Raw genomic sequence first — 55,533 nt, forward strand, 5'->3', positions numbered from 1 at the left:
GCTTGCCGGTGGCATCGACCACGGCGATCTTGCAGCCGGTACGCAGGCCCGGGTCGAAGCCCAGGGTGGCACGCGGGCCGGCCGGGGCGGCCAGCAGCAGGTCGTGCAAGTTGTGGGCGAACACATTGATCGCCTCGCCTTCGGCGTTGTCGCGCAGCTCGCCGAACAGGTCGGTTTCCAGGTGGGTGTACAGCTTGACCTTCCAGGTCCAGCGGACCACTTCGCCCAGCCACTTGTCGGCCGGGCGGTTGCGGTTCTCGATACCGACGTGGTTGCCGATCATCAGCTCGCACGGGTGCAGGGTGCCGGGCAGTTCTTCGCCGACTTTCAGCGAGGCGCTCAGCACGCCTTCGTTACGCCCGCGGAAAATTGCCAGGGCGCGATGCGACGGGGCGTTGCGCAGCAGCTCGTCATGGGCGAAGTAGTCGCGGAACTTGGCACCTTCTTCTTCCTTGCCAGGCACGACGCGGGCGCTGAGTACCGACTCCTGCTTGAGGAAACTGCGCAGCTTGTCGAGCAGGGCGGCATCTTCGGCGAAGCGCTCCATGAGGATGTACTTGGCGCCTTCCAGCGCGGCCTTGACGTCGGCCACGCCCTTGTCGGCCTTGACGAAGCGTGCGGCTTCGCTTTCCGGGACCAGGTCGGGGTTGTTGAACAGGCCGTCGGCCAGCTCGCCGAGGCCGGCTTCCAGGGCGATCTGGCCCTTGGTGCGGCGCTTCTGCTTGTACGGCAGGTACAGGTCTTCGAGGCGGGTCTTGGTATCGGCCAGCTTGATCTCGCGGGCCAGTTCCGGGGTCAGCTTGCCCTGCTCCTCGATGCTGGCCAGGATGCTGGCGCGGCGCTCGTCGAGTTCGCGCAGGTAGCGCAGGCGCTCTTCCAGATGGCGCAGCTGGGTGTCGTCCAGGCTACCGGTCACTTCCTTGCGGTAGCGGGCGATGAAGGGCACGGTCGAGCCTTCGTCCAACAGGCCCACGGCCGCCTCGACCTGCTGGGGGCGTACGCCCAGTTCCTCGGCGATACGGCTGTTGATGCTGTCCATGTAAACCACCTGACATTTGTGAATACGGGGGTCGCCTGTGGGCCTGTCGCCCGGCGGCGCTGGATGAAAGCCGCGCATTATACCCATCGCAAACGGCTTGCGGTGATGGCGCCCGGCCAGCCGGAACTGGCGCCGGGGGAAAAATCTGCTAACAATGCTCACGCAACGTGCAGCAATGGCTACGCCATAATGCGCGGCGATATCAGAGGAGTTATTCATGACCGGCACGCCAAACACCGCTGAAGGTGACAAGATTCTCATCGTCGACGACGACCCGGGGCTGAGCAGCCTGCTGGAACGTTTCTTCACCAGCAAGGGCTACCGTGCCCGCGCGGTGCCCAACACCGAGCAGATGGACCGCCTGCTGCAGCGTGAGGTGTTCAACCTGGTGGTGCTCGACCTGATGCTGCCCGGCGAAGATGGCTTGTCGGCATGCAAGCGCCTGCGCCAGCAGAACAACCAGATCCCGATCATCATGCTCACCGCCAAGGGTGACGAGCTCAGCCGTATCAAGGGCCTGGAGCTGGGCGCCGACGACTACCTGGGCAAGCCGTTCAACCCGGACGAGCTGATGGCCCGGGTCAAGGCCGTGCTGCGTCGCCAGGCACCGAGTGTGCCGGGTGCGCCTGGCAGCGAAGACGAGTCGGTCACCTTCGGCGACTACGAGCTGTCGCTGGCCACCCGCGAACTCAAGCGTGGCGACGAAGTGCACATGCTCACCACCGGCGAATTCGCCGTGCTCAAGGCGCTGGTAATGCACGCGCGCGAGCCGCTGACCCGCGACAAGCTGATGAACCTGGCGCGTGGCCGAGAATGGGATGCGCTGGAACGCTCCATCGACGTGCAGATCTCGCGTCTGCGCCGCATGATCGAGCCGGACCCGTCCAAACCGCGTTATATCCAGACCGTGTGGGGCGTGGGCTACGTGTTCGTGCCAGACGGTAACGCCGGTAAATGATGCCGCGCCGTCGATGAAAACACCGCTCTGGTTTCCGCAAAGTTTCTTCGCCCGCACCCTGTGGCTGGTGTTGATCGTCGTTCTCTTCTCCAAGGCCTTGACCCTGGTCTACCTGTTGATGAACGAGGACGTACTGGTCGACCGTCAGTACAGCCACGGTGTTGCGCTGACCCTGCGCGCTTATTGGGCGGCCGACGAAGAAAACCGTGACAAGATCGCCGAAGCGGCAGGCCTTATTCGGGTTACCGGCTCGGGCGTGCCCGAGGGTGAGCAGCACTGGCCCTACAGCGAAATCTATCAGCGGCAGATGCGGGCTGAGCTGGGTGAAGACACCGAGGTACGGCTGCGCATTCATGCGCCGCCGGCGTTGTGGGTCAATGCGCCAAGCCTGGGCCCGGGCTGGTTGAAGGTACCGCTGTACCCGCACCCGCTGCGTGGGCAGAAGATCTGGAACGTGCTGGGTTGGTTCCTGGCCATCGGTCTGTTGTCCACGGCTTCGGCCTGGATCTTCGTGCGCCAGCTGAACCAGCCGCTCAAGCGCCTGGTGTTCGCCGCCCGGCAGCTGGGCCAGGGGCGCAGCGTGCGCCTGCCGATCAGCGACACGCCCAGCGAGATGACCGAGGTGTACAAGGCCTTCAACCAGATGGCCGAGGATGTCGAGCAGGCCGGGCGCGAGCGCGAGCTGATGCTGGCCGGGGTTTCCCACGACCTGCGCACACCGCTGACGCGCCTGCGTCTGTCGCTGTCTTTGCTGGACAGCGACAGCGAACTGAGTGACGACATGGTCCGCGATATCGAGGACATGGACGCGATCCTCGACCAGTTCCTGGCCTTCATCCGCGATGGCCGTGACGAACCGGTTGAAGAGGTCGACTTGGCCGACCTGGTGCGCGAAGTGGTGGCACCGTACAACCAGCCGGAAGAACGGGTGCGATTGTGCCTGGAGCCGATCCCTCCGTTCCCGCTGCGCCGGGTTTCGCTCAAACGCATGCTGGGCAACCTGATCGGCAACGCCCTGCACCATGCCGGCAAGGGGGTCGAGGTGGCCGCCTATGTGTCGGGCGACGAGAGTGCGCCGTATGTGGTGCTGAGCGTACTGGACCGCGGGACGGGGATCGACGAGTCGGAGCTTGAGACCATCTTCAACCCGTTCATTCGTGGTGACCGGGCGCGCGGCGGCAAGGGCACCGGGCTGGGGCTGGCGATCGTCAAGCGGATCGCGGCGCAGCATGGTGGGAATGTGGAACTGCGCAATCGCTCTGGTGGCGGGATCGAGGCGCGGGTACGGTTGCCTTTGGGGTTGTTGCTGCCGCGTAATGCTGTATGAATCTGGTTGGCTGCACTTACCCTATCGCCGGCAAGCCAGCTCCCACAGGTAATCTACAAACCTGAAGGTCGTGGTAATCCTGTGGAAGGTGGCTTGCCGGCGATAGGGCCGGTACAGGCTTGAATCAGCCCTTACCCTTGGTCCGAGTCTGATTAGGGCCCCCATTCTTCTCCAGATGCTCGATGATCATGCCGGCCACGTTCTTGCCGGTGGTCACTTCAATCCCCTCCAGCCCCGGCGACGAGTTCACTTCCATCACCAGCGGCCCATGGTTGGAGCGCAGGATATCCACACCCGCCACGCTCAGGCCCATCACCTTGGCCGCGCGTATGGCGGTCATGCGTTCTTCCGGGGTGATCTTGATCAGGCTGGCCACCCCGCCGCGGTGCAGATTGGAGCGGAATTCCCCCGGCTTGGCCTGGCGCTTCATCGACGCGATGACCTTGTCGCCGACCACGAAGCAGCGGATGTCCGCGCCGCCCGCTTCCTTGATGTATTCCTGCACCATGATGTTCTGCTTCAGCCCCATGAACGCCTCGATCACCGATTCGGCGGCCTTGGTGGTTTCGCACAGCACCACGCCGATCCCCTGCGTGCCCTCCAGTACCTTGATCACCAGCGGGGCGCCGTTGACCATCTGGATCAGGTCGGGGATGTCGTCCGGCGAGTGGGCGAAGCCGGTAATCGGCAGGCCGATACCGCGCCGCGACAGCAGTTGCAGCGAACGCAGCTTGTCGCGGGAGCGGGCTATTGCTACCGACTCGTTGAGCGGATACACGCCCATCATCTCGAACTGGCGCAGCACCGCACAGCCGTAGAAGGTCACCGAGGCACCGATGCGGGGGATCACCGCGTCGAAGCCTTCAAGCGGTTTGCCGCGGTAGTGGATCTGCGGCTTGTGGCTGGCAATGTTCATGTAGGCCCGCAGGGTATCGATCACCACCATTTCGTGGCCCCGCTGGGCACCGGCTTCGACCAGGCGGCGGGTGGAATACAGACGCGGATTGCGCGACAGCACAGCGATCTTCATGCAGCACCTGTGGCAGGAGAAAGGGTGGCCGGAAAGGCCGGTTTGTCTTGTACGTATTTGAGACCGGGGTTGACCACCAGCTGACCATGGATCAGGGCCTTGGAACCCAGCAACAGGCGATAACGCATGTTCTTGCGGCAGGCCAGGGTGAACTCCACCTCCCACACACCATCGCCCAGGGCCAGTGACGTGCGGATGACATAGCGGGTCTGGGCCTGGCCGTTGGAGCTCTTGATGGTTTTCATGGTCACCAGCGGTGCCTCGCAGCGCCGGTGGCGCAACTGCACCACCGAGCCAAGGTGTGCGGTGAAGCGGACCCAGGGCTGGCCGTCGCGCTCGAACGGCTCTACCTCGGTGGCGTGCAGGCTGGAGGTGCTGGCGCCAGTGTCGATCTTGGCGCGCAGCCCGGCCACACCAAGGTCGGGCAGGGCGACCCACTCGCGCAGGCCGATCACAGTCAAATGGTCAAATGTCTTCACGAAACGCACCCTGCGGATGAGGTGTTGAACTGTAAGCACGGCGGGGATTTTTTGCATCCGATCGTTACGGTAGTACAGTTCGATGAAACACAGCGTTCGAGGTAACGGGATGGCACAAAAAGCCGAAGACGACGACAAGGTACGCCTGGACAAATGGCTGTGGGCAGCACGCTTCTACAAGACCCGCGCGCTGGCCAAGGCGGCGATCGAGAGCGGCAAGGTGCACTGCCGGGGTGAGCGCTGCAAGCCGGGCAAGGAGCCGCGGGTGGGTGACGAGTTCGTGCTGCGTACCGGGTTCGACGAGCGCACCGTGGTGGTGAAGGCTCTGTCGGTGGTGCGGCGTGGTGCGCCAGAAGCGCAGACGTTGTACGAAGAGACCGAGGACAGCGTGCGCCGGCGCGAACAGGCGGCGGAACTGCGCAAGGCCGGGGCGATGGGCGTGACCACCGATGGGCGGCCGACCAAGAAGCAACGGCGGCAGATTCACCTGTTGCATGGGAGCTTCGAATAGCCGGGGCCACTTTGCGGACCATCGCCGGCAAGCCAGCTCCCACAGGTACTGCGCAAGCCCTGAAACTTGTGCAACCCCTGTAGGAGCGGCCTTGTGTCGCGATGGGCTACGCAGTAGACCCAGGGATCTAGCGGGTCACCGCCAAGCGCCCGACCAGCGGTAACTTGGCCGCGATCGCGAACATCGGCGCCGTCCAGCGCAGCAGCAGCGCGCTCCCCTTGGCCGCCAGCGGCGTGTAGCAGCTCCAGCCCAACGCCAGCACCGCCATCAGCAGCCCGCCGATGTAGTCATCCTGCCCCCAGTGGGCACCGGCCACCAGGCGCGGCAACATGAACAATACCGCCAACCCCCAGACCACCAGATATTGCACCAGGCGGCGGCTGAACACGCTCATGAACAGCGCCCAGACCAGCAACACCGAGGCATGATCCCCCGGGAAACTCTTGCTGGAACGGTCCTTGAGCTCCCAGGCCGCCTCCAGGTTCGGATAGTAGTCACTGAGGTGCACCACCTCGTCGAACATCATCGACGGGCTCTCGTGCTGCCAGCCTGCTGCATCCACCCACTTGGAAAACAGCGCGCGAATCACCACTAAGAGGATCAGCGTGACCAGAAAACCGAAAAAGGCCTGGCGTACCTGGGTTGCCTTGAACACCCAGTCGCCACGGATAAGCACTGCCAGAAGGATCAGGCCGACGACGATGTCGAACGGGCGCAGGCTGCCGACGGTCCAGATGTAGCGCCAGGTGGTGTTGTCGGCCAGCGGAGAATTCAGGCTGTGGAACAGCCACTCGTCGAAAGTCAGGCACAAGATCTGGCCAATGGGCCATAACCAGAAACACAGTAGAGCGATGGGGAGCAGCGTACAGGCTGCCAATGGCCCCCAGGACCACCTTGCTTGGAACAGTGGTGAATTGTCCATAAAATACCTCTATTGCAAACAGAAATCGGAGCGCCTCGTGAGCGCTCTGTCACGGGGTTCTCACATGTTTTCGACAACCCTTGTAACCATTTTGTCATCATTTTTCAGATAGCCAAAACCTATGAGCGACTTGCCTGATACCGATTTCACCCAACGTTTCATCTTCGACGAGCGCGATGTGCGCGGCGAGTGGGTGTCTCTCGATGACAGCTACGCCGCGGTGCTGGCGCGTCATGAGTACCCACAGCCAGTGCAGGCACTGCTCGGCGAGCTGATGGCGGCCACTGCCTTGCTCGTAGGGGCGATGAAGTTCGACGGCCTGCTGATTCTGCAGGCACGTTCGGAAGGGCCGATCCCGCTGCTGATGGTGGAGTGTTCGAGCGAGCGCGACATCCGTGGCATGGCTCGCTATGACGCCGAGCAGATCCCTGACGGCGCCACCCTGTCGCAACTGATGCCCGACGGCCACCTGACCCTGACCATCGATCCGGTCAAGGGCCAACGCTACCAAGGCACCGTGGATCTCGATGGCACCAACCTGTCGGAGTGCTTCACCAACTACTTCGTCCAGTCGCAGCAGCTCAATACCCGTTTCTGGCTCAACGCCGAGGGCGGCAAGGCCCGTGGCCTGCTGCTACAGCAACTGCCGCGCGATCGCCAGCCGGACGATGAAGAGCGTGAAGAAAGCTGGCAGCACGTTGTGGCATTGGCTACCACGCTCAAGGCTGATGAGTGGGCGCTGGACAACGAAACCCTGCTGCACCGCCTGTATCATGAAGATGCCGTGCGCCTGTTCGATATCCAGCCGCTGCGCTTCAAGTGCAGCTGCTCGCGCGAACGTTCCGGCAATGCGCTGGTCAGTTTGGGCGAGCACGATGCCAAGGCGCTGGTGGAAGAGTGCGGCGGGCAGGTGGAGATCGATTGCCAGTTCTGCAACGAGCGCTATTTCTTCGACGCCAGCGATGTGGCGCAACTGTTTGCCGGTGGCGGCACTGACGTAGCCTCAGAAACTCGTCACTGAAACGTTTAACCACAGGACAATCTCCTGTCGAATTGCGCAAAAGCGCAGTTCTGACAGGAGGGGCCTACTTTTTTTGGGCGTTTCTGGCATAATCCGGCCACTTTTTTCGCTGTAGTAGTTTTTTCAAGACAACTACAAAACGTTTGGAGCACTCGGCCTCGGGCCGGATGGGGTATCTCATGACGCAAGCCAACAACACCGTGTACACCGACCTGAGCGTCGATGAGCTGGTAAAAGAAGCGCTGCAACGCGGTGAAGGCGTACTAGCCGATACTGGCGCACTGGTCGTGGAGACCGGTCACCGTACTGGCCGTTCGCCGGCTGACCGTTTCATCGTCGAAGAGCCTTCCACCCAGGACGCCATTGCCTGGGGCCCGATCAACCGCAAGTTCCCGGCCGACAAGTTCGATGCCCTGTGGGAACGCGTCGAGGCGTTCAACAACGCCCAGGATCACTTCGTTTCCTACGTTCACGTAGGGGCGGCCGCCGAGCACTACCTGCCGGTGAAGATGACCACCCAGACTGCCTGGCAGAACCTGTTCGGCCGTTGCCTGTTCATCAACCCGGAGCAGTACAACCCGGCTGGCCGTGGCGAGTGGCAGGTCCTCAACGTCGCCAACTTCGTGTGCGAGCCTGAGCGTGACGGCACCAACTCCGATGGTTGCGTGATCATCAACTTCGCCCAGAAGAAGGTGCTGATCGCTGGCATGCGCTACGCCGGCGAAATGAAAAAAGCCATGTTCTCGGTGCAGAACTTCCTGCTGCCGGCTGCCGACGTGCTGCCGATGCACTGCGCGGCCAACATTGGCGAAGCAGGCGATGTGACCCTGTTCTTCGGCCTGTCCGGCACCGGCAAGACCACCCTGTCGGCCGACGAAAGCCGTTACCTGATCGGTGACGACGAGCACGGCTGGGGCGAGGGCGTGGTGTTCAACATCGAAGGCGGTTGCTACGCCAAGTGCATCGACTTGTCCGAGAAGAACGAGCCGGTCATCTGGAAAGCCATCAAGCATGGCGCCGTGCTGGAAAACGTCGTTCTCGACGCCAACAAGCACGCCGACTACAGCGATGTCAGCCTGACCCAGAACAGCCGTGCGGCCTACCCGCTGGAGCACGTTGCCAAGCGTTCCGAAGCGAACCTGGGTGGCGAGCCGAATGCAGTCATCTTCCTGACCTGCGACCTGACGGGTGTTCTGCCTCCGGTTTCGATCCTGAACAACGAGCAGGCGGCCTACCACTTCCTGTCCGGCTACACCGCGCTGGTCGGTTCCACCGAAATGGGTTCGGGCAGCGGCATCAAGTCGACCTTCTCCACCTGCTTCGGCGCGCCGTTCTTCCCGCGCCCGGCTGGCGAGTACGCCGAGCTGCTGATCAAGCGTATCAAAGGCTTCGACTCGAAGGTCTACCTGGTCAACACCGGCTGGACCGGCGGTGGCTACGGCGTTGGCAAGCGCTTCAGCATCCCGACCACCCGTGCCGTGATCGCTGCGATCCAGAGTGGCGCGCTGATCGGTGCCGAAACCGAGCACCTGGACATCATCAACCTGGATGTGCCGAAGGCCGTTCCGGGTGTTGAAACCGAGCTGCTCAACCCGCGCACCAACTGGGCTGACAAGGCTGCCTACGACGAGGCTGCCAAAGGCCTGGCCAAGCTGTTCATCGAAAACTTCAAGAAGTTCGAAGTTTCCGACGCCATCAAGGCCGCTGGCCCGCAGCTGTAAGCTGAGCTTACCTGTAACGAAAAGGCCGCCCCTACGGGCGGCCTTTTCGTTTTCTACTGCCTGTACCGGCCTCTTCGCGGCTTTAGCCGCGAAGAGGCCGGTACAGGCAGCGAAAATCCGGTTTTTCTGTTTCACTGTCAGCATCCATTGCGAAGACAAGAGCCAGCCAGATGACCGAATCCCCTCAGCGCACTGCCTTCTCCCACTTCCACCCCATCCTCACCCGCCCCCAGGACAACGACCTGAACGGCCATATTGCCGGTGCCACCGTGCACGGCTTCTTCGAAACCGCCATCCAGGCGTTCCTCGTCGAACAGGCCGACCTGGACCTGCGTGACGGCGAGCTGGCGGCATTCGTGGTCAGTTCGGCGGCGGATTTCTACGCTCTGCCCGGCTTCCCGGACGTGCTGGAAGTAGGGCTGGGGGTGGCACGACTGGCTGGCAGCACGGTGGAGTACCGCCTGGCCCTGTTCCGCCCAGGGGAGCCGGAGGCGTGTGCGGCAGGCACGGTGGTGCAGGTCTTCATCGAACGCGCCAATGGACGGCCAGTGGTGTTGCCAGAGACGCTGCAGGTGATCCTGTCTGGTGTACTGCTGGAACAGCAGGCATAAAAAAGCCCCGCTGGCAGGGGCGGGGCTTTTGTTGCCGGGGCAAGGCCCTCAGGCGTTAGTCGCGCCAGTGGCGCTTGTGCTTGTGCTTGCGATGGCCGTAGTGGTGGCCACGGTCCCAGTGGCGACGGTCGTCGTCATAACCACGACGGTAGCGGCGGCCTTCGTGGTAATCGTCTCTGTCGGCCTCTTTACCCAGGTAGTTACCCAGTGCACCACCGGCACCACCGCCGGCTGCTGCGCCAATGTAGCTACCGGTAGTGCCGCCCACGGAGCGGCCGACCACGTTACCGCCTGCGGCGCCCAGCGCGCCGCCGATAGCGGCTTCACCGCGCTGACGCTTGTCGGCACCCAGGGCACCGCCAGCTGCGCCGCCCAGACCGGCACCAATGGCGCCGCCGGTGCTACCACCGATGGAGTTGCCCACCACGGAGCCCAGTACCCCACCCAATGCGCCGCCAATGCCGGCCTCGGTGGTGCCGCCTGCCATGGCAACGCCGCTGAGCAAGCTGAAAGACAACAACAGTATCGAGGAGTACTTCTTCATCAAGAGAGCCTCATAAGGATGACGGGGCGATTTTTGAGCCTTGCAGGCACGCCTGGCAACGGAAATCCGACGAGTAACACGAGTTGTACACAATTCTCTAACTTACTGTATTTACTGTGAAACTTTATCGTTTTTTCGCTGTCTGAGACCTTTATGACGAAGCCCTGAGCCTTGATGGAACAGGGCTTTTTTCGTTTTTGGCGGCACGGCTTCCGGCCTCTTCGCGGGCACGCCCGCGAAGAGGCCAACACCATTCCTACAGGATGCGCCCGTCGTCCCGCGCCCGCTCCAGCTTGATGGCGATGAACTTCGACGTCGGCGTATGGCTGCCATCGCCAATGCTTTCCAGCGGCACCAGCGGGTTCACCTCCGGATAGTACGCCGCCGCCTGCCCGGCCGGGATGTCGTAGGCCAGTAAAGTGAAGCCGTGCACACGGCGCACATGCTCATCCCCCCACAACGACACGATGTCGACCTGCTGCCCCGGCTGGAAGCCCAGGCGGATGATGTCGGCTTCGTTGGCGAACAGCACCTCGCGCTGGCCACGCACGCCACGGTAGCGGTCGTCCAGGCCGTAGATGGTGGTGTTGTACTGATCGTGCGAGCGCATCGATTGCATGATCAGGTCAGGCACCTGCCCGCTGGCGCGTACACGCTCGTCGATCAGCGTGTCGGGCAGCAGGTTGGCCTTGAAGTTTGCGCGGCCGGTGCTGGTATTCCATTCACGGCTGGCAGCGCTGTTGCCCAGGTAGAAACCGCCCGGCTCGCGCAGGCGCTGGTTGAAGCCGCTGAAGCCGGCGATGGTGTCGCCGATCAGCTCGCGGATACGGTCGTAGTCAGCTACCAGCCAGTGCCAGTCCACGGGCTTCTTGCCGAGGGTGGCGGCGGCGATACCGGCGATGACCGCCGGCTCCGAGCGCATCTGCGTCGACAGCGGCTTCAGCTGGCCATTGGAGGCGTGGACCATGCTGAACGAGTCTTCTACCGTTACCGCCTGTGGCCCTTCTGCCTGAAGGTCGATGTCGGTGCGGCCCAGGCACGGCAGGATCAGTGCCTGCTTGCCGTGTACCAGGTGGCTGCGGTTGAGTTTGGTGCTGATGTGCACGGTCAGCTCGCAGTTGCTCAGTGCCTGGGCGGTGCGCTCGGTGTCCGGCGTGGCCTGGGCGAAGTTGCCGCCCAGGCCGATGAATACCTTGGCCCGGCCGTCGAGCATGGCGTGGATCGCCTCGACGGTGTTGTGGCCATTGTGCCGGGGCACGGGGAAGCCGAAGCGCTGCTCGATGGCGTCCAGCAGGGCCACCGGCGGGCGCTCATTGATGCCCATGGTGCGGTCACCCTGCACGTTGCTGTGGCCGCGCACCGGGCACAGGCCTGCGCCTGGCACGCCGATGTTGCCGCGCAGCATCTGCAAGTTGACGATTTCCTGGATGGTCGGCACTGAGTGGCGGTGCTGGGTAATACCCATAGCCCAGCACATGATCACCCGCTTGCCACGGCAATACATGCGCGCGGCCAGTTCGATGTCGGCCAGCGCCAGGCCGGACTGGGCCTGGATGTGCTCCCAGGGGGTGGCATCCACTACCGCCAGGTAGTCGTCGACGCCATGGCCATGTTCGGCAATGAAGGCGTGGTCGAAGACTGCTGGTTCGCCGTTGGCCTGGGCCTCGCGTTCCCATTGCAGGACGAACTTGGCCATGCCGCGCAGCAGCGCCATGTCGCCGCCCAGGGCCGGGCGGAAGAATGCGGTGTTCGTCGGCCGGTCGCTGTTGGTCAGCATTTCCAGCGGGTTCTGCGGGTGCTGGAAGCGCTCCAGGCCACGCTCCTTGAGCGGGTTGATGCACACCACCTGGGCACCGCGTTTTACCGCGTCGCGCAGCGGGTCGAGCATGCGGGGGTGGTTGGTACCGGGGTTCTGGCCCCAGACGAAAATCGCGTCGGCGTGCTCGAAGTCGTCGAAGGTGACGGTGCCCTTGCCGACCCCGATGCTCTGCCCCAAGGCCACGCCGCTGGCCTCGTGGCACATGTTCGAGCAGTCGGGGAAGTTGTTGGTGCCGTAGGCGCGCACGAACAGCTGGTACAGGTACGCCGCTTCGTTGCTGGCGCGCCCCGAAGTGTAGAACTCGGCCTGGTCAGGGCTGGCCAGCTTGTTCAGCTCACGGGCGATCAGGTTGAAGGCGGCGTCCCAGCTGATTGGCTGGTAGCGGTCGCTGGGTGCGTCATAGACCATCGGCTCGGTGAGGCGCCCCTGGTACTCCAGCCAGTAGTCGCTCTGCTGCAGTAGCGAAGTGACGCTGTAGCGGGCGAAAAAGGCGGCATCGACGCGGCGCTTGGTCGCCTCCCAGTTCACGGCCTTGGCACCGTTCTCGCAGAACTTGACCATGCCGCTTTCCGGCGAGTCGCCCCAGGCGCAGCCGGGGCAATCGAAGCCGCCGTTCTGGTTGGTCTTGAGCAGCGCGCGAATGTTCTTCAGCGCGTTATCGCTGCCCACCCAGGCCTTGGCTACGCTGCGCAGCGCGCCCCAGCCACCGGCGGGGCCGTGGTAGGGCTTGTAGCGAGGGGAAGAGGCTGGGGCGTTGTTCGGGAGGTGTTGGTACGAGGTCACGGCTGTTACGACTCCGCCGCTGGGCTGTAGACCCGCGGTGCGCTGTGCTTGGGCAGATGGATAAGGTTGAGGTTGTGCTTGCGTGCCCATTGCAGGGCAAGGCCGGTTGGCGCCGACAGGCTGACCAAGGTCTGGATACCGGCCCGCAGCACCTTCTGGATCAGCTCCAGGCTGCAGCGGCTGGTGACGATGGCCAGGCCACCCTGGCTGTCGATGCCCTGGCGCAGCAGGGCGCCGATCAACTTGTCGAGGGCGTTGTGCCGGCCGATGTCTTCGCGGCCGAGCAGCAGTTCGCCGTGGCGGTCCATGAACAGCGCCGCATGCACCGCGCCGCAGTGCTGGCCGAGCGGCTGGAAGGCATCGATGCGTTCACGCAGGCCGACCAACCATTGTGCCGGTGGCAAGGGCGCGCCAGGCAGCTCGGCCAGCTCTGGCAGCGCCTGCTCCAGTGCTTCGACCCCGCACAGGCCACAACCACTGGTGCCGGCCAGCTGGCGGCGCTGGTTTTTCAGGTTCCAGAACGCTCGGCTGGAAATCTCCAGGTCGGCATACATCGCCGAGCCGCTGCCGGAGAGCTTCAGATCGTAGATTTCTGCTGTGCCGTCGACAATGCCGCTGCCGACGCTGAAGCCGACGGCGAAGTCTTCCAGGTCGGTGGGGCTGACCAGCATCACCGCCTGGTTGAGGCCGTTGTAGGCAATGGCCAGGGCCACTTCTTCGGCCAGGGGCGTGCTGTCGCGTCTGGCGTCATTGAGCTGGACGTAATCGTAGGTGTTGCTGGCGGCGGGCATGGTCAAGGGCGATGAGGCCGCGCATACCGGAGGTTTGCTGTTCATCAGGGCTGACTTTTCATCGGGGCTATCGGCGGCTTTCAGATAGCACAAGCCTAGGCGTGCGGGTCGGTGGCGTCTAATCGCTAAGGTCTATGCCTTGATAGACCGCGTCGATTGGTCGCATGGGGCGCCAGGGGAAAAGCTGGCCTAGACTGCTGTGTCCGAGGTTTCGTCAACAAGGAGAGCGCTATGAGCTTGTTCAGTTTCGTCAAGGAAGCGGGCGAGAAGTTGATCGACCTGCTGACCCCCGGCAATGCCAATGCCGAAGAGCAGTTGAAGAAACACGTGGAAAGTGTCGGCCTGGGCAATCCGAATATCAAGGCCACCGTAGAGGGAGACAAGATCATCCTCACGGGCGAGGTGGCCAGCCAGGAGGAGAAAGAGAAGATCATCCTGGCGGCGGGCAACGTCGCTGGCGTGGCCAGTGTCGATGACCAGATCACCGTGACCGGACCGGTGGCCCAGGCCGCACGGTTCGTGACGGTGGAGAAGGGCGATACATTGAGTGCCATTTCGAAGAAGGTGTATGGCGACCCCAACAAGTACCAGAAGATCTTCGAGGCCAACAAACCGATGCTCAAGCACCCGGACAAGATCTATCCGGGGCAGGTGTTGCGTATTCCTGACTGATCTCTGCAGCCTGTACTGGCCCTATCGCCGGCAAGCCAGCTTCCACAGGATTACCACAGGCCTGAGGACCTGCGAGGTACCTGTGGGAGCTGGCTTGCCGGCGATAGGGCCCTCACAGGCCTACCAATATTTCCCGGTAATCCTCGACCGCCGCAAACTCTTCGGTATCCCGCGGCCCTGCCTGGCTATCCGGCTGGCGCACCGCCAGCAGATGCCCCACGCCAAACCGTCGTGCACTGCGCAGAATCGCCAGGGTGTCATCGATGAACAGGCTGCGCTCCGGTTCAAAGCCGATGTCCGCCTGCAATGCGTCCCAGAACTGCGGGCTTTCCTTCGGGTAGCCATAGTCATGCGAGCTGATCAGCCTTTCGAAATACGGCGCCAGCTCCACCCGCTCCAGCTTCAGCGACAGCGAATCCCGGTGCGCATTGGTGATCATCACCACGCGCTTGCCCGCGTTGCGGATCGCGGCAAGGAACGTATCGGCATCCGGGCGCAGGGCGATCAGGTCGGCGATTTCCTGTTTCAGCTCGCGGATCGGCAGCCGCAGTTCGCGGCTCCAGAAGTCCAGGCAATACCAGTTCAGCGTGCCGGCATTGCGTTCGAACAGCGGCTGCAGCTCCATTTCCGCCATTGCCCGGCTCACCCCGTGCAGCTCGGCGTAGCGCTGGGGCAGGTGGTCCAGCCAGAAGCGGTTGTCGTAATGCAGGTCGAGCAGGGTGCCGTCCATGTCCAGCAGGACGGTATCGATGGCAGACCAGGGAAGAACAGGCATGGGAAACTCTCGATCAGTCGGCAAGCCACGGTATAGTAACCCGTTCACGCCAAGGAGCCGCCCCATGCGCCAGAAACCCACCGTCCTCAGCCGCGAAATCGTCGCCAGCAGCCGCCTGTTTCGCGTCGAAGCCGTGCAATTGCGCTTCAGCAATGGCAACGAGCGTACCTACGAGCGCCTAGTGGGCCGGGGTAATGGTTACGGTGCGGTGATGATCGTGGCCATGCTCGATGCCGAGCACGCGGTGCTGGTGGAGGAATATTGTGGCGGCACCGATGAATACGAGCTGTCGTTGCCCAAGGGCCTGATCGAGCCGGGCGAGGACGTGCTGGCGGCAGCCGACCGGGAGCTCAAGGAAGAAGCCGGTTTTGGCGCGCGCCAGCTGGAGCACCTGACCGAGCTGTCGCTGTCGCCGGGCTACATGAGCCAGAAGATCCAGGTGGTGCTGGCCAGCGACCTGTACGAGGAGCGCCTGGAGGGCGACGAGCCGGAGCCGATGCGGGTCGACAAGGTCAACCTGCGCGAACTCTCGGCCCTGGCCATGCACCCGCAGTTTACCGAGGGGCGTGCGCTGGCGGCGCTGTACCTGGCGCGTGACCTGCTGATTCAGCGGGGGCTGCTGGAAGCATGAACGACCTGCAATTGATGTACGAAGTGGTCAAGCTGGCCCTGTTGGCGGGGGACGCGATCTTGCCGTTCTGGCGCGCCGATGTGGCCGTGACCAACAAGGCCGACGATTCGCCGGTCACCGCCGCCGACCTGGCGGCGCACCGGGTGATTGCCGATGGACTGCTGGCGCTGGCGCCGCAGATCCCGGTGCTGTCCGAAGAGGACTGCAACATTCCGCTGGTCGAGCGTCAGGGTTGGAGCCGCTGGTGGCTGGTCGACCCGCTGGACGGCACCAAGGAATTCATCACCGGCAGCGAGGAATTTACGGTCAACATCGCCCTGGTCGAAAACGGTGAGGTGGTGTTTGGCGTGGTTTCCATGCCGACCAACGGGCGCTGTTACTTCGGTGGTCGCGGGTTGGGCGCCTGGCGTGCCGAAGCGGGTGAGGCCGCCCAGGCGATCCAGGTACGCAACGCGCCGCCGGCGGGTGCGCGTTTCACCGTGGTCGCCAGCCGTCGCCATTCCAGCCCGGAACAGGAAGCGTTATTGGCCGGGTTGGGGGCTGCGGTGGGTGAGCTGGAGCTGGCTAATATCGGTAGTTCTTTGAAGTTCTGCCTGCTGGCCGAGGGCAGCGCCGACTGCTATCCGCGCCTGGCACCGACCTCGCAGTGGGATACCGCGGCGGCGCAGGGCGTGGTGGAAGGGGCTGGTGGGGAGGTAATCGGGCTGGATGGCTTGCCGTTCCGGTACCCAGCGCAGGAGTCGTTGCTTAACCCGCATTTCCTGGCGTTGCCGGCAAATGCTGCCTGGCGGCAAGCCTTCCTGAGCCTGATCTGACGGGTATCATCACACTCTGTTGGAGCTGAGGACTTCAGCTTCGCCGCCTATATCGCCGGGGCCGCTTTGCGGCCCATCGCCGGCAAGCCAGCTCCCACAAGTACTGCGCAGACCTTCAGCATGGCGCTGCACCTGTGGGAGCTGGCTTGCCGGCGATGGGCTGCGCAGCAGACCCAACAGCACTAACTGACTGGCATCAGTACTTGCCCGCGGTCAGCGGTGCAGCACGTACTGGCCGCTGAAGGTAACAGCAGGCTCGTCACTACCGGCATTGCTCACCGTGGTCTCCAGCGTCAACCGTGCCCGCCCGCGGCGCTGGTACATGGTCAAGAACCGCTCCCAGGTCTTTTCATCCGGCGCCGCACAGCGCGCCACCGCCGCCCCGGTAACCGGCAGCGGATAACTGATCTGCCCTTCCTGGATGACGATATGTCCGTCATCGATCCCCAACTCGCGCAAGCGCAGGTGCAGCCAGCCCCACCCCACCAGCACCGCGGCGCAGTACAGGCTGCCGCCGAACATGGTGCTCTTGTGGTTGACGTTGGCCGCCAGCGGCAATTGCAGGCGCAGGGTGTGCTGCTGCCAATCAAGCACTTCCAGGCCCATTTCGCGGGTCAGGGGGATGTCGCCGTGCAGGACGGACTGAAGGTGCTGGCTTTCGGTATTCATTAACGGTTGTCCTCTTGATCGTCATGCCCGCCGCTACCGCCGTCGAAGCTCAAGCCATGCTTGCGCAGCTTGTCGTGCAGGGTCTTGCGGGGGATGCCCAGCGCCTCGGCCAGGCTGCGCATGGAGCTGTGTGGCTGGGCCAGTTCGGCCGCGATCAGCGAGCGTTCGAACTGCTCGACCTGTTCGCTGAGGTTGCCGCTCGGCATCGGTACCGCAGGCATTGCCGCAGGTGGCGCCTGACCGTCCAGGGCCAGTTCCAGGCCAAGGGCGAAACGTTCGGCGGCGTTCTGCAGCTCGCGTACGTTACCGGGCCAGTCGTGACGCAGCAGCATGGCGCGCTGGGCCGGCTGCAGGGCGTGTGGCGGCAGGCCATGGCGCTGGCTGGCGGCGTCGGCGAAGTGCTGGAACAGCACCAGGATGTCATCGCCACGTTCGCGCAGCGGTGGAATACGTAGCGGCGCCACATTCAGGCGGTAATACAGGTCGGCACGGAAGCGCCCCTGGTCGGCTGACTGGCGCAGGTCCTCCTTGGTCGCGGCGATGATGCGGATATCCAGCGGGATCAGCTGGTTGCCACCCAGGCGCTCGACCACCCGTTCCTGCAGCATGCGCAGCAGTTTCACCTGCACATCCAGGCTCATGCTCTCGATTTCGTCGAGGAACAGCGTGCCACCGTTGGCGAACTCGAACTTGCCGATGCGGCGTTTCTGCGCACCGGTGAACGCCCCGGGCTCATGGCCGAACAGCTCGCTTTCGACCACAGACTCGGCCAGTGCGCCGGCATTGATCGCCACGAACGGCCCGTCGCGGCGGCTGGACAGGTCGTGCAGGGCACGGGCCACCACCTCTTTGCCGGCACCGGTCTCACCCAGGATCAGCACATCGGCGCGGGTGCCGGCCAGGGCGCCGATCTGCTCGCGCAGGCGCTGCATGGACGGCGACTGGCCCACCAGGCGGGTGGCCAGTTGCTGGCGGTCGCTCAGGGCCAGGCGCAGGCTGCGGTTGTCCAGTACCAGGCGGCGCAGGGCCAGGGCGCGACGCACGCTGTCCAGCAGGGCGTCGCTGGCAAAGGGCTTTTCCAGGAAATCGTAAGCGCCGGCGCGCATCGCTTGCACCGCCAGCGGTACATCGCCGTGGCCGGTGATCAGCAGCACCGGCAGTTCGTTGTCACGGCCATGCAGTTGTTCCAGCAGCTGCAGGCCATCGATGCCCGGCATGCGGATGTCGCTGACCACCACGCCGGGCCAGTCGGCCTCAATGCGTTCGGCCAGGCCCTGGGCATCGGCCAGGGCGACCACCTTGAGCCCGGCCAGGTCCAGGGTCTGGCTCAGTGCCTGGCGCAGGTGCGGGTCATCATCGACCAGGATGATCTGGGCTCGGCTGTCGATCAGTGTCTCGGTGGTCATGCCGAGGGGTCCTCCGAATTGGGCAAAGTAGCGCCAGGCGCGGCCACGCGCAGCTGCAGGGTCAGCAGTGCGCCACCCTCCGGGTGGTTGGCCAGCAGCAGCTCACCGCCCAGGGCGCGCATCAGGCTTTCGCAGATGGCCAGGCCCAGGCCCAGGCCCTGGGTGCGGGTCTTGGTGGTGAAGAACGGCTCCTTGGCGTGCTCCAGGGCCTGGCGGCTGAAGCCGGGGCCGTTGTCGCGAATGTACAGGTAGACGCAGTCATCGCGCTGCTCGGCACTTAGCCACAGGCGGCGCGGGTTGGCCTTCTCGGTCAGGGCGTCGAGGGCATTGGCCAGAAGGTTGCCGAGCACCTGGCGCAGGCGGGTCTCGCCGGCCTGTACCCACAAGGTGGCTTCCGGCAGGTCGCGGATCAGCTCGACGGCCATTGCCCGGCGGCGCTTGGCCAGCAGCGCCAGGGCATCGTCCAGGGCCGGCTGCAGGGCCACGCTCTCCGGGGCATGGCGGTCACGACGGGCGAAGGCGCGCAGGTGGGCGATGATCGAGGCCATGCGCCCGGTCAGCTCGCCGATCAGCTTGAGGTTGCCGCGGGCGTCTTCGGTACGCTGGTGGTCAAGCAGGATCTCTGCGTTTTCCGCGTAGCTGCGGATGGCGGCCAGCGGCTGGTTGAGTTCGTGGCTGATGCTGGCCGACATGGTGCCGAGTACCGACAGCTTGCCGGCCTGCACCAGTTCGTCCTGCGCGCGCACGGCCTCCTGCTGGGCGTTCTCGCGCTCCAGCACGGCGCTCTTGAGCCGGGTGTTCAGGCCTTCGAGATCGGCGGTGCGCTCGGCTACGCGTTTTTCCAGCTCCTGGCGGCCACGTGCCTCGAAGTCGATGCGGTCGATGTAATGACGGCGCCGCTGCATCACCAGGCCGGCCAGCAGCATAAGCACCAATAGGGTGCCAGCGCCGATGGCCATCACGGTTTGCACCGAACGGTCGACCAGCATGCGCGGGGCGAGGATGCTGACCTGCCAGCCGGTTTCCTTGATATCGCGGGTCTGGCTGATCCAGGCGTCCTGGTTGAGCACCAGCGGCTGCGGGGCCTGGGTCGGGTAGGGCTGAATGGCGATGATGGCCTGGCGCTCGGCCTCGGTCAGTGCGCGGGTCGCACGGAAGCGCCAGTCGGGCCGGGAGGTCAGGATGACCACGCCATTGTGGTCGGTCAGCAACAGCTGCTCGGGTGTGCGACCCCACAGGGTTTCGGTGTGGTCGAGGTCGACCTTGACTACCAGTACGCCAACGATGCGTTCACGGTCACGCACGGCGGCGGCAAAGAAGTAGCCGCGCTTGGCCGACGTGGTGCCCTGGCCGAAAAAGCGCCCCAGGCGGCCGGCCATGGCTTCGTTGAAGTAGGGACGGAAGGCGAAGTTGCGGCCAACGAAGCTGTCGCGCTTGTCCCAGTTGGATGCGGCCAGGGTGTTGCCGCTGATGTCCATCAGGTACATCACCTCGGCGCCGGTCTGCTGGACGATGTCCTTGAGCAGGCGGTTGGCGTTGGTCACCGCTTCCAGGCGGAACGGGTCGGCCAGCACCCCGCGCAGGGCCGGCAGGTCGCCGAGTATTTGCGGCAAGGTTTCGTAGCGGTGCAGGGTACCGAGCAGGTTGGCGACGTACAGGTCGAGGGTCTGGCGGTTCTGCGAGGCCAGTTCTTCCTGGTAGTAGCGTTCGGCCAGATGGTGCAGGGGCCACAGTAACGGGGCCAGGCACAGGGCCAACAGGGCCAGGCTGCGCCAGCGGGGACGGCGTGGGGGCGTGGGTTTTGCAATCATCACGTAAAGGCGCCAGAAAAGTCTGCCGCAATTATGCGCTAGTTAAGGCAGCAGTTCCGCCTCTGCCAGTGGCAGGCCGAGCTTGTCCTTGTCCGACAGCACTGGTGGCTGCTGCAGCCCCCAGTCGATGGCCAGCGTCGGGTCATCCCAGCGGATGCAGCGGTCGGCGCCCGGGTTGTAGTAGTCGGTGGTCTTGTAGAGAAACTCGGCCGACTCGCTCATCACCGCAAAGCCATGGGCGAAGCCGGGCGGAATCCACAACTGGCGATGGTTGTCGGCCGACAGCTGCACCGCGACCCATTGGCCGAAGGTTGGCGAGCTTTTGCGCACGTCCACGGCAATATCACGGATTTCCCCCTGCACCACGCGCACCAGCTTGCCTTGGGTGTTTTCCACCTGGTAGTGCAGACCACGCAGCACACCCTTGATGGAGCTCGAGTGGTTGTCCTGGACGAACTCGACATTCACGCCGGTTTGCCGGGCGAACTCACGAGCGTTGAACGCCTCGAAGAAAAAACCACGGCTGTCAGCAAAAATCTTCGGCTCGATGATCAGTACTTCGGGGATCGCGGTAGGGATGATGTTCATGGCGGTTCGCTGGCCCGTTCTGCTCATGTATTGACCCTAGCCGGTCTGGCCGTTTTTTCCGCCTTGGGCTTCAACGGCGTTCACAAGGGCTGGCTATGGTAGAGGTCGTGCCGCTTTGATTCTCGACCAAGGTTGCGTATGTTTCGATTGTTATCGATTTATTGGCAGTATCCGGTCGTAGATTTCCCGATTATCGGGCTTCAAATATCGATATATATCGGTTATAAATTGACAAACGCCCCAGCACAGTCCGGCTCAGGGCCATCACAGAGGTCAATCATGAAAACCCTCAACTCCACTCCCCGTGCCGATGGTTTCCACATGCCCGCCGAGTGGGCCCCGCAAACCCAGGTGTGGATGGTCTGGCCGGAGCGCCCTGACAACTGGCGCCTGGGCGGCAAGCCGGCGCAGGCTGCCCATGTGACACTGGCCAAGGCCATTGCCCGCTTCGAGCCGGTAACCGTCGCGGTCTCCGCTGGCCAGTACGAAAATGCCCGTCGTCAGCTCGACCAGCCGAACATCCGCGTGGTCGAGATCAGCAACGACGACGCCTGGGTGCGCGACACCGGCCCGACCTTCGTCATCAACGACCAGGGTGAGGTGCGTGGCGTGGACTGGGGCTTCAATGCCTGGGGCGGCTTCGATGGCGGCCTGTACGCACCGTGGAACCGCGACGAGGAGCTGGCAGCCAAGGTCCTGGAAATGGAACGCTGCCAGCGCTACCAGACCGAAGGCTTCGTGCTCGAGGGCGGCTCGATCCACGTGGACGGTGAAGGTACCGTGATCACCACCGAGGAGTGCCTGCTCAACCGCAACCGCAATCCGCACCTGAACCGCGAGCAGATCGAAGCGGTGCTGCGCGACCATCTGGCGGTGGACACCGTGGTCTGGCTGCCGGATGGCCTGTACAACGACGAGACTGACGGCCACGTCGACAACTTCTGCTGTTACGTGCGCCCGGGCGAAGTGTTACTGGCCTGGACCGATGATTCCAACGACCCCAACTATGCACGTTGCCATGCCGCCATGGAGGTGCTGAAAAACACCCGCGATGCCAAGGGCCGTGAGTTCATCGTGCACAAGATGCCGATCCCGGGCCCGCTGTTCGCCACCGCCGAAGAGTGTGCCGGTGTCGATCAGGTGGCTGGCAGCCAGGAGCGTGACCCGTCGGTGCGCCTGGCCGGCTCGTACGTGAACTTCCTGATCGTCAACGGCGGCATCATCGCGCCAAGCTTCGACGACCCGGCAGATGCCGAGGCCAGAGCGATCCTGGCGAAGATCTTCCCCGACCACGAGGTTGTGATGATCCCCGGTCGCGAGCTGTTGTTGGGCGGTGGCAACATTCACTGCCTGACCCAGCAGCAGCCGGCGCCGGTCAAGCGTTGAGCGCACGGTGAATGAAGGGGCCCGTCGGATGACGGGCCTTTTTGTTTCCAAGGCTGTCCTCAGGCCTGTGCTGGCATACGTTTTGTATTGTTTTCAGTCAGATAGCTCGGCCATGCCGAACTCTCGGATCTGTAACAATCCTTACGTAAATTAGCCGCTCACGGGCCAGGGAGTACGTGTAGAAATGAACGCAGCAAGTGAGTCGGCTTTGCGCCCATCGGCAGTGAATCACCAATCGCTCAGGCTTGTGGCGAAGTGGTTGAAACACCATGGAAGCATCAGGGTCAGGACGACCGACCCACGACGTCTGCTTGCCGGACGATATCCCCAAGGGCTGATCAGCGAAGCAGAAATGCAGGCGCTGATGGCGGTGTGGCACTGATCGAATCGGTATTACCTGTACCGGCCTCTTCGCGGGCATGCCCGCTCCCACAGGTACTTCACAGGCTTCGAGGCATGTGGTGCCCCTGTGGGAGCGGGCGAGCCCGCGAAGAGGCCGGCACAGGCGCTAGAGATCAGAAGCTGTAGCTGCCAGTCACCACCAGGCTACGGGGGTCACCTACCTGGATCTGCGCCGCACTGGTCGCAGAGCTGTAGTAGGTCTTGTCGGCGATGTTGCTCAGCGCCGCTCGCACATCCCAGTCATGCGTGCGGTACCCAGCCAATGCATCCCAGCGGCCATACCCCGGTAGCACCGTGGTGTTCTGGTTGTCCGCATAACGCTCGCCCACCAGCGTCAGGCCGGTTTCGGCGTACCAGCCCAGTTCCGGTTTCCAGGTCACGAACAGGCTGCCGTTGCGCTTGGCCACATCATTGATGCGGTTGCCTTCCTGGCCGTTGTTGTCCTTGACGATGGTCGCGTCCTGCAGGCCGATGCCACCGCGCACGTACCAGTTGCCAACGATGTTGCCGGTGGCGGTCAGTTCGATACCACGCGAACGCTGCAAGCCGCTGAGCAAGATGTTTTCCGGGACAAGCGGGTCGCGGGTGCGGCGGTTGTACAGTTCCAGCTCGTAGATGGCCAGAGTGGTGGTCAGACGCTGGTCGAGCCAGTCGCTCTTCACGCCGATTTCCTTCTGGCGGGTTTCTTCCGGCTTGGCGTCGTTACCGTTGCCCTTTGCGGCCGGGGTGATACCGATCAGACCGCCGCCAACCGGCGAGAATGTCTTGCTCCACGAGACGTAGAACGAATGGTCGCGCCACGGTGTGTAGACCACACCCAGGCGTGGGCTGGTGCTGTTGCTGTCCTGTGTTTCGCGCACGCCATCCTTGTTGGTGGTCTGCACGTCGAACTGGTCGAAGCGTACGCCGGCAAGAACCTGCCACTGATCGTTCAGGCGGATCTGGTCTTGCAGATAAAGGCCGCGGCTATCGACCACGGTATGGTTGTCACTAAACAACGTCATTGGGCCATTGAGCTGGTGGTTGCGGCCGGGCTTGCCCAGGCCCTGCAGTTTCTGGTCGACCGCTTTGTACAGCACCGGGTCGCGCTTCTGGTTGCCGAATTCCAGGCCCAGCAATAGCTTGTGCTCCAGGCCCAGGGTGTCGAAGTCGCCCTCGGCTTCCAGGGTGTTGAACAGGTTGCGGGTGTTCAGGTCCTGTTGCCAGCGCTGGCGGGTCAAGGTGTCGGTGCTGGCGTCGTAGCCCGTGACGTAGGTGTTGTCGAACTCACTGTCGAGCTTGAACAGACCCAAGGTATGGCGCAACTGCCAGGTTTCGTTCAGCTGGTAGTTCAGGCGCGAGCGCAGCGACTGGGCGCGGTCGTCGATGTAGTCGCGCTGGGTGTCGCCATAGGTGGTGCTGCGGCTGACATCGGCCGGGCGGCCGTTGACCCCGGGAATGCCACGGTCCGGGGTGCGGTTGTAGCGGCTGTATTCGTATTGCACCAGCCAGTTCAGGTCGGGGGTGACCTGCCAGCTGATCGACGGGGCGAACAGTTGGCGGCTGCCGTCGATGCCGTCGCGGAAGCTGTTGTTGTCCTGGTTGCCCATGTTCAGGCGCAGGCTGACGGTATCGCTGGGGTCGGCACTGAGGTCGGCATACAGGCTGCGCAGGTCCTCGCTGCCGGCCTGCGCCTCGATGCTCGAACGGCGGCCGTGCTCCGGCGCCTTGCTCACCCGGTTGACGATACCGCCCTGGCTGCCACGGCCATAAAGCACCGCTGCCGGCCCCTTGAGCACTTCGACCCGCTCGATGTTATGCAGGTCGCGGATGTACTGGCTGTCGTCGCGAATGCCGTCCAGATAGAAGTCGTTGCTGGCTTCGAAGCCGCGGATGCGCACGCTGTCGAAGCGGGTGTCGGCACCGCTGCTGACGTTGGGGATGCCTTCCAGCGCCTTGCCCAGGGTGTTGCTGCCGTAATCCAGCACGTTGACGGTCTTTACCGTGTCGATGGCCTGCGGCACATAGCGTACTGGCGTCGAGGTGCGGGTCGCGGTGCTTACCTCCTTGACCCGCGGGTTGTCCTCTTCGCGCTCGCTGTCGGCGGTCACCGACAGTTCCGGCAGAGTGGTGGTGGCGGCACTGGCCAGGCCGGCGCCGCACAGCAGCGGCAGGCCAAGGGTAAGGGTTAAAAGACGGCAGGGTACAAGCATGGGCACATCCGGATCGAGCAGGTGAAAAAGAGATGCGGATGGTAATGCTTGTTATTTGCTCTTGCTTGGGTATTTGTAAAGGGTTGTCATTACATCTGTGTCAGTTTGTTTCGCTCTCTGCCGCGCCGCATTTCCCTGTAGGAGCAGCCTTGAGCTGCGAAAGCGTCCTCACAGGAAATTGTCCGTTCGATCAAAAGGCGATTTCCCACACAAGATAAATTGTCCGCTGATAGCGCAAACCCGCATGGAAATGCACCAGACACGCGGGCTATTTTGGTTATATCAACCTGCATTTCACGACTTTTTGACATTTGTAATCGCACACGGCTAGGATTCGGCCAACGCCTGCTGGCCATGATCTTGGCCATGCTGCTGCCAGAGGCCGCCGTGTGATTACCGGCAGGCCTTCCAGTCTGGATCCGCATAGCGTCGAACCTACGAAGGGGCGTTGGTTCCTGGCGTCATATTGCAAGCGTTTTTGATTAAGAAATAAGGAAAACAACATGTTGAAAACCAGGATCAGCCTGGTCGCCCTGGCGATGGTCGCCGCGACCCAGGCACAGGCCAATGATCAGGCCGACAGCAAAGGCTTCATCGAGGACAGCCACGCCAACGTCCTGCTGCGTAATGCCTATATCAATCGTGACAAGAAGCACGGCACCGACGACCAGATCGAATGGGGCCAGGGCGTCATCGCCAACTTCTCCTCCGGCTTCACCCAGGGCACCGTCGGTGTCGGCGTCGATGCATTCGGCCTGTATGCCGTGCGTCTGGACGGCGGCAAGGGCCACAACGGTGGCGCCGGTGTCGACTTCTTCAAGCCTTCGGACTTCAAGGACGAGAACGGCAACGCCAACTCGCCGCACAACCTGGCCCGTGGTGGCGCTGCTGTGAAGTTCCGCATCTCCAACACCGTGCTCAAGTACGGTGACCAGATGCCGGCACTGCCAGTGCTGCAGTACGACGACGCGCGTCTGCTGCCAGAAAGCTTCACCGGTACCCTGATCACCTCCAAAGAGATCCAGGGCCTGGAACTGAACGCCGGTCGCTTCACCCAGGAAGCGCGCAAGAGCGCCGAGCGCCGTGACGGTGGTGGCCTGAAGTCGATCAACGTCCTTGGTGGCAGCTACAAGTTCACCGACAACTTCACCGCTTCGCTGTACACCGCCGACAACGAAGACGTGATGAAGAAGCACTACCTGGGCCTGAACTACGTCTTCCCGATCGCCAGCGACCAGTCCCTGACCCTGGACTTCAACGGCTACAAGTCGGACATCGACGACAAGTTCGTGAAATCCGCTGGCCTGAACGGCGACTCCAACACCATCTGGAGCCTGGCAGCCACCTACGCGTACGGTGCGCACTCGTTCACCATCGCCCACCAGCGCAGCACCGGCAGCACCGGCTACAACTACGGCTGGTACCAGAACGAGGGTGGCGTGGGTGACGGTGGTTCGACCATCTACCTGGCCAACTCGTACTGGTCCGACTTCAACGCCGAAGACGAGCGTTCCTGGCAGCTGGGCTACGGCCTGGACTTCGGTGCCTACGGCATCCCGGGCCTGACCTACAAGCTGGCCTACGTGGTGGGTGACAACATCAACACCCGCAACGTCGCCAACCCGCAGGGCTTCGGTGAAGGTAAAGAGCGCGAGATCTTCAACCAGATCCGTTACGTGGTGCAGGACGGCCCGGCCAAGGACCTGTCGATCAAGCTGCGTAGCTCGTTCGTGCGTACCAACAACGCCGTGCAGCAGAACGGTTACAACGACGACGGCAACGAAGTCCGCGTATTCGTCGAGTACCCGATCAGCATCTTCTGATCCTGATCTGATGGCCTAGGGGCTGCTTTGCAGCCCATCGCGATACAAGGCCGCTTCCACATTGATCGGCATGCGCAGGACCATTGTGGGAGCGGCCTTGTGTCGCGAAAGGGCCGCAAAGCGGCCCCCGGCTTTCACGCCGGCTCCACTGCCCTGCGCCGCACCCCGGCAACCTTCACCTCTCCCTCCCCAGTCTCCGGCGCAAAGCTGTCACTGCGCGCCATCCGCCACATCCGCGCATAAAACTCGCTTTCAATCGAGCCACTGAGCAATTCGCCCGGCTTGAGGAATGTGTGCAGGTCCGAGAACAGACCGATTTCGCTGGGGCTGATACGCCGCGCCAGGTGTTTGGGCTTGAGTTCCGAAGGGTGTTCCAGGCCCGCGGCAGCCAACATTTCGGCCAGCGCATGCAGCGTGTTGCGGTGGAAGCTGGCCACCCGCTCGGCCTTGTCCGGCACCACCAGAGCGCGCTGGCGCAGCGGGTCTTGCGTGGCCACGCCGGTCGGGCATTTGTTGGTGTGGCAGCTCTGCGACTGGATGCAGCCGATGGCAAACATGAAACCGCGCGCGGAGTTGACCCAGTCCGCCCCGATGGCCAGCACGCTGGCGATGTCGAAGGCGCTGACGATCTTGCCTGCCGCGCCAATGCGGATGCTGGCGCGCAGGTTCAGGCCGACCAGGGTGTTGTGCACGAACATCAGGCCTTCGCGCATCGGCACGCCCATGTTGTCGCTGAACTCGCGGGGTGCCGCACCGGTGCCGCCTTCCTTGCCATCGACGACGATGAAGTCCGGCGTGATGCCAGTGGCCAGCATGGCCTTGGCAATGCCCATGAACTCCCAGGGGTGGCCCAGGCAGAATTTGAACCCCACCGGCTTGCCGCCCGACAGTTCGCGCAGGCTGGCCACGAACTGCAGCAACTCGACCGGGGTGCGGAAGGCACTGTGCGCCGCCGGCGAGATGCAATCCTCGCCCACGCGCACGCCACGGGTGGCGGCAATCTCGGGGCTGACCTTGTGCCCCGGCAGGATGCCGCCGTGGCCCGGCTTGGCGCCCTGGCTGAGCTTGATCTCTATCATCTTCACCTGTGGCGAGCGCGCCTGCTCGGCGAAGCGCTGCGGGTCGAAGCGGCCGTCCTCGGTGCGGCAGCCGAAGTAACCGCTGCCGATTTCCCAGATCAGGTCACCGCCATGTTCGCGGTGGTAAGGGCTGATGCTGCCTTCGCCGGTGTCATGGGCAAAACGGCCCATGCGTGCACCGCGGTTGAGGGCAGCGATGGCGTTGGCACTGAGGGCACCGAAGCTCATGGCCGAGATATTGAAGATCGACGCCGAGTAGGGCAGGCGGCATTGCGGCCCGCCGATGGCGATGCGAAACGATGCCGGGTCTGGCGTGGCCACTGGCAACATGGAATGGCTGATGAACTCGAAGCCGGGCTTGTAGGCATCGTTGAGGGTGCCGAAGGCCTTCTCGGCGCTTTCGTTCTTGGCCCGGGCGTAGACCAGCGAGCGCTGCGAGCGGGAGAACGGCAGCTTGTCGTCGTCGCCCTCGATCAGGTATTGGCGGATTTCCGGGCGGATGGTTTCGATCAGGTAGCGGATGTTGCCCAGGACCGGGTAGTTGCGGCGCACGGAGTGGTGGCTTTGCCGCAGGTCGTTCAGCCCGACAAGGCTGAGCAACGTGGTGATCAGTGTCAACGGCCACAGCCAGGCATGCTGGGGTAGCAGCGGCAGGCTGGCGAAGGTGAACAGCAAGCAGAGAGCGAGGCAGGCGTAGCGGCTGGGTAGAGAGTGTTTCATGGGTCCATCGCAGGCAGGATGACCGGGCATAGGATAGGCAAAGGCGGGGAGGGGAAAACCTGGGTAATCGGTAAAAGACTGTTACCTGATTGTGGTTGTGTTGCCTGTGCTGGCCTCATCGCCGACGAGCCAGGTCCCACCTCGACCGCAACGATTTCAAGCCATGCGCAGTACCTGTGGGAGATTCTATGGTTGTGGGCAATGCTTTTTGCCCCCTTTGCTCATGTATTCGCCTTGAGTCTTCATCAAGGCGAATGCAATTCTGGCCAGCTTTCGGGACAGGATGACAAGGGCCTGAGTGGTTGCCTTACCTGTATTCCGATAATGTTCATACACCTCTTTCCACGCAGCTGTCTTGCTAGCCGCCATGGCTGCATTGTGCAGTAGCCGGCGCACTTCTGAGCAGCCTCGCTTGGTTAAGCATCGGCGTCCGGATTTCTGGCCTGATTCGGCAACTTTCAGATCCATGCCTAGAAAAGCGATGAATGAATCGCTGCGCTTGAAGTCGCCGCGGATGAAGGCGGTGACTAAAGCGACGGCAGTCAGAAAACCAATGCCTTCAACTGCCTGGCAGCGGGCAACCTGCTCGCTCAGCCCCGCTTCTCTAACCAGCGTCTTCAAACGCTTTTGAATCAGCAGATCAAGCGACTCAAAGTGTTTGGCGAAGCTATTGAAGGCGTCCTTGAGGGACGCTTCGTTACCCCAACTCTGGGTCAGACTGGTGCGCGCTGACACCAGCGCTGCTCGGCGTCGGAGAAGGCTCTGAAGCTTGCTGTAGACGGCTGGAGGGGGTGACCAAGGACGAAGCAAACTGCCCTCACGATCCAGGAAACGGGCTAGCAGGCAGGCATCAGATGCATCAGTTTTGGCACGCCCGCCAATCCCTTTTCGGTAGTTGCTGAGTTGGTACCCATCAACGACATAGACTGCAAAACCCTTTTCGTAAGCCATCTCCACCAGGTCCAGGTGATAAACGTTGGTGGCTTCAACACAGATAGCCGTATTGGCTGGCTGAAGTGCCAGCCACTTGCGGATCTCAGGCTTTGTATTTTTCAACGAGTGTTGTTGAGCGGTTTCCTCGCAATAGCTGACCAGTTCGACCTTGGCGACATCGACGCCAATGATGAACTTCTCTACTCGCATTGCCATCGCCTGAACTCCCACGGTATGGTTTTTGGGCTCGGAGGGGTTTCACCAAGAGGCGCTGGCTTGCTTCTATCGTCGCTTGCAAACGATGCATTCTTTATCGGCGCTTTGGTGAAGGGGTGGGGCGAGTTCTCCCACGGTCTGTACTGCTGTGAACAGTCAGATTCGGCTTTTTCGTCCCACCACCCCTTCGAGTATCACCATACAAGCTGGCTTGCCGGCGATGAGGCCAGCACAGGCGGTAAGGTTCCTGCCCCGCAAAAGTGTTAGCGAGGCAACAAAACGCTGACCCGCAACCCACCCCCCTCGCGGTTCGCCAACAGCAACTCGCCCCCATGGCTGGCAGCAATCCGCTGGGCAATGCTCAACCCCAGCCCATACCCCCCGGACGCCTGGTTGCGCGACCCTTCACCGCGCACGAACGGGTCGATGATGGTCGCCAGCAGGCCCGGTGCAATCCCCGGTCCGCGGTCGTCGATATGGATGAACACCCCCGTAGTAGCGCGCTCCAGCGTGACCGAAACCTCCTTGGCATAACGCAACGCATTGACCAGCAGGTTCTGCAGGCAACGCTGCAGCAGCAGGGCATCGACCCGCAGGCTGCCCGCCTGGCCATGCACCGGCAGCGGCTCTTCAGCAGTGGCCAGCTCCGCGCACTGGCGCACCACCAGCCGGTCCAGGTCCACCTGCTGCAAGTTCTGTTGCTCCCCCGCGCGCAAGTAATCGAGCACCTGGCCGATCATGTTGTCCATCTGCGCAATGTTCTGCCGCAGGCGTTTCCGGTTTTCGTCGTCCGGCAGGCGCTCCAGGCGCAGGCGCATGCGCGTCAGAGGGGTGCGCAGGTCGTGGGACACCGCCGCCAGGAAGTGGGCCTTGTCGTTGACCATCGCGATCAGCCGCTGCTGCATGGCGTTGAAGGCCTGGGCCGCCTGGCGCACTTCCTCCGGGCCATCCAGCGCCAAAGGCGGCTGCTCGAGGTTGCTACCAAGACCGCGCGCGGCATCGGCCAGGCGCCGCAACGGGCGCAGGCACAGGCGCACGGCGATCAGGCACACCAGCAATACCGCGACGATGCGCAGCGCGTACACCCGCAACAGGTAATCGCTGATAAGCACCCAGGCCGACTCGCCGCTCCAGCCTTGCAGTTCCTGGCCCTCGATAGTCAGCCAGTGCCCATCGGCCAACGGCACCGCGAACTGCAGATGCCCCTGGGCCGTGCGCAGGCCGAACAGGCTGCGCCAGACGATCGGCTGGCCGTGTTCATCGGTCAGCTGCACCTTAATCAGGCGCACGTCCTGGGCATGCCCCAACTCGTACTCGAGGGCCTGATGCAGCAACAGTTCGATACGCCTGCGCCCACGGCGCTCGTCCTGCACCGGCGTGGGCAGGGTTTCGCTGCAACGCAGCTGGTAATGCGCTGGCGCCTGCAGTGCACCGGCACGGCAGTCGGCCTGGGCGATCAACGGCGCGCTGCGTGCGGCAATCAGCCGGACAGGGGCCTCGAGTACTTGGGCAAAACGCACATCGAACCAGATGCTGCTCGACATCAACTGGATCAGCACGGTGCCGCTGACCATTATCAGCAGCAACTGGCCGAACAACGTGCGTGGCCACAGCCGGCGCAGCCAGCGCATGTCAGGCATCGGCCCCGTTGGCGGCGATGCTCAGCAGATAGCCTTCGTTGCGGATGGTGAGAATTTGCGCGGTACCCGCCGGCGCATGGCGCAGGTGCTGGCGCAGGCGGCTGACGCACATGTCCACCGAACGGTCGTCTGGCAGGTGGTCGCGGCCGAACGCACTGCGCGTCAGCTGGTCGCGGGATACTACGCGGTTGTTGGCTTCCAGCAGCTCGCGCAATACGCGGTAGTCGGAGCGGGGCAGGGTCAGGGTCTCGCCATCGGGGCGGGTGAGCAGGCGCTTCACATGTTCCAGGCGGAAGCCGGCGAACAGCTGGGCATCTTCTACGGGCTCTTCGGCGGGCGCATCCAGGCGTTGCGGACGACGCAGCACGGCCTTTATCCGGGCGATCAGCTCGCGTGGCTCGAAGGGCTTGGCCAGGTAGTCATCGGCACCCACCTCCAGGCCGATGATGCGGTCCAGCGTGCTGCCCTTGGCCGACAGCATGATCACCGCCAGCCCCGGCGTGGCTTGCAGCTGGCGGCACAGGCTCAGGCCGTCTTCGCCTGGCAGCATCAGGTCCAGCACTACCAGCTCCACCTTGTGTCGGGCCAGTTGCTCGCGCATCTGCTCGCCGTCAGCCGCTGCCAGCACGTTATAGCCTGCATCTGTCAGGTAATCACAAAGAAGTTCGCGAATCTCGTCGTCATCGTCGACAACAAGCAAAGTTGTGCTCATGCAGGGAAACACCTGTTAGGTGAGGGCCGGGGGCGCTCGTTACGTTCGATTACATCCCCGTACAAGCCGGGGCTGGAGCCCGGAGGGCCTATCCCTAGAATCCTAACAAAAAATCATCTGCAAATACGAAGCCTTCCCAAATGAACTCCGAGAGCAACCCGAACGCCTTCCCCTCCATCAGCCGAGGCGGCACGCGCCTCAAACCGCTGGCACTGTTCATTGCCATGGCCGTCAGCGGTGGCGCGATGGCTGCCGACAGCAAGCCCCTGGAACTGGAAGCCACGCAAATCGAAGACAGTGCCCTGCTGTCCGCCGACGAAGCCGGCCAGCTGGGTTACACCGTCGAAAGCACCCGCAGCTCCACCGGCCTGGCCCTGACGCCGCGCCAGACGCCGCAGTCAGTCACCACCATTACCCGCCAGCAGATGGATGACCGCGACATCCACACCATCGAGCAAGCGCTGGAAACCACCCCAGGCGTGACCGCGAGCAAGTCCGAAGTGGGCGGGCGTACCGACTACCGTGCCCGTGGTTACTCGATCAGCAACTGGAAGGTCGATGGCCTGCAGTTCCAGGGCGGCTCCGACTTCAGTGGCGGCGGCAATGCACTGAACATGGACCTGTACGAGCGCATCGACATCGTGCGCGGCGCCAACGGCCTGCTGGGCGGTACCGGCGACCCGTCGGCCACCGTCAACCTGATCCGCAAGGCACCGACCAAAACGTTCGGCGGTAGCGCATATGCCACCTACGGCAGTTGGGACAAGCGCCGCCTGGGCGCCGACCTCAACCTGCCGCTGTCCGAAGACGGCCGCCTGCGTTCGCGCTTCGTGATGACCCAGCAGGACGCCAACTCATACCGCGACAACCAGTCCGAGCGCTCTCGCGCCGCGCTGGCCAACTTCGAGTTCGACCTGGACGATGCCACCACCCTCGGTGCCGGCTACCAGTACGAGTACAACAAGATTGTTGGCGGTGGCTGGGGTGCGAACATCCCGATCTGGTACCGCGATGGCAGCAAGACCGACCTGCCGCGCAGCACCAACGTGGTACCCAGCTGGAGCTTTGGCGAGTACACCACCCGCACCGCGTTCGGCTCGCTGGAGCACCGCTTCGACAATGACTGGACGCTGGACCTGAAAGCCGCCCAGAGCACCGCCGAAACCCTAAACCACCGCGGCCTGGCCAAGGTCAACTCGGCGGGCCGTGGCAGTTACGGCGGCTACTGGGACCAGGATGGCAGCGGCGCCGTGCTCAACGGCCTGCACAGCTCCACCGACACCACCCAGCAGTCGGCGCAGATCGACCTGTCCGGCCCGTTCCAGCTGTTCGGCCGTACCCACCAGGCGATGGTTGGCTACAACGACAGCCGCACCGTGGCCTGGTCGCCGGAATACACCTGCACCATGGTTGGCGACGGCATGGCCAGTGCGCCTGCGCTGGGTTGCCAGTTCCGCGCCAACAACGGCTTCCCGTTGACCGACTGGCGCAATGGCGTGGATGACGACTACAACATCATCGCCTCGCGCACCGGCCGCCACAGCAAGACCACCACCCGCCTGCAGGGCATGTACGCTGCAACCCGCCTGAGCATCACCGACCCGCTGTCGGTCATCCTCGGCGTGCGCACCAGCAACTACTCGGCCACCACCCGCAGCGTGGCTGGCGCACGTACCAGCCAGGAAGAGAACGGCATCGTCACTCCGTACCTTGGCGCGGTGTACGACCTCAACGACAACTACTCGCTGTATGCCAGCTACACCGACATCTTCACCCCGCAAACCGCTGAAACCAGCAGCGGCAGCAAGGTCGAGCCGATTCGCGGGCAAAGCTACGAGACGGGTATCAAGGGTGAGTGGTTCGATGGCCGCCTGAACGCCTCGGCGGCCTACTTCCGCACCAAGCAGGAAAACAAGGCAGTGCTCGACGGCGACCTCACCACCCCGACCGGTGGCGATGCCTACAAGGCCGGTTCCGGCCAGGAAACCGATGGTATCGACCTGGAAGTCGCCGGCGCCCTGACCCCCAGCTGGAACGTGTACGCCGGCTACACCTACCTGCACTTCCGCCGCGTCGACAGCGACGGCCGCAGCGACCCATCGCACCTGTTCAAGGCCTCGACCACCTATCGCCTTTCCGGCCCGCTCGACCGCCTGACCCTGGGCGCCGGGGTTACTGCGCAGAGCAACATCCGCGCAATCTCCAGCCCGGCAGGCCAGCCGAGCAATGGTGTGAGCACCGGTGCCACTGACGTGAACTGGTCCGGTTATGCCATCTGGAATGCCATGGCCAAGTACCAGCTGACCGACGACACCAGCGTCAGCCTCAACGCCAACAACCTGTTCGACAAGCACTACTACACCCGCTACGGGTTCTATGCCGGGGCGATTTATGGTGACCCACGCAATCTGTCGCTGACGGTCAGCACGGCGTTCTGATCAAACGCACCTGGGGCTGCTGCGCAGCCCATCGCCGGCAAGCCGGGCTCCCACAGGTACTTTGGGAGCGACTACCTTGCTCAATTTCTCACAGGTGGCGCGATCCCTGTGGGAGCGGGCGCGCCCGCGAACACGGGCGAAGCCCGTGGCATCCACCGCAGCACCTGATTCGCTGGGGCTGCACCAGGCTCAAGGCATGCACTGTACCTGTCGGAGCCCGGCTTGCCGGCGATGGCCCGCAAAGCCGCCCATTTCACCCGGGCCCAGTCCCTTGCTCGCGATCAATCGGCTTCGCCAGCCGGTCCTCGAAACTATCCCAGTCCTCACCAAACAGTTCCACCGGGTGCATGGTCCGACTCGCCCCATTGCCACAGGCTAATGACTTGGCCGGGCAGTACAGGTCGCAGCCCCAGCAGATGCGCTCCGGGTGGCTGGGGTTTGTGGGGAATTTCTTGGGCATGGTTTCCTTCCCTCAAGGGCTGACTGATCTCAGGCTATGCTGCGTGCCGGCGTCAGGCTTGATTGAGATCAATCTTGGGGGAAGGGATCATGCAGAGCGTGCTGGAAACAAAAAAGGCCCACCTTTCGGTGAGCCTTTTTTGATACTGCGTATGGTGCCGGCACCAGGAATCGAACCCGGGACCTACTGATTACAAGTCAGTTGCTCTACCATCTGAGCTATACCGGCAATGGGGCGTCATTATAACGATCGGTTGGCGCCTGTAAACCACTTCGTTGCGAATGTTCGCAAATGACCTAAGTCACCGACCTGAAAGAAGAATTTTCCTACCAGCCGCGATGGATGGTGGTGACGCTCGGCTCGGTTTTGCCCGGGTTGAAGAACAACTTGTCGTTGTCGCAGCCGCGCTTGCGGCAGGGGCTTTCGGTGCGCAGGGGCAGGCCGTTGTCGCCGCCCAGCTGCATGCCAGGGTGGTTCCAGCCCAGGCTGCTGGTGGGGTGGGGAGCGGTGCCGCTGGCGCAGCCGGTCAGGGCCAGGGTGAGGGTCAGCAGGGCGAGGGGCTTGGTCTGGGTCACAATGGTCGGGTCCGTTAGTCCATGTCGGTTCTGGCGCAACGCCAGAAGGTCGCGGGGCTGGCGGGCAGCGCGCGACGTCACTTTTTAATGATTTGGGGGGCGGATGATACACCGTTGCGGCGGTCGGGCATTAGCTTTGTGTTGCTTGTGATGGCCTATTCGCGGGCTTGCCCGCTCCCACAGGATCTCCACAAGCCTTGAAACTGTGTAGTACCTGTGGGAGCGGGCGCGCCCGCGAAAGGGCCATCAGCTGTACGAAGATTCTGAACTTTAGGGCTAACAACTTCAGGGTTTGGTGGCTTCGGAACTATCCTACGCGCGCCGCCGAAGTATCGCTGTTGTCGGGGAAATGGCTCACGGATACCGTTTTCGGGTCGCTCTGGCGACCGGGTGTGAGAACCCGATTTTGAACGTATCGGCTGCGTAATGGCGACCGTGCGCGGGCAGACCTTGGTCTGGCCGAGCTTCCTATGTTCACTCGGTTTCTCACCTCGTGCACGGTTGCCGCCTTTGTTCCGTGAGAAAGAATGAACACGGCAACTCCTTTGAACTAGGGAGTTTGAAAATTGAAAACGATCGATACTGATCCCCGCAGCCCCAAGCCGATCACCACCGCAGGCGTGGAAACCTTCCTCGCAGCCGGTAACCCATCCCTCAATCTTCTACGCGTCGAGCCTGGCGTCCCCGTCGATGCTGCCTATGAGCATGTCTCGATTCTGATGGGCTACATCAAGCACCTGGTGCGCGAGGGGGATATGGAGGATGACCATAAATTCCTGGGTGCCGCCGATTATCTGTGCGACATGGCCAAGGCGCTGATGAACGATATCGAGATTGCCAAGAACAAGGCGCATTGAACCCTTATGCGGTCAGTGTGGGAGCGGCCTTGTGTCGCGATGGGCCGCAGGGCGGCCCCCGTTTTTGGCGTATTTGCAGATATTGCTGGGGCTGCGTTGCAGCCCTTTCGCGACACAAGGCCGCTCCTACAAGGCACCGCGCAAATCAGGCCATTCTGAGTAAGGCTTTAGACGCAGTCGTCAACCACAAGAAATGTTTATGCACAAGTGGCATCGGCGTCTTGCGCGAAAGGCATGCCGGATCAGTACACCGCCTGTCTTTGCGCAAACGCCTGTTTTTACTGGCCTTGACGGGCAAGCCGGAATAAGCCAAGCGGTTGAAATAGCGCTTGGATCCAACAGGTAATCACAAGCTTGTTCACAGAGTTATCCACAGGTTGTGCTGCGGCTAACGGTCGCGTTCGGCGAGGATGAGCAGGTTGCGCGGGGTAAGTGGGTAGTCGCAGAACAGGCCAAGGCGCACGTTGTAGCCTTGTTCTTCGAGGAACAGGGCGCGATCGAGTACCAGCCACAGCTCCAGCGGCCGGCGGAACAGGTTGCGCACGCGCTCCAGGTTGCGGACCTCGGCCAGGCGTTGCCAGCCTGCGGCTTCCAGGGCTGCCCAGTGCGGGTTGCCAGTCAGCTGCAATTGCTTGAGTTCGGCCAGGTCGCGGCAGTACTGCTCGAAGGGCTTCTCCAGCCAGGCCACGGGTAGCGATGGTGTCGGCAGGTACTCATCGGTCTGGCGCTGCTGGCGTTGCAGCAGGTCGAAGCCCAGGCGCCGGGCCATCGAGGTGTCGCGCTGGCGTCGTACGCGGGCGCCGGCGGTAACGGTTTCGCTCAAGGGCAGGCCCAGGTCGTCCAGTGACAGCCGCAGGCTGGAGGCTTGCGCGGCTGTGGATAACGCCTGGTACTGCTGCGTCGCGATGCGGTTGTAGCAGCAGGGGGCTACGGCCAGTTGCCGGCAACCTTGCTGGCTGGCCAGTTGCATCAGGCGCACATGCAGGTCGCCACAGGCGTGCAGAGCAACCACGCTTTTGTCGCCAGCAAGGTGGCGGGCACTGTCGTTGGCCATCACGTCCTGGTGCACATGCTGCGCCGGCAAGTGGTGGTGCGCGCTCAGGGCCTGGCCGGCGGCGACCAGTTCGGCATCGTATTCCAGGCAGGTCAGGTGTTGGCCGGGTTGCAGCAGGCGGCGGCCCAGGTGGCCTTTGCCGGAGCACCAGTCCAGCCAGTGACGGGGCTGTTCGCGGAAGGCTAGGTGGCTGGCGAAGGCTTCGATCTGCTGCCATTTGCGGCCGGGGACGGCGACGTCTAGGCGGTGCGCGGCGGTGGGTAGATCGGTCGCCGGCAGGTTGCCGAGGGCCGAAAGCTGTTGGGCTTGCTGGGCCAGTTGCGGGAACGGGGCGGGCAATGGGGCAGCGGTGGTGTCGGTTTCGGCGTCTGCCAGGGAGCATTGGCGCAGGTGGGCGGCAAGCTCGGGGTGGGCGGTTTCCCAGGCCAGGTGCAGGGTGGTGAAGGGGCGGGGTTTCCACAGCTGCTGGTGCTCGATCAGGAACTGGTCGAGGGCCTGGAAGCGGGTGCTTAGGTGGGGGCTGTGGAGTTGGTTGGGCATGGCAAGGATGTGTGGTGGGTTCGAGGGCCTCTTCGCGGGCACGCCCGCTCCCACAGGTATAGCGCCACATTCAAGGTTGGCGCTACACCTGTGGGAGCGGGCGTGCCCGCGAAGCAGTCAGTGAGGTCTCAGCGGCCCTGGCAGGCATCCACGCGCAACCAACGCTCCAGCAGCTTGAAGCCCTGCACCAGCACGAACGAGATCACCAGGTAGAACACCCCGGCGGCAAAGAAGATCTCTACTGGCAGGTAGGTGCGGGCAATGATGGTACGGGCCATGCCGGTCAATTCCAGCAGGGTCACGGTACTGGCCAGGGCACTGGCCTTGAGCATCAGGATCACTTCGTTGCTGTACGCCGGCAGGCCGATGCGCGCGGCGCGTGGCAGCATGATGTAGAACAGCGTCTTGCCCCGCGACATGCCCAGCGCCCGCGCCGCCTCGATCTCACCCTTGGGGATCGACTGCAGCGCGCCGCGCAGGATCTCGGCGATGTAGGCAGCAGTGTGCAGGGTCATGGTCAGCACGGTGCACCAGAACGGGTCGCGCAGGTACGGCCACAGCGAACTCGAACGCACCGCGTCGAACTGCGCCAGGCCGTAGTAGACCAGGAACAGCTGCACCAGCAGCGGCGTGCCACGGAAGAAGAAGATGTAGCTGAACGGCACCGCGCGCACATACCAGTGGCGCGAGGAACGGGCGATGCCCAGCGGAATGGCCAGGATCAACCCGGCAACCACTGCGATGGCCACCAGCTCCAGGGTCAGGGTCGCACCCTGGGCCAGGCGTGGCAGCCATTTGATGATGACTTCCCAATTCATTATTCGGCCCTCGCAAAGCCGCGAGCGGCGCGTTTTTCCATGAAGTGCATTCCGGTCATCGCGATGATAGTCAGGCTCAGGTAGATGCAGGCCGCGACCATGTAGAAGGTGAACGGCTCTTTGGTCACGGTCACGCCGATTTGTGCGTGGCGCATGATTTCTTCCAGGCCGATTACCGATACCAGCGCGGTGTCCTTCATCAGGATCATGAACAGGTTGCCAAGGCCGGGCAGGGCGATGCGCCACATCTGAGGCAGGATGATCCGCGACAGGATGCGGCCTTTGGACAGGCCAAGCGCCAGGCCGGCTTCACGGTGGCCCTTGGGGATCGCCAGGATGGCGCCACGGAACACTTCGGTGGCGTAGGCGCCGAAGCACAGGCCCAGGGCGATCACACCCGCAGCGAAGGCGCTGAGCTCCAGGCCCGGCATGTTCAGGGCTTCACCGAGGGCGTTCATCAAGCCGACGGTGCCGAAATAGATAAGCAGTACCCACAGCAGTTCGGGTACGCCGCGAACCAGGGTCGAATAGAAGCCACCAAGCCATTGCAGCGGCTTGATCGAGGAAGTCTTGGCCAGGGCGCCGAGCAGGCCCAGGACCAGGCCCAGCAGCAAGGCGCAAAGCGCCAGTTTTACGGTCATCAGGGTGCCGGCCATCATGGCCGGACCGAATCCGTGCAGGTCGATATTCATGGGCAGGTCATTCTAGGGACTGGCGCGCCGCAAGGGCGCGCCGGTCGGGGCGGATCATTCGATGCTGAACGGGAAGTACTTGTCGTTGATCTTCTTGTACGTGCCGTCGGCCTTGATTTCTGCCAGGGCCTTGTTCAGGTCGTCGCGCAGCTTGGTGTCACCCTTGCGCACGGCAATGCCGATCTTGTCGCTGTCCATCACCGGCTCGCCCTTGAACTCGAAGTTCGAGCCGTCTTTGCTCTTGAGCCACTCGTACTGCACGTACTTGTCGGCCAGGATGCCGTCGATGCGGCCGGAGACCAGGTCGAGGTAGGCGTTTTCCTGGGTGTCGTACAGCTTGATCTCTACGTCGTCACCGTAGTTGTCTTCCAGCCAGGTGCCAGCCAGGGTGGCGCGCTGGGTACCGATCACCTTGCCCTTGAGCGAGGCCTTGTCGGTTTTGAAGTCGACGTTTTTCGGCGCGATGAACTGCAGCTTGTTGGAGTAGTACGGATCGGTGAAGTCCACGGCCTGCTTGCGCTCGTCGGTGATCGACAGCGACGAAACCAGGAAGTCGAACTTCTTGGCGTTCAGGGCCGGGATGATGCCGTCCCAGTCGGAGGTGACGACCGAGCACTCGACTTTCATCTTGGCGCACAGGGCGTCACCGATGTCTTTGTCGAAGCCGACCACGTTACCGCTGGCATCCTTGTTGTTGAACGGTGGGTAGGCGGCTTCGATACCCATGCGCAGTTTTTCTGCGGCCAGGGCGTTGGCCGACATCACCAGCGTGGCAGCAGCTGCCAGGAGGAATTTCTTGTAAGTGTGCATGTATTGCTCCGTTAGCGGTGGCTGGACATGAATTGCTTGCAACGCGCCGAGGTCGGGTTTTCGAAGACCTGCTGCGGCGATCCCTGCTCTTCGACCAGGCCCTGGTGCAGGAAGACGACTTCACTGGACACATGGCGGGCAAAGCTCATCTCGTGCGTCACCAGCAGCATGGTACGGCCTTCTTCGGCCAATGCGCGGATAACGTTTAGCACTTCCTGGACCATTTCTGGGTCGAGCGCCGAAGTTGGCTCGTCGAACAGGATGACCTTGGGCTTCATGGCCAGGGTACGGGCAATGGCGGCTCGCTGTTGCTGGCCACCGGAAAGCTGGGCGGGGTAGCTGTGGCGCTTGTCATAGATGCCCACCTTGTTCAGCAGGGCTTCGGCGGCTTCGATGGCCTCGGCCTTGCTCTGGCCGAGCACGCGGCGTGGCGCCTCGATGATGTTGTCGAGGATCGACATGTGCGGCCACAGGTTGAAGTTCTGGAAGACGAAGCCGATCTCGCTGCGCAGGCGGTTGATCTGGCGGTTGTCCGCGGCGACCAGGTCGCCGTTCTTGGCGGCCTTGAGCTTGAGGGCTTCACCGGCGACCAGGATTTCGCCCTGGTGCGGGTTTTCGAGCAGGTTGATGCAGCGCAGCAGGGTGGACTTGCCGGAGCCGGACGACCCCAGGATGGAGATCACGTCACCGTCGCGCGCGGTCAGCGAAATGCCCTTGAGAATTTCCTGCTCGCCGTAGCGTTTGTGCAGATTGCGGATTTCCAGCGCGGGCGTGGCCTGAGCCATGTGCGGTCCTCATGTGTACGGGTGCGTTCCCAGCTGTTGGCGGCCTTCCTGGCGTGCGCCACGCTAGCATAGCGGCATTATCACGGCCAACAGGGTCGCTGGGGACTCGGGGCGCTGGTGGGGCAGTTTGTCGCATCGTTGCAGCGCAACGTCGCGCGGATGTCCGCGAAGGCATCGCCCAGCACCAGAGCCTTGATGAAAAAAGGCGCGATGGTGCCAGCTTTGGCCCGCTCATGGAAGCGGTTTTAGACCTTTCGCGGGCATGCCCGCTCCCACAGGTTCTTTAAAATGCCCAAATGGTTGCGCCTGACCTGTGTGAGTGAGTATGCCCGCGAACGGGGGCGGTCAGGTGCCGAGGTTGTACCTGCAGGTTGCACTTTTTGGCATTGCAGTGGTGCACGGGTGTTACCGGGGAGCACCTTTGGTGCGTTTGTAAGTGAGTATTTCAGTAATCCGATGATTTGGCGGCCTTTCGGTCAGGCATTGGCCGAAAGCCCTCCAAACCGCATACCAAAAGGCTCGCAGACTTTTCTGACGAATGCATTCAGCACATGGCGCGCTTATTGCCAGTAGGAAACCGCCGATTGCAGCGACGCCCAGGTCAACCCCAGGCGCGCTCCGTAACCGCAGTCGGAGTGGTCCACTCCTTACAAAGGTAGTTTTAATGAGCGGTAACAATTCCAATGACCTCGCTCAGGGGCTCAAACAACGGCATGTGACCATGCTGTCCATCGCTGGCGTCATCGGTGCCGGCCTGTTCGTTGGCTCCGGCCACGCCATCGCTGCTGCCGGCCCGGCCGTGCTGCTGGCTTACGCTGCCGCCGGTACGCTGGTCGTGCTGGTGATGCGCATGTTGGGCGAAATGGCGGTCGCCTCGCCTGACACAGGTTCGTTCTCGACATATGCCGACCGCGCCATCGGGCGTTGGGCCGGTTTCACCATTGGCTGGCTGTACTGGTGGTTCTGGGTACTGGTAATTCCGCTGGAGGCCAACGCCGCCGCGGCCATCCTGCATGCCTGGTTCCCTGCGGTCGACCTGTGGGCGTTCTCCCTGGTCATCACCCTGGCGCTGACCCTGACCAACCTGTGCAGCGTGAAGAACTACGGCGAGTTCGAGTTCTGGTTCGCCCTGCTCAAGGTGCTGGCGATCATCGGCTTCATCGCTGTGGGTTGTGCTGCCTTGTTCGGCTTCGTGCCGAGCAGCCAGGTAAGCGGTGCCAGCCACCTGTTCGACACCCAGGGCTTCATGCCTAACGGCCTGGGCGCGGTGCTGGCAGCCATGCTGACCACCATGTTCTCGTTCATGGGTACCGAAATCGTTACCATCGCCGCTGCCGAGTCGAAGGACCCGGGCAAGCAGATCAGCCGCGCCACCAACTCGGTGATCTGGCGTATCTGCCTGTTCTACCTGGTGTCGATCTTCCTGGTCGTGGCACTGGTGCCGTGGAACGACCCGGCCCTGGCCGAGACCGGTTCCTACCAGACCGTGCTGAGCCGCATCGGCGTGCCGAATGCCAAACTGATCGTCGACATCGTCGTGCTGATCGCCGTGACCAGCTGCCTGAACTCGGCACTGTACACCTCGTCGCGCATGCTGTTCTCGCTGAGCAAGCGTGGTGACGCCCCGGCCATTGCCCAGCGCACCACCAAGTCGGCTACCCCGCATGTGGCGGTTATGCTGTCCACTGCTGCTGCGTTTCTCTGTGTGTTCGCCAACTTCGTGGCCCCGGCCCAGGTATTCGAGTTCCTGCTGGCCAGCTCTGGTGCCATTGCGCTGCTGGTGTACCTGGTGATCGCCGTGTCGCAGTTGCGCATGCGTGCCCAGCGTGAAGCCCGCGGCGAGAAGATCACCTTCAAGATGTGGCTGTTCCCGGGCCTGACCTGGGCGACCATTGCCTTCATCATCGCCATTCTGGTGGTAATGGCGCTGCGTGAGGACCATCGCGCCGAAATCATCGCGACCGCACTGCTGAGCATTGGTGTGGTGGCGGCTGGCTTGCTGGTGCACCGCAAGCGTGAAGCTGCCGGGCGGGTGGCGCTGGATAACTGATCTGCGCTGGCTGGAATGAAAAGGCCGCGTCCTGTGAAGGGCGCGGCCTTTTTTGTGGACTGTACCGGCCTGTTCGCGGGTAAACCCGCTCCCACAGGTACACCACATATCTTAATTTCTGTGATATCCCTGTGGGAGCGGGTTTACCCGCGAATGGGCCGGGGCAGGTCACATGGCCCTGTCAACCAAACTGCTTCTGCTGCTGTTGCTGCTTGGCAACCAGTTCAGAAGCCGCCACATAAGCTGCCTGGAACTCATCGCTCTCCAGCCAGGCCATGGTGGCCTCTTCGTCGGCCCCGTCCAGCCATTTGCGGTAGGCATTGAACACCAGCACGATGTAGTCGGTGGCGTGTTCTTCCTTGTGCCCCTTGAGCACCAGGGCCAGCAGCGGGTCTACCAGAAACACCGAAATCATCGGCACCAGGCCGCCTTCCTGGGCTTCCTTCATTTTCTTGAACAGTGGGTCGTAGCTGCCCGATTCCATGGCCTTGTTATACACCTGCTCGATGCTGGCGCTGTCGCCGGCGCTGGCCTTGACTGCCTGGCCGCTGCGTACCATGCGGTTCTGCTTGGCCTTGCTGGCGGCGCGCTTGGCGCGTTTCTGTTGCTTGGTGGGGGTGGCCATGGGGTGAATCCTTGGTGGGGCGGAAATTGCGCGTATTGAAGCGCAGCAGGCACGCCGATTCAACTGGCCTGCGGCTCTGCCTCATCTTCCTCGAAACCTCGCGATGCGCGCCCGACCAGCAGCGCATCCGGTGCATGCGCCACGCTGTGGTCCTTGCCCGGGTAATCCAGCGAATGCAGGAAGTGCCGGATGCAGTTGATCCGCGCACGCTTCTTGTCATCGGACTTGATCACGGTCCATGGCGCATCGGCAGTATCGGTATGGAAGAACATCGCCTCCTTGGCAGCGGTGTAGTCGTCCCACTTGTCCAGCGATTTGATATCGATGGGTGACAGCTTCCAGTGCTTCAGTGGGTCGTCCCGGCGCGAGATGAAGCGGCGCAGCTGCTCTTCGCGGTTCACCGAGAACCAGTACTTGAACAGCAGGATGCCGCTGTTGCACAACATCCGCTCCAGCTCCGGGGCCTGGCGCATGAATTCCAGGTATTGCAGCGGCGAGCAGAAATCCATCACCTTTTCGACCCCGGCGCGGTTGTACCAGGAGCGGTCGAAGAACACCATTTCGCCCGCTGTGGGCAGGTGCTGGATGTAGCGCTGGAAGTACCACTGGCCTTTTTCCTGCTCGGAAGGCTTTTCCAGGGCAACGATGCGCGCACCGCGAGGGTTGAGGTGCTCCATGAAGCGCTTGATGGTGCCGCCCTTGCCTGCGGCATCGCGCCCTTCGAACAGGATCACCACGCGCTGGCCAGTTGCCTTAACCCAGCTCTGTACCTTCAGCAACTCGATCTGCAGTGCGTGCTTGGCCTTTTCGTAGTCCTGGCGACGCATGCGGGTGCGGTAGGGGTAGCTGGCCGGCAGGCGGGCCGAGGTGCTGTCTTCGTTGCTGCCCTTGGGGGCGGTGGCGACTTCCAGTGCTGCAGGTTGCTGGCTGATGCTGGTGATCGTCGGCTCCGGCTTGCGCTGGCGTGGGCGGCGCATGCGGGCTGTGGTGATGGCGGGCTCGCTGGGAGCGGGGAGCAGGAGGGGGGATTCTTCGCTCATGGAGGTCCTTGCGGGTCGGGTCGGATGTCCATGCTCCATGCTATCGAGAGTTGGCGGCTGCCTCGTTGATGCGGGTCAATGGCTAATGGCCTGGCGCCACCGTGTCATCGGTTCCACCTGTTGTGGGCTGCAAGCGCCAAATAGGCTGCGTAAGCCTCGCACGGTGTGGGGCACTTGAACTGGAGGTTACACATGAAGCACTACTTTTATCTCAACTTCATCAGCTATGACGAAGACGGCGAGGAGGTGGGTTACCGCTCGGGAACTCTGCCTGCTGACAGCTATCGGGTGACCGCGGCGGACATCAAGAAAATCGCCGATTCGGTCCCGGGCCAGACGCTGCATTTGTTGAGCGTCTCCTACTTGGGGCAGATGACGCAGAGTGAGTATGAGGGTTAAGCGTTTTTGTAGTGCGGCCCCCCCCTTGATGAGGCGGGGGCTTTCCTGGAGGACAAAAACCACAGACAACAAAAAACCCGCACTAGGCGGGTTTCTTGTTGTCGCTTCGGGTAACTTTGCAACCACCAGAAGCTTGAAGGTGGTGCCCAGAGACGGAGTCGAACCGCCGACACGAGGATTTTCAATCCTCTGCTCTACCGACTGAGCTATCTGGGCGACGAGGTGAATTAAATAGACTTTCAGACCGCTCGTCAACGACTTTTTTAAAAAATTTTAAATTAATTCCGTCGCTTACGTTCCGTGGGGTCATTCCGAGGGTGGAACGTAGCCTTCCGCCTGGGCGTATTCTTCGCCGGCGAAAAACTTGTCCATCTCGCCCTGGAGGAATTTGCGGTCCTCGGCGTTCATCATGTTCAGGCGTTTTTCGTTGATCAGCATGGTCTGGTGCTTCTGCCAGTCGGCCCACGCTTTCTGCGAGATGTGTTCGAAGATGTCCTGGCCCTTGGCGCCGGGGTAGGGCGGGCGTTCCAGGCCTGGCAGTTCTTCTTTGTACTTGCGGCACATCACGGTGCGGGTCATCGGGCGTCTCCTGCAATCAGTTCGTCGGCCGCGCGTTTGAGCAGCTTTTTCACCGGGGCGGCGAGGCCCAGGCGCGGCGGGGTGGCGAGGTTATACCAGAGCCAGTCGGCCTCGGCCACGTGCTGGCCGACCGGGTCGACGCGCACCAGCCAGGGCTCGATCGCCAGCTGGAAGTGGCTGAAGGTATGGGTCAGGCCGTCCATGGCGCGGCTGTCAGCCAGGCGAAGGCCGTGTTGGTAGGCCAAGTCGTCGAGCTGGGCGATGTCGTCCAGTTCCGGCAGGCTCCACAAACCACCCCACAGGCCGCTGGACGGGCGGCGGTAAAGCAGGATGGCGCCTTCGTGGTTGGCCAGCAGCGGCATCAGCGTGCGGCGTTGCGGCAGTGCCTTGCGCGGCTTGGGCTCGGGGTAGCGGGTTTCCTCACCGTGCAGGTGCGCTTCGCAGCCTCGCTGTAGTGGGCAGATCAGGCAACTGGGCTTGCTGCGAGTGCACAGCGTGGCGCCCATGTCCATCATCGCCTGGGTGTAGTGGTTGGCTCGCTGCTGCGGGGTAAAGCGTTCGGCCGTGGCCCACAGCTGGTTGGCCACCTTGGGCTCGCCGGGGTAGCCAGCCTGGGCGGTGTAGCGGGCCAGCACGCGCTTGACGTTGCCGTCGAGGATCGGTGCGCGGATGCCCATGCTGATGCTGGCGATCGCACCGGCGGTGGAGCGGCCGATGCCAGGCAGCTCGGTGAGCTGCTCGACACTGCGCGGGAATTCGCCGCCATGCTGTTCGACCACGATCTTAGCGGCCTTTTGCAGGTTGCGTGCCCGGGTGTAGTAGCCCAGGCCCGTCCACAGGTGCAGCACCTCGTCCTCCGGCGCCTCGGCCAGGGCCTGCACGGTCGGCAGGGCCTGCATGAAGCGGTCGAAGTAGTTGAGCACGGTGCTGACCTGGGTCTGCTGCAACATGATTTCCGACACCCACACCCGGTATGGGTTGATGCCCTGTTGCCAGGGCAGGTCGTGCCGGCCGTGTTCGTCATACCAATCCAGCACAGCGCTGGAGAACTGCTCGGGGCTCATCGCTTGAACAGCCCCTTGAGCGCGTCTTTCAATTCAGGGCTCACTTTGTCTCCGAGTTTTTCATCGATCTTGTCCTGCAGGCGGTTGCCGGCCAGCTTGGCGGCAACCTTGCCCAGGCCGTCCTGGTCCAGGCGACAGGCTTTGGCGCCCAGCTCAAGCGGGCCGCGGCAGCGCAGCGGTATTTCGACACCCACATAGCGTTCGTTGACCTGGCAGGCCGGGTCCGGCATGGCGCGCTGGTCGCCTTCGACGACCACGCCAACGTTGTAGTCCATGCCCAGTACACGCAGGTCGAGGTCACCATGGCCATTGACGGTCAAGCCCGGAATGCGCGCTTTGAGGTCCGGGTTGTTGGCAACGCCATTGCGCACCACCAGGCTGCCGCGCAGTTCCTGGAACGGGGTGTCCTTGCCGCGTGGCTCGCCGGTGAGCGATTTGCGGTTCAGCGTGGCGATGGCCTTGCACAGCTGCTGTTCCAGGTTGGCATTGACCAGCACGCCGTCGTTGATGACGAAGTTGGCGTTGCCGTTGAGGGTGTCGACCAGGGCCTTCTGGCTGTTGCCGGTGGCGGTCAGGTCGCTGGCCAGGGTCAGCAGGCCTTTGACCGGTGGCGTCTGTTCCTTGCCCTCGGTCTTGATGAAGTGTTCCACCGGCACCCGCTGGATGCTGGTATTGACGCCCAGTTGCGGCACGGCAGGGCGCACATCGACGGTGCCCTTGGCCTCGAAGGTGCCGTTGTACAGTTCACCGCGCAGGGTTTGCAGGGTCAGCAGGCCGCCCTGGCCGGTGGCCTTGAGCTGGGCCTCTTCGATCGGCAGTTTGTCCAGGGTCAGCGAGCCGAAGGCCACGTCGGCCTGCAAGTCCAGGGCGCGCAGGCGGTCGACCGGCAGCAGCTTGTCGTCGCTCCAGGCGACCTGGGTCGGGGCGTTGGGAAGCGGCGTGGTGCCAGGGCCGGCGACCGCGCTGGCTTCCTGTTGCTTGACCTCGGCCTGGCGCGCGGCAGTGGCGCCCTTGGCCTCTTCACTCTTGGCCGGCAGGTAGCGGTCGGCGTTGAAGGTGTCGCCCTTGAGCTGCAGGCGCAGGGCCTGTTTGGCGAAGTCTTCGACGGCCACGCGGCCACTGAATGTGCTGTCATCCAGCTTCACCGCCAGGTCTTCCAGGGCCAGGCTGTTCGGCGTGCCCTGCAGGCGGGTGACCAGTTCCAGCTTGGCGAAGGCCGCCGGGTCGTTGGTGGCAGGCAGCGGGCGGCCGATGCTGTCGAGGAAGGTGCGCAGGTCGAACTGGGCGATGGACAGGCCACCGCTAAGCTGTGGCGCCTTGTCCAGGTCACGCAGGTTCAGTTCGCCCAGGGCGCGCAGCTGGTTGGCCGAGACTTTCAGGCCGTTCCACGAGGCGACATTGGCGGCCAGGTCGACCAGCACCTGGCCTTGGGCAGCGAAGGTCACGGTCTTGCTGCCGGTGGGCTCGCCCGAGGTTTCGCCCGACAGGCGCATGTCTTCGAAGTTGTAGCGCTTGAGCTTGCGGTCGAAGCGCAGCTCGCCGGCCAGTTCGGTGCGGGCCTTGATGTTCGGCTGGCTGGCACTTAGGAAGGCGCTGGCCTTGAGCGGAATGCTCGCCCCTTCGTGGACCGGGCCGGTGCTCAGCTGGATACTTTCGGCGCTGTAGCTCTGGCCGGTCTTCGCATCGGTGTACTGCACGCGTGCGTTGTTCACGGTCAGGCTGTCGATGTCCAGCTTGACGGCGCGTTCGTTGCTGGCGACCGGTGCCGACGCCTGTTCAGCTGGTGCCTGGGCCGGAGCACTGGCCTGCGTATCGGCGCTGGTGCCGTTCTGCGCGGACAATGGCTTGCCGATGTCTTCCCAGTTGCCATGGCCCTGTTCGTCACGGGCCAGGGTCAGGTTCAGGCCCTCGACGCGCACGTCGCTCATTTGCACTTCGCGGCGCAGCAGTGGCAGCACACGCACCGACAGGCCGAGCATCTGCAGGTCGGCGAACGGCTCCTTGGGTTTGTTCAAGGTGGCAATGCTCGCTTCGTGCAACTCCAGGCCCAGCCACGGGAACAGGCTCCAGCCGATGTCCCCGTTGAGGGTCAGCTCGACGTGAGCCTTGTCACGTGCCAGCTGGCGAATCTCGTCTTTGTAGTCGTTGGGATCGAAGAGGTGGGTCAGGGCGAAGCCCAGCGCCACGATGATCAGCAGCAACCCGAGAAGCCCAAGTCCCAGGATTTTGCCGAACGCTTTCATGGGCGAGTCCTTGTAGTCCGTTTTTGAAATTCAGGCGCCAGAGTATAGCGCCGCAGTGGTTGCCCCTGCGTATTCGACCAGAGATACGAGACATTTCCTATGCGAGCATCAGATGGTACGGCTTTCGACAGCCATGATTTTGTCAGTTCCGAACGTGCGGCCTTTACTGGCCCTATCGCCGGCAAGCCAGCTCCCACAGGGATCGCGCTGTTCCCGAGGTAGGTGGGGTACTTTTGGGAGTTGGCTTGCCGGCGATAGGGCCGGTACAGGCAACATGACCGTTTCAGCCGAGCAAAAATTAACGATATCAGATTGCTTTCACGCTGCTTGATGCTGCTACCCTTGCGCCGCTTTGCCTGCACCCTCCCTATAAGAAGGATCTGATCCATGAGCAGTACCGTCGCGGCGGGGACCTTGGCCAGTGCGCCAGGCTTCCTGTCGAAGGAGCGCATCATCGCCCGTCCGGGCTTCAACCGCTGGCTGGTCCCGCCGGCCGCCCTGGCCATACATCTGTGCATCGGCATGGCCTATGGCTTCTCGGTGTTCTGGCTGCCGCTGTCGCAAGCCCTTGGCATCACCGCTCCAGTTGCCTGCGCAGCGGACATGGGCTTCATGGCCCGTATGTTCAGCGCCGAATGCGATTGGCCGATTTCCATGCTGAGCTGGATCTACACCCTGTTCTTCGTCTTCCTCGGTTGCTCGGCGGCCGTGCTGGGTGGTTGGCTGGAGCACGCGGGCCCGCGCAAGGCCGGCCTGGTGTCGGCACTGTGCTGGTGCGGCGGCATGCTGATTTCAGCGATTGGCGTGAAAACCCACCAGCTGTGGCTGATGTGGCTGGGTTCCGGCGTAATCGGTGGTATCGGCCTGGGTCTGGGCTACATCTCGCCGGTTTCGACCCTGATCAAGTGGTTCCCGGACAAGCGCGGCATGGCCACCGGCATGGCGATCATGGGCTTCGGTGGCGGGGCCATGGTCGGTGCACCGCTGGCCACCGCGCTGATGGGCCATTTCGGCAATGCGCAGGAAGTGGGCGTGTGGCAGAGCTTCGTCGTAATGGCGGCGATCTACTTCGTGTTCATGACCGCCGGTGCCCTGGCGTATCGCGTACCGCCCACCGGCTGGAAGCCAGAAGGCTGGAGCGCCCCAGTGAAGAAAGCTGGCAATACCATGGTCACCGACCGCCACGTACACGTCAGCGTGGCCTGGAAGACCCCGCAGTTCGCGCTGATCTGGCTGGTGCTGTGCCTGAACGTGTCGGCGGGTATCGGCATCCTCGGCATGGCTTCGCCCTTGTTGCAGGAAGTGTTCGCCGGCAAGCTGCTGGGCAACGGGCTGAGCTTCAGTGAGCTGAACAGCGCCCAGCTGGCGCAGATTGCGGCGATCGCCGCCGGCTTCACCGGCTTGCTGAGCCTGTTCAACATCGGCGGGCGGTTCTTCTGGGCGTCGTTCTCGGACTACATTGGCCGCAAGAACACCTATTTCGCCTTCTTTGCCTTGGGCGTGGGCTTGTACAGCCTGGTGCCGAACATGGGGCACCTGGGTAACGTGGCGCTGTTCGTGGCGGCGTTCTGCATCATCCTGTCGATGTACGGTGGTGGGTTTGCCACGGTACCGGCCTACCTGGCCGACCTGTTCGGCACGCAGATGGTCGGCGCCATTCATGGCCGCCTGCTGACTGCCTGGGCAGCGGCGGGGGTTCTGGGGCCGGTGCTTATCACCTACCTGCGCGAGTACCAGTTGGCGGCAGGGGTGGAGCGTGCAGCTGCCTATGACATGACCTTGTACATCCTCGCCGGCCTGTTGGTGCTGGGCTTCGTCTGCAACATGCTGGTGCGGCCGGTGGCCGACAAGCATTTCATGAGCGATGCCGAACTGGCTGCCGAGCGGGCGTTGAGCCATGACAAGGGCGCCGACGGGGCGCGCTCGCTGGAGTGGAAGGCGGCGCCGGGTAGCCTGCCACTGGTGCTGCTGGCCTGGGCAGTGGTGGTCGTGCCGTTGGCCTGGGGCGTTTGGATTACCCTGCAGAAGACGGCTGTGCTGTTCCATTGATTGGGGGGGGCGCGTTGCGCCCCATCGCGACACAAGGCCGCTCCTACCTCTGTCCCCGTTTTATCTGCGAGCGTGGTCCCCTGTAGGAGCGGCCTTGTGTCGCGATGGGCTGCAAAGCAGCCCCAGACCCCTGGTTGTATAGACCTGTAACGGTATCCAGCCTGCGTAATTCCTCGTTTTGCCATATGTCATCCGCGTTTCAAGCCAGCGCGTTCTAGGCCTATAATGAAGCCCTTTTCGCCTAATGATTTTGCGGAGCTGGTGATGGTCGAACGTAAGGCTTCCGTCGAGCGCAATACCCTGGAAACCCAGGTCAAGTGCTCGATCAACCTCGATGGCAGTGGCAAGGCCCGATTCGATATCGGTGTGCCTTTCCTTGAACACATGCTGGACCAGATTGCTCGCCATGGGCTGATCGATCTGGATATCGAGTGCAAGGGTGACACGCATATCGACGATCACCATACCGTCGAAGACGTCGGCATCACCCTGGGCATGGCATTCGCCCAGGCCATCGGTGACAAGAAGGGCATCTTCCGCTACGGCCACGCCTATGTGCCGCTGGACGAAGCGCTGTCGCGCGTGGTCATCGACTTCTCCGGTCGCCCGGGCCTGCAGATGCACGTCCCGTATACCCGCGCCAGCGTCGGTGGCTTCGATGTCGACTTGTTCCAGGAGTTCTTCCAGGGCTTCGTCAACCACGCCCTGGTGACCCTGCACATCGACAACCTGCGTGGCCACAACACCCACCACCAGATCGAGACCGTGTTCAAGGCTTTCGGCCGCGCCCTGCGCATGGCCATTACCCTCGACGAGCGCATGGCCGGGCAGATGCCTTCCACCAAAGGGTGCCTGTAAATGCAGACGGTAGCCGTAATCGACTATGGCATGGGCAACCTGCACTCGGTGGCCAAGGCGCTCGAGCATGTAGGGGCCGGTAAGGTGCTGGTCACCAGCGATGCCACGGTCATCCGCGAAGCCGACCGCGTGGTATTCCCGGGCGTGGGCGCGATTCGCGACTGCATGGCCGAAATCCGCCGCCTGGGCTTCGACAGCCTGGTGCGCGAGGTCAGCCAGGATCGCCCGTTCCTCGGCATTTGCGTGGGTATGCAGGCGCTGCTCGACCACAGCGAAGAAAACGACGGTGTCGACTGCATCGGCATGTTCCCCGGCCAGGTGCGCTTCTTCGGCAAAGACCTGCAGGAAGACGGTGAGCACCTGAAGGTGCCGCACATGGGCTGGAACGAAGTCGGCCAGACCAACGACCACCCGCTTTGGCACGACATCCCCGACCGTGCGCGGTTCTACTTCGTGCACAGCTACTACATCAATGCCGGCAAGCCGGCCCAGGTGGTTGGCCGCGGCCATTACGGTGTCGATTTCGCCGCTGCGCTGGCCGATGGCTCGCGCTTTGCCGTGCAGTTCCACCCGGAGAAGAGCCATACCCATGGCCTGCAGCTGCTGCAGAACTTCGTTGCCTGGGACGGGCGCTGGTAAATGAGCAGGTCGAAGACCAAGGCCCCGGTCATCACCCTGGCCCCCGAGCAGGAGCGCGAAGCGCTGCACACGCTCAAGCGCTTCCTCGAAGACCGTTTCGAGCTGGAGCTGGGGTCGTTCGAAGTGGCCGAAGTCCTCGAGCTGTTCAGCAAAGAAATTGCACCCCATTACTACAACAGGGCGATTGCCGATGTTCAACTGCACCTCAAGGAGCGGTTCGAGAGCATCGAAAGTGATCTGTGGGCGCTCGAGAAGCCCTGAAACCCCAAGAACAGACAGGTTCCCAAGATGCTGATTATCCCCGCTATCGATCTGAAGGACGGTGCCTGCGTGCGCCTGCGCCAAGGCCGCATGGAAGACTCCACGGTATTTTCCGACGACCCGGTGAGCATGGCCGCCAAGTGGGTCGAGGGTGGCTGCCGCCGCCTGCACCTGGTCGACCTTAACGGCGCCTTCGAAGGCCAGCCGGTCAACGGTGAAGTGGTCACTGCCATTGCCAAGCGCTACCCGACCCTGCCGATCCAGATCGGCGGTGGCATCCGCTCGCTGGAAACCATTGAGCACTACGTCAAGGCTGGCGTCAGCTACGTGATCATCGGCACCAAGGCGGTCAAGCAGCCGGAGTTCGTCGCCGAAGCGTGCAAGGCCTTCCCGGGCAAGGTCATCGTTGGCCTGGACGCCAAGGATGGCTTCGTCGCCACCGATGGCTGGGCTGAAGTGAGCTCGGTGCAGGTCATCGACCTGGCCAAGCGTTTCGAGGCCGATGGCGTCTCGGCGATCGTCTACACCGACATCGCCAAGGACGGCATGATGCAGGGCTGCAACGTGCCGTTCACCAAGGCACTGGCAGAAGCCACCTCCATCCCGGTGATCGCCTCGGGCGGCATCCACAACCTGGGCGACATCAAGGCCCTGCTGGACGCCAAGGCTCCGGGCATCATCGGCGCCATCACCGGCCGTGCCATCTACGAAGGCACTCTCGATGTCGCCGAGGCCCAGGCCTTCTGCGACAACTACCAAGGCTGAGGACTGAACCATGGCACTGGCCAAGCGCATCATCCCTTGCCTGGACGTGGACAACGGCCGGGTGGTCAAGGGCGTCAAGTTCGAGAACATCCGTGATGCCGGCGACCCGGTGGAAATCGCCCGTCGCTACGACGAGCAAGGTGCCGACGAAATCACCTTCCTCGACATCACCGCCAGCGTCGATGGCCGCGACACCACGCTGCATACCGTCGAGCGCATGGCCAGCCAGGTGTTCATCCCGCTGACCGTGGGCGGTGGCGTGCGCACTGTGCAGGACATCCGCAACCTGCTCAATGCCGGTGCCGACAAGGTCTCGATCAACACGGCCGCAGTGTTCAACCCGGAGTTTGTCGGCGAGGCAGCGGACCGTTTCGGTTCGCAGTGCATCGTTGTCGCCATCGACGCCAAGAAGGTGTCCGGGCCGGGTGAGCAACCGCGCTGGGAGATTTTCACCCACGGCGGGCGCAAACCGACCGGGCTGGATGCCGTTGAATGGGCGAAGAAGATGGAAGGCCTGGGGGCTGGCGAGATCCTGCTGACCAGCATGGACCAGGACGGCATGAAGAACGGCTTCGACCTGGGCGTTACCCGTGCGATCAGTGATGCGCTGGGTATTCCGGTGATTGCCTCGGGTGGGGTGGGTAACCTGCAGCACCTGGCTGACGGTATTCTGGAAGGGCACGCCAGTGCGGTTCTGGCGGCCAGCATCTTCCACTTTGGTGAGTACACAGTGCCGGAAGCCAAGGCCTACATGGCTTCGCGCGGGATCGTCGTTCGCTGATCGATTAATTGGGGCTGCTTTGCAGCCCATCGCCGGCAAGCCAGCTCCCACAGGGACCGCACAAGGCTCAGGGCCTGCGCTGCCAATGTGGGAGCTGGCTTGCCGGCGATGGGCCGCAACGCGGCCCCAATGGCATCAACCGTGATTCTTGCCGAGCAATGCGTGGTACAGCTCGGTATCCCCAAGAATCCCCACCACCTTGTCGTTGTCCTGCAACACCAGCTTGTTGCCGGTCTGGTAACGAATCTGCAGCGCCTCGCGCATGCCGATATCGGCATTGACCAACGTTGGGCGGCGGCCCAGCAGTTCCACATCCTGCCCAGGTGCCCAGTTCTGCAGGTCCAGCCCGTTCTGCCCTTGGCGTGCGCGCTTGATCGAGCCACCTTCGCCCAGGTCCAGCCACGAGTCGATACCCGGGTCCAGGCATACCGAACCATTCACCCGCTTGCAGTTGTCCAGGCTGCGCATCAGGCTGCGCCCGCACAGCACGTTCAGCGGGTTGGTGTGGGCGACGAAGGTACGTACATACTCGTCGGCCGGGTTGAGCACGATCTCTTCCGGCTTGCTGTACTGGATGATCCGGCCGTCCTTCATGATCGCGATGCGGCTACCCAGCTTCAGCGCCTCGTCCAGGTCGTGGCTGACGAACACGATGGTCTTGCTCAGCTTGGCCTGCAGGCCAAGCAACTCGTCCTGCAGGCCCTGGCGGATCAGCGGGTCCAGCGCCGAGAACGGTTCGTCCATCAGCAGGATGTCGGCATCCATCGCCAGCGCCCGGGCCAGGCCCACGCGCTGCTGCATGCCGCCAGACAGTTCGTCCGGTTTCTTGTTGCGCCACTGGGTCAGGCCCACCAGCTCGAGCTTTTCGTCGACCAGCTTGCGCCGCTCCTTCTCGGGGCGGCCCTGCATTTCCAGGCCAAAGCTGATGTTCTCGCGTACCGTCAGCCAAGGCATCAGGGCGAATTTCTGGAACACCATGGCAATGCGCTTGGTGCGCATCATCTTCAGCTCGGCGGGGGTGCAGTGGGCAATGTCGATATGCTTGCCTTCGTGCTCGACGAACAACTTGCCGCGGCTGACGGTGTTCAGGCCGTTGATGCAGCGCAGCAAACTCGACTTGCCCGA

Annotated in this window: 52 protein-coding genes and 2 tRNA genes (2 of these 54 running past the window's edge); 22 read left to right on the plus strand and 32 right to left on the minus strand. The window is 62.9% G+C overall.

Features of this window, described 5'->3' with window-relative positions:
* Positions 1-1,039, minus strand: the beginning of a protein-coding gene (locus tag V3314_RS04880; RefSeq protein ID WP_338459976.1) for a Tex family protein. It extends 1,286 nt beyond the left edge of the window; only the first 1,039 of its 2,325 coding nucleotides appear in the window; it begins with the start codon at positions 1,037-1,039; its stop codon lies off the left edge, out of view.
* Positions 1,040-1,256: 217 nt separating this feature from the next.
* On the opposite strand from V3314_RS04880, the gene ompR reads away from it, so the two are divergent.
* Together ompR and V3314_RS04890 are read left to right on the plus strand one after the other, a co-directional pair.
* Positions 1,257-1,997 carry a two-component system response regulator OmpR gene (ompR, locus tag V3314_RS04885; RefSeq protein ID WP_012270052.1) on the plus strand — a complete coding sequence of 247 codons (741 nt, stop codon included), beginning with the start codon at positions 1,257-1,259 and terminating at the stop codon, positions 1,995-1,997.
* Between the two features lie 13 nt (positions 1,998-2,010).
* Complete coding sequence (locus tag V3314_RS04890; protein WP_046614530.1) at positions 2,011-3,324, plus strand: ATP-binding protein; 1,314 nt, start codon at positions 2,011-2,013, stop codon at positions 3,322-3,324.
* 124 nt (positions 3,325-3,448) lie between these two features.
* Here the strand turns inward: V3314_RS04890 and rimK are convergent, their stop codons facing one another.
* Positions 3,449-4,354, minus strand: coding sequence for a 30S ribosomal protein S6--L-glutamate ligase (gene rimK, locus V3314_RS04895; protein WP_085599963.1), 906 nt, complete (start codon positions 4,352-4,354; stop codon positions 3,449-3,451).
* Entirely contained in the window at positions 4,351-4,767 is a 417-nt protein-coding gene (locus V3314_RS04900; protein ID WP_230852919.1) for an ATP-dependent zinc protease, read from the minus strand. The genes rimK and V3314_RS04900 overlap by 4 nt, the downstream gene beginning before the upstream one ends.
* Positions 4,768-4,942: 175 nt before the next feature.
* Between V3314_RS04900 and V3314_RS04905 the strand changes: the two genes are divergently transcribed.
* Positions 4,943-5,344 carry a S4 domain-containing protein gene (locus V3314_RS04905; RefSeq protein ID WP_046614529.1) on the plus strand — a complete coding sequence of 134 codons (402 nt, stop codon included), beginning with the start codon at positions 4,943-4,945 and terminating at the stop codon, positions 5,342-5,344.
* A gap of 127 nt (positions 5,345-5,471) precedes the next feature.
* Here V3314_RS04905 and V3314_RS04910 read toward each other — a convergent pair whose 3' ends face one another.
* Positions 5,472-6,266 (minus strand): phosphatase PAP2 family protein, encoded by a 795-nt coding sequence (locus V3314_RS04910; RefSeq protein WP_153671296.1) that lies wholly within the window; start codon positions 6,264-6,266, stop codon positions 5,472-5,474.
* 121 nt (positions 6,267-6,387) lie between these two features.
* Between V3314_RS04910 and hslO the strand changes: the two genes are divergently transcribed.
* The 3 genes from hslO (at position 6,388) to V3314_RS04925 (ending at position 9,619) form a co-directional block, all read left to right on the plus strand.
* Positions 6,388-7,287 (plus strand): Hsp33 family molecular chaperone HslO, encoded by a 900-nt coding sequence (hslO, locus tag V3314_RS04915; protein WP_046614527.1) that lies wholly within the window; start codon positions 6,388-6,390, stop codon positions 7,285-7,287.
* Positions 7,288-7,466: 179 nt separating this feature from the next.
* On the plus strand, positions 7,467-9,008 hold the full coding sequence (locus tag V3314_RS04920; RefSeq protein ID WP_046614526.1) for a phosphoenolpyruvate carboxykinase: 1,542 nt from the start codon (positions 7,467-7,469) through the stop codon (positions 9,006-9,008).
* 170 nt (positions 9,009-9,178) lie between these two features.
* Positions 9,179-9,619 carry a thioesterase family protein gene (locus tag V3314_RS04925; protein WP_046614525.1) on the plus strand — a complete coding sequence of 147 codons (441 nt, stop codon included), beginning with the start codon at positions 9,179-9,181 and terminating at the stop codon, positions 9,617-9,619.
* A gap of 55 nt (positions 9,620-9,674) precedes the next feature.
* Here the strand turns inward: V3314_RS04925 and V3314_RS04930 are convergent, their stop codons facing one another.
* The 3 genes from V3314_RS04930 to fdhD form a co-directional block, all read right to left on the minus strand.
* On the minus strand, positions 9,675-10,163 hold the full coding sequence (locus V3314_RS04930) for a glycine zipper domain-containing protein (protein WP_046614524.1): 489 nt from the start codon (positions 10,161-10,163) through the stop codon (positions 9,675-9,677).
* 256 nt (positions 10,164-10,419) lie between these two features.
* Positions 10,420-12,765, minus strand: a complete 2,346-nt coding sequence (locus tag V3314_RS04935; protein WP_338459977.1) for an FdhF/YdeP family oxidoreductase — start codon at positions 12,763-12,765, stop codon at positions 10,420-10,422.
* A 5-nt stretch (positions 12,766-12,770) separates the two neighbouring features.
* Positions 12,771-13,601, minus strand: a complete 831-nt coding sequence (fdhD, locus tag V3314_RS04940) for a formate dehydrogenase accessory sulfurtransferase FdhD (protein ID WP_046614522.1) — start codon at positions 13,599-13,601, stop codon at positions 12,771-12,773.
* A 186-nt stretch (positions 13,602-13,787) separates the two neighbouring features.
* On the opposite strand from fdhD, the gene lysM reads away from it, so the two are divergent.
* The gene (lysM, locus tag V3314_RS04945; RefSeq protein WP_046614521.1) at positions 13,788-14,228 is read left to right on the plus strand and encodes a peptidoglycan-binding protein LysM; all 441 of its coding nucleotides are present in this window, start codon (positions 13,788-13,790) and stop codon (positions 14,226-14,228) included.
* A 112-nt stretch (positions 14,229-14,340) separates the two neighbouring features.
* Here the strand turns inward: lysM and yrfG are convergent, their stop codons facing one another.
* Entirely contained in the window at positions 14,341-15,003 is a 663-nt protein-coding gene (yrfG, locus tag V3314_RS04950; RefSeq protein ID WP_153671294.1) for a GMP/IMP nucleotidase, read from the minus strand.
* Positions 15,004-15,067: 64 nt separating this feature from the next.
* Here yrfG and nudE point away from each other — a divergent pair, with 64 nt between their 5' ends.
* Entirely contained in the window at positions 15,068-15,634 is a 567-nt protein-coding gene (nudE, locus tag V3314_RS04955; protein ID WP_015268611.1) for an ADP compounds hydrolase NudE, read from the plus strand.
* Positions 15,631-16,449, plus strand: a complete 819-nt coding sequence (gene cysQ, locus V3314_RS04960) for a 3'(2'),5'-bisphosphate nucleotidase CysQ (RefSeq protein ID WP_338459978.1) — start codon at positions 15,631-15,633, stop codon at positions 16,447-16,449. The genes nudE and cysQ overlap by 4 nt, the downstream gene beginning before the upstream one ends.
* Positions 16,450-16,662: 213 nt before the next feature.
* On the opposite strand, the gene V3314_RS04965 is transcribed toward cysQ, so the two are convergent.
* Genes V3314_RS04965 through rfbC form a run of 4 tightly spaced genes read right to left on the minus strand, consistent with a single transcriptional unit; the run spans position 16,663 to position 20,923 of the window.
* Positions 16,663-17,118 (minus strand): YiiD C-terminal domain-containing protein, encoded by a 456-nt coding sequence (locus V3314_RS04965; RefSeq protein WP_046614518.1) that lies wholly within the window; start codon positions 17,116-17,118, stop codon positions 16,663-16,665.
* A complete protein-coding gene (locus V3314_RS04970; RefSeq protein ID WP_108480022.1) occupies positions 17,118-18,524 on the minus strand; it encodes a sigma-54 dependent transcriptional regulator in 1,407 nt (468 codons plus the stop codon). The genes V3314_RS04965 and V3314_RS04970 overlap by 1 nt, the downstream gene beginning before the upstream one ends.
* Positions 18,521-20,335, minus strand: coding sequence for an ATP-binding protein (locus V3314_RS04975; RefSeq protein WP_046614516.1), 1,815 nt, complete (start codon positions 20,333-20,335; stop codon positions 18,521-18,523). Before V3314_RS04975 ends, V3314_RS04970 begins: the two co-directional genes overlap by 4 nt.
* A gap of 42 nt (positions 20,336-20,377) precedes the next feature.
* The gene (gene rfbC / locus V3314_RS04980) at positions 20,378-20,923 is read right to left on the minus strand and encodes a dTDP-4-dehydrorhamnose 3,5-epimerase (RefSeq protein WP_046614515.1); all 546 of its coding nucleotides are present in this window, start codon (positions 20,921-20,923) and stop codon (positions 20,378-20,380) included.
* Positions 20,924-21,202: 279 nt separating this feature from the next.
* Here rfbC and aguA point away from each other — a divergent pair, with 279 nt between their 5' ends.
* Both aguA and V3314_RS04990 read left to right on the plus strand, forming a co-directional pair.
* Positions 21,203-22,309: an agmatine deiminase gene (gene aguA / locus V3314_RS04985; RefSeq protein ID WP_046614514.1), complete on the plus strand. Its 1,107-nt coding sequence runs from the start codon at positions 21,203-21,205 to the stop codon at positions 22,307-22,309.
* 184 nt (positions 22,310-22,493) lie between these two features.
* On the plus strand, positions 22,494-22,691 hold the full coding sequence (locus V3314_RS04990; protein WP_080563721.1) for a hypothetical protein: 198 nt from the start codon (positions 22,494-22,496) through the stop codon (positions 22,689-22,691).
* Between the two features lie 133 nt (positions 22,692-22,824).
* Here V3314_RS04990 and V3314_RS04995 read toward each other — a convergent pair whose 3' ends face one another.
* On the minus strand, positions 22,825-24,903 hold the full coding sequence (locus V3314_RS04995) for a TonB-dependent siderophore receptor (protein ID WP_338459979.1): 2,079 nt from the start codon (positions 24,901-24,903) through the stop codon (positions 22,825-22,827).
* 503 nt (positions 24,904-25,406) lie between these two features.
* On the opposite strand from V3314_RS04995, the gene V3314_RS05000 reads away from it, so the two are divergent.
* On the plus strand, positions 25,407-26,726 hold the full coding sequence (locus V3314_RS05000; RefSeq protein WP_046614512.1) for an OprD family porin: 1,320 nt from the start codon (positions 25,407-25,409) through the stop codon (positions 26,724-26,726).
* A gap of 134 nt (positions 26,727-26,860) precedes the next feature.
* Here the strand turns inward: V3314_RS05000 and V3314_RS05005 are convergent, their stop codons facing one another.
* From V3314_RS05005 to V3314_RS05020, 4 genes are all read right to left on the minus strand, one after another.
* Positions 26,861-28,525 carry an FMN-binding glutamate synthase family protein gene (locus tag V3314_RS05005; protein WP_338459980.1) on the minus strand — a complete coding sequence of 555 codons (1,665 nt, stop codon included), beginning with the start codon at positions 28,523-28,525 and terminating at the stop codon, positions 26,861-26,863.
* Positions 28,526-28,711: 186 nt separating this feature from the next.
* Complete coding sequence (locus tag V3314_RS05010) at positions 28,712-29,674, minus strand: IS110 family transposase (protein WP_025337484.1); 963 nt, start codon at positions 29,672-29,674, stop codon at positions 28,712-28,714.
* Positions 29,675-29,937: 263 nt separating this feature from the next.
* Positions 29,938-31,305, minus strand: a complete 1,368-nt coding sequence (locus tag V3314_RS05015; protein WP_338459981.1) for an ATP-binding protein — start codon at positions 31,303-31,305, stop codon at positions 29,938-29,940.
* Between the two features lies 1 nt (position 31,306).
* Positions 31,307-32,026: a response regulator gene (locus V3314_RS05020; RefSeq protein ID WP_046614510.1), complete on the minus strand. Its 720-nt coding sequence runs from the start codon at positions 32,024-32,026 to the stop codon at positions 31,307-31,309.
* 140 nt (positions 32,027-32,166) lie between these two features.
* Here V3314_RS05020 and V3314_RS05025 point away from each other — a divergent pair, with 140 nt between their 5' ends.
* The gene (locus tag V3314_RS05025; RefSeq protein ID WP_338459982.1) at positions 32,167-34,464 is read left to right on the plus strand and encodes a TonB-dependent siderophore receptor; all 2,298 of its coding nucleotides are present in this window, start codon (positions 32,167-32,169) and stop codon (positions 34,462-34,464) included.
* Positions 34,465-34,717: 253 nt separating this feature from the next.
* On the opposite strand, the gene V3314_RS05030 is transcribed toward V3314_RS05025, so the two are convergent.
* From V3314_RS05030 to V3314_RS05040, 3 genes are all read right to left on the minus strand, one after another.
* Entirely contained in the window at positions 34,718-34,924 is a 207-nt protein-coding gene (locus V3314_RS05030) for a DUF3079 domain-containing protein (RefSeq protein ID WP_338459983.1), read from the minus strand.
* Between the two features lie 152 nt (positions 34,925-35,076).
* Positions 35,077-35,152 (minus strand) — tRNA-Thr (locus V3314_RS05035).
* 98 nt (positions 35,153-35,250) lie between these two features.
* A complete protein-coding gene (locus tag V3314_RS05040) occupies positions 35,251-35,499 on the minus strand; it encodes a hypothetical protein (protein WP_046614507.1) in 249 nt (82 codons plus the stop codon).
* Between the two features lie 566 nt (positions 35,500-36,065).
* On the opposite strand from V3314_RS05040, the gene V3314_RS05045 reads away from it, so the two are divergent.
* Positions 36,066-36,356, plus strand: a complete 291-nt coding sequence (locus tag V3314_RS05045) for a DUF3077 domain-containing protein (RefSeq protein ID WP_003257466.1) — start codon at positions 36,066-36,068, stop codon at positions 36,354-36,356.
* 388 nt (positions 36,357-36,744) lie between these two features.
* Here the strand turns inward: V3314_RS05045 and V3314_RS05050 are convergent, their stop codons facing one another.
* The 5 genes from V3314_RS05050 to V3314_RS05070 all read right to left on the minus strand — a co-directional run bounded on the left by V3314_RS05050 (position 36,745) and on the right by V3314_RS05070 (position 41,055).
* Positions 36,745-37,950, minus strand: coding sequence for a methyltransferase (locus tag V3314_RS05050; RefSeq protein WP_046614506.1), 1,206 nt, complete (start codon positions 37,948-37,950; stop codon positions 36,745-36,747).
* A 128-nt stretch (positions 37,951-38,078) separates the two neighbouring features.
* On the minus strand, positions 38,079-38,768 hold the full coding sequence (locus V3314_RS05055) for an ABC transporter permease (protein ID WP_015268628.1): 690 nt from the start codon (positions 38,766-38,768) through the stop codon (positions 38,079-38,081).
* Positions 38,768-39,460 carry an ABC transporter permease gene (locus V3314_RS05060; RefSeq protein ID WP_025337363.1) on the minus strand — a complete coding sequence of 231 codons (693 nt, stop codon included), beginning with the start codon at positions 39,458-39,460 and terminating at the stop codon, positions 38,768-38,770. Before V3314_RS05060 ends, V3314_RS05055 begins: the two co-directional genes overlap by 1 nt.
* A 54-nt stretch (positions 39,461-39,514) precedes the next feature.
* Positions 39,515-40,270 (minus strand): ABC transporter substrate-binding protein, encoded by a 756-nt coding sequence (locus tag V3314_RS05065; RefSeq protein WP_046614504.1) that lies wholly within the window; start codon positions 40,268-40,270, stop codon positions 39,515-39,517.
* Positions 40,271-40,281: 11 nt separating this feature from the next.
* On the minus strand, positions 40,282-41,055 hold the full coding sequence (locus tag V3314_RS05070; protein ID WP_003257472.1) for an ABC transporter ATP-binding protein: 774 nt from the start codon (positions 41,053-41,055) through the stop codon (positions 40,282-40,284).
* 664 nt (positions 41,056-41,719) lie between these two features.
* Here V3314_RS05070 and gabP point away from each other — a divergent pair.
* Complete coding sequence (gabP, locus tag V3314_RS05075; protein WP_046614503.1) at positions 41,720-43,105, plus strand: GABA permease; 1,386 nt, start codon at positions 41,720-41,722, stop codon at positions 43,103-43,105.
* 181 nt (positions 43,106-43,286) lie between these two features.
* On the opposite strand, the gene V3314_RS05080 is transcribed toward gabP, so the two are convergent.
* Both V3314_RS05080 and ppk2 read right to left on the minus strand, forming a co-directional pair.
* Positions 43,287-43,730: a hypothetical protein gene (locus V3314_RS05080; protein ID WP_013970488.1), complete on the minus strand. Its 444-nt coding sequence runs from the start codon at positions 43,728-43,730 to the stop codon at positions 43,287-43,289.
* A gap of 59 nt (positions 43,731-43,789) precedes the next feature.
* Positions 43,790-44,770: a polyphosphate kinase 2 gene (gene ppk2 / locus V3314_RS05085; RefSeq protein WP_046614502.1), complete on the minus strand. Its 981-nt coding sequence runs from the start codon at positions 44,768-44,770 to the stop codon at positions 43,790-43,792.
* 192 nt (positions 44,771-44,962) lie between these two features.
* Between ppk2 and V3314_RS05090 the strand changes: the two genes are divergently transcribed.
* Positions 44,963-45,169 (plus strand): hypothetical protein, encoded by a 207-nt coding sequence (locus V3314_RS05090; protein WP_046614501.1) that lies wholly within the window; start codon positions 44,963-44,965, stop codon positions 45,167-45,169.
* Between the two features lie 140 nt (positions 45,170-45,309).
* Here the strand turns inward: V3314_RS05090 and V3314_RS05095 are convergent.
* The 4 genes from V3314_RS05095 to V3314_RS05110 form a co-directional block, all read right to left on the minus strand.
* A tRNA-Phe gene (locus V3314_RS05095) sits at positions 45,310-45,385 on the minus strand.
* Between the two features lie 90 nt (positions 45,386-45,475).
* Positions 45,476-45,748, minus strand: coding sequence for an oxidative damage protection protein (locus V3314_RS05100; RefSeq protein ID WP_003257478.1), 273 nt, complete (start codon positions 45,746-45,748; stop codon positions 45,476-45,478).
* Positions 45,745-46,812 (minus strand): A/G-specific adenine glycosylase, encoded by a 1,068-nt coding sequence (mutY, locus tag V3314_RS05105; protein ID WP_013970490.1) that lies wholly within the window; start codon positions 46,810-46,812, stop codon positions 45,745-45,747. The genes V3314_RS05100 and mutY overlap by 4 nt, the downstream gene beginning before the upstream one ends.
* A complete protein-coding gene (locus V3314_RS05110) occupies positions 46,809-49,055 on the minus strand; it encodes an AsmA family protein (RefSeq protein WP_338459984.1) in 2,247 nt (748 codons plus the stop codon). Before V3314_RS05110 ends, mutY begins: the two co-directional genes overlap by 4 nt.
* Positions 49,056-49,442: 387 nt before the next feature.
* Between V3314_RS05110 and V3314_RS05115 the strand changes: the two genes are divergently transcribed.
* The 6 genes from V3314_RS05115 to hisF all read left to right on the plus strand — a co-directional run bounded on the left by V3314_RS05115 (position 49,443) and on the right by hisF (position 54,408).
* The gene (locus V3314_RS05115; RefSeq protein WP_015268635.1) at positions 49,443-51,104 is read left to right on the plus strand and encodes an OFA family MFS transporter; all 1,662 of its coding nucleotides are present in this window, start codon (positions 49,443-49,445) and stop codon (positions 51,102-51,104) included.
* Between the two features lie 264 nt (positions 51,105-51,368).
* Entirely contained in the window at positions 51,369-51,962 is a 594-nt protein-coding gene (gene hisB, locus V3314_RS05120; RefSeq protein ID WP_003255736.1) for an imidazoleglycerol-phosphate dehydratase HisB, read from the plus strand.
* Positions 51,963-52,601, plus strand: a complete 639-nt coding sequence (gene hisH / locus V3314_RS05125) for an imidazole glycerol phosphate synthase subunit HisH (RefSeq protein WP_025337371.1) — start codon at positions 51,963-51,965, stop codon at positions 52,599-52,601.
* Positions 52,602-52,862: a DUF2164 domain-containing protein gene (locus V3314_RS05130; protein WP_046614499.1), complete on the plus strand. Its 261-nt coding sequence runs from the start codon at positions 52,602-52,604 to the stop codon at positions 52,860-52,862.
* Positions 52,863-52,889: 27 nt separating this feature from the next.
* The gene (gene hisA, locus V3314_RS05135) at positions 52,890-53,627 is read left to right on the plus strand and encodes a 1-(5-phosphoribosyl)-5-[(5-phosphoribosylamino)methylideneamino]imidazole-4-carboxamide isomerase (protein ID WP_003257484.1); all 738 of its coding nucleotides are present in this window, start codon (positions 52,890-52,892) and stop codon (positions 53,625-53,627) included.
* Positions 53,628-53,637: 10 nt separating this feature from the next.
* The gene (gene hisF, locus V3314_RS05140; protein ID WP_025337372.1) at positions 53,638-54,408 is read left to right on the plus strand and encodes an imidazole glycerol phosphate synthase subunit HisF; all 771 of its coding nucleotides are present in this window, start codon (positions 53,638-53,640) and stop codon (positions 54,406-54,408) included.
* Between the two features lie 135 nt (positions 54,409-54,543).
* On the opposite strand, the gene choV is transcribed toward hisF, so the two are convergent.
* Positions 54,544-55,533, minus strand: the 3' portion of a protein-coding gene (choV, locus tag V3314_RS05145) for a choline ABC transporter ATP-binding protein (RefSeq protein WP_003257485.1). It continues 189 nt past the right edge of the window; 990 of the gene's 1,179 nt are visible here — the last part of the coding sequence; the start codon falls outside the window, past its right edge; its stop codon occupies positions 54,544-54,546.

This window comes from Pseudomonas sp. TE3-3-F2023 (assembly GCF_036784815.1).
Classification (GTDB): Bacteria; Pseudomonadota; Gammaproteobacteria; order Pseudomonadales; family Pseudomonadaceae; genus Aquipseudomonas; species Aquipseudomonas pudica.

What these genes read in the sequence shown, in the direction of transcription:
- ompR (WP_012270052.1), top strand. Translation starts at nt 1,257, where the DNA reads ATGACCGGCACGCCAAACACCGCTGAAGGTGACAAGATTCTCATCGTC.
- V3314_RS04890 (WP_046614530.1), top strand. Translation starts at nt 2,011, where the DNA reads ATGAAAACACCGCTCTGGTTTCCGCAAAGTTTCTTCGCCCGCACCCTG.
- rimK (WP_085599963.1), bottom strand. Translation starts at nt 4,354, where the DNA reads ATGAAGATCGCTGTGCTGTCGCGCAATCCGCGTCTGTATTCCACCCGC.
- V3314_RS04905 (WP_046614529.1), top strand. Translation starts at nt 4,943, where the DNA reads ATGGCACAAAAAGCCGAAGACGACGACAAGGTACGCCTGGACAAATGG.
- V3314_RS04910 (WP_153671296.1), bottom strand. Translation starts at nt 6,266, where the DNA reads ATGGACAATTCACCACTGTTCCAAGCAAGGTGGTCCTGGGGGCCATTG.
- hslO (WP_046614527.1), top strand. Translation starts at nt 6,388, where the DNA reads ATGAGCGACTTGCCTGATACCGATTTCACCCAACGTTTCATCTTCGAC.
- V3314_RS04920 (WP_046614526.1), top strand. Translation starts at nt 7,467, where the DNA reads ATGACGCAAGCCAACAACACCGTGTACACCGACCTGAGCGTCGATGAG.
- V3314_RS04925 (WP_046614525.1), top strand. Translation starts at nt 9,179, where the DNA reads ATGACCGAATCCCCTCAGCGCACTGCCTTCTCCCACTTCCACCCCATC.
- V3314_RS04930 (WP_046614524.1), bottom strand. Translation starts at nt 10,163, where the DNA reads ATGAAGAAGTACTCCTCGATACTGTTGTTGTCTTTCAGCTTGCTCAGC.
- fdhD (WP_046614522.1), bottom strand. Translation starts at nt 13,601, where the DNA reads ATGAACAGCAAACCTCCGGTATGCGCGGCCTCATCGCCCTTGACCATG.
- lysM (WP_046614521.1), top strand. Translation starts at nt 13,788, where the DNA reads ATGAGCTTGTTCAGTTTCGTCAAGGAAGCGGGCGAGAAGTTGATCGAC.
- yrfG (WP_153671294.1), bottom strand. Translation starts at nt 15,003, where the DNA reads ATGCCTGTTCTTCCCTGGTCTGCCATCGATACCGTCCTGCTGGACATG.
- nudE (WP_015268611.1), top strand. Translation starts at nt 15,068, where the DNA reads ATGCGCCAGAAACCCACCGTCCTCAGCCGCGAAATCGTCGCCAGCAGC.
- cysQ (WP_338459978.1), top strand. Translation starts at nt 15,631, where the DNA reads ATGAACGACCTGCAATTGATGTACGAAGTGGTCAAGCTGGCCCTGTTG.
- V3314_RS04965 (WP_046614518.1), bottom strand. Translation starts at nt 17,118, where the DNA reads ATGAATACCGAAAGCCAGCACCTTCAGTCCGTCCTGCACGGCGACATC.
- V3314_RS04970 (WP_108480022.1), bottom strand. Translation starts at nt 18,524, where the DNA reads ATGACCACCGAGACACTGATCGACAGCCGAGCCCAGATCATCCTGGTC.
- V3314_RS04975 (WP_046614516.1), bottom strand. Translation starts at nt 20,335, where the DNA reads ATGATTGCAAAACCCACGCCCCCACGCCGTCCCCGCTGGCGCAGCCTG.
- rfbC (WP_046614515.1), bottom strand. Translation starts at nt 20,923, where the DNA reads ATGAACATCATCCCTACCGCGATCCCCGAAGTACTGATCATCGAGCCG.
- aguA (WP_046614514.1), top strand. Translation starts at nt 21,203, where the DNA reads ATGAAAACCCTCAACTCCACTCCCCGTGCCGATGGTTTCCACATGCCC.
- V3314_RS04990 (WP_080563721.1), top strand. Translation starts at nt 22,494, where the DNA reads ATGAACGCAGCAAGTGAGTCGGCTTTGCGCCCATCGGCAGTGAATCAC.
- V3314_RS04995 (WP_338459979.1), bottom strand. Translation starts at nt 24,903, where the DNA reads ATGCTTGTACCCTGCCGTCTTTTAACCCTTACCCTTGGCCTGCCGCTG.
- V3314_RS05000 (WP_046614512.1), top strand. Translation starts at nt 25,407, where the DNA reads ATGTTGAAAACCAGGATCAGCCTGGTCGCCCTGGCGATGGTCGCCGCG.
- V3314_RS05005 (WP_338459980.1), bottom strand. Translation starts at nt 28,525, where the DNA reads ATGAAACACTCTCTACCCAGCCGCTACGCCTGCCTCGCTCTCTGCTTG.
- V3314_RS05010 (WP_025337484.1), bottom strand. Translation starts at nt 29,674, where the DNA reads ATGGCAATGCGAGTAGAGAAGTTCATCATTGGCGTCGATGTCGCCAAG.
- V3314_RS05015 (WP_338459981.1), bottom strand. Translation starts at nt 31,305, where the DNA reads ATGCGCTGGCTGCGCCGGCTGTGGCCACGCACGTTGTTCGGCCAGTTG.
- V3314_RS05020 (WP_046614510.1), bottom strand. Translation starts at nt 32,026, where the DNA reads ATGAGCACAACTTTGCTTGTTGTCGACGATGACGACGAGATTCGCGAA.
- V3314_RS05025 (WP_338459982.1), top strand. Translation starts at nt 32,167, where the DNA reads ATGAACTCCGAGAGCAACCCGAACGCCTTCCCCTCCATCAGCCGAGGC.
- V3314_RS05030 (WP_338459983.1), bottom strand. Translation starts at nt 34,924, where the DNA reads ATGCCCAAGAAATTCCCCACAAACCCCAGCCACCCGGAGCGCATCTGC.
- V3314_RS05050 (WP_046614506.1), bottom strand. Translation starts at nt 37,950, where the DNA reads ATGCCCAACCAACTCCACAGCCCCCACCTAAGCACCCGCTTCCAGGCC.
- V3314_RS05055 (WP_015268628.1), bottom strand. Translation starts at nt 38,768, where the DNA reads ATGAATTGGGAAGTCATCATCAAATGGCTGCCACGCCTGGCCCAGGGT.
- V3314_RS05060 (WP_025337363.1), bottom strand. Translation starts at nt 39,460, where the DNA reads ATGAATATCGACCTGCACGGATTCGGTCCGGCCATGATGGCCGGCACC.
- V3314_RS05065 (WP_046614504.1), bottom strand. Translation starts at nt 40,270, where the DNA reads ATGCACACTTACAAGAAATTCCTCCTGGCAGCTGCTGCCACGCTGGTG.
- V3314_RS05070 (WP_003257472.1), bottom strand. Translation starts at nt 41,055, where the DNA reads ATGGCTCAGGCCACGCCCGCGCTGGAAATCCGCAATCTGCACAAACGC.
- gabP (WP_046614503.1), top strand. Translation starts at nt 41,720, where the DNA reads ATGAGCGGTAACAATTCCAATGACCTCGCTCAGGGGCTCAAACAACGG.
- V3314_RS05080 (WP_013970488.1), bottom strand. Translation starts at nt 43,730, where the DNA reads ATGGCCACCCCCACCAAGCAACAGAAACGCGCCAAGCGCGCCGCCAGC.
- ppk2 (WP_046614502.1), bottom strand. Translation starts at nt 44,770, where the DNA reads ATGAGCGAAGAATCCCCCCTCCTGCTCCCCGCTCCCAGCGAGCCCGCC.
- V3314_RS05090 (WP_046614501.1), top strand. Translation starts at nt 44,963, where the DNA reads ATGAAGCACTACTTTTATCTCAACTTCATCAGCTATGACGAAGACGGC.
- V3314_RS05100 (WP_003257478.1), bottom strand. Translation starts at nt 45,748, where the DNA reads ATGACCCGCACCGTGATGTGCCGCAAGTACAAAGAAGAACTGCCAGGC.
- mutY (WP_013970490.1), bottom strand. Translation starts at nt 46,812, where the DNA reads ATGAGCCCCGAGCAGTTCTCCAGCGCTGTGCTGGATTGGTATGACGAA.
- V3314_RS05110 (WP_338459984.1), bottom strand. Translation starts at nt 49,055, where the DNA reads ATGAAAGCGTTCGGCAAAATCCTGGGACTTGGGCTTCTCGGGTTGCTG.
- V3314_RS05115 (WP_015268635.1), top strand. Translation starts at nt 49,443, where the DNA reads ATGAGCAGTACCGTCGCGGCGGGGACCTTGGCCAGTGCGCCAGGCTTC.
- hisB (WP_003255736.1), top strand. Translation starts at nt 51,369, where the DNA reads ATGGTCGAACGTAAGGCTTCCGTCGAGCGCAATACCCTGGAAACCCAG.
- hisH (WP_025337371.1), top strand. Translation starts at nt 51,963, where the DNA reads ATGCAGACGGTAGCCGTAATCGACTATGGCATGGGCAACCTGCACTCG.
- V3314_RS05130 (WP_046614499.1), top strand. Translation starts at nt 52,602, where the DNA reads ATGAGCAGGTCGAAGACCAAGGCCCCGGTCATCACCCTGGCCCCCGAG.
- hisA (WP_003257484.1), top strand. Translation starts at nt 52,890, where the DNA reads ATGCTGATTATCCCCGCTATCGATCTGAAGGACGGTGCCTGCGTGCGC.
- hisF (WP_025337372.1), top strand. Translation starts at nt 53,638, where the DNA reads ATGGCACTGGCCAAGCGCATCATCCCTTGCCTGGACGTGGACAACGGC.